The organism is Streptodolium elevatio, assembly GCF_053592165.1.
The window spans coordinates 1-56,036 of the sequence record NZ_JBSFVE010000022.1; the positions used below are offsets into that span (position 1 = coordinate 1).

Consider the following 56,036-nt stretch of genomic DNA (forward strand, 5'->3'; position numbering starts at 1 on the left):
CATCGCCCGCCTGCACAACCTCACCCTCGCCGGATGACCGGCGAATCAAGCCGCCACACTCCGACAACGGAGATCATTTACGGGACAACCCTTAGGGTCGGTGGGTCGGCCTGGTCCGGGCGTTGCCGCTGTGCGGTGGCTCCGGCACGGGATGTGCGGGCGAGCGGACGAGTTTTCGGGGGCGGGTTTGGCGGGCGGGCGTGTGCTGGCCGGGCGTTATCAGCTCGAGGAGTTGCTGGGTCGGGGCGGTATGGGGGAGGTGTGGGCCGCGGTCGACGCCCGTATCGCGCGGCGGGTGGCGGTGAAGGTCCTGCCGTCGGGCGGCGGCGACCCGCAGGGGCTCTTACGCGAGGCGCGGACCGCGGGGGCGCTCAGCCACCCCGGGATCGTCACCGTCCACGACCTGGGGGGTGAGCCGGACGGCACGGTGTTCGTGGTCATGGAGCTGGTCGCCGGGCGGGACCTGGCGCGCGTGCTGCACGAGGACGGCATGCCCGTGGTGCGCGACGCGGTCGAGTGGTCGGCGCAGTGCGCCGACGCGCTGGCCGCCGCGCACGACGCGGGCATCGTGCACCGCGACCTGAAGCCCGCGAACGTGCTGCTGACACCCCAGGGCACGATCAAGGTCGTCGACTTCGGGATCGCGCGGTACACGGCGGCCGCGACCCGGTCGAGCCGGATCGTCGGCACCCCGGCGTACATCGCCCCCGAGCGTTTCTCCGGCGAGTCGGGCGACGGGCGGGTGGACCTGTACGCGCTGGGCTGCATGCTTTACGAACTCATCTGCGGCCGACCGCCGTTCACGGCGCCGGACCCGATGGCGCTCATGTACGCGCACCTGCGCCAGGAACCGGTCCCGCTCGGCGTCCACCGCGCGGATCTGCCGCCGGGCGTGGCGGAGTTGGCCGCGCAGTTACTCGCCAAGGACCCCGGGCTGCGCCCCGCGTCCGCGCACGAGGTGTGGCGGCGGCTGAGGGCCGTACCTCTCGACGAGGTTCCGTCCCGGCGGCCCGGCCGGGCGGCGGCCGCGTGCGCGGCCACGCTGCCGGGGCACGCAGGCGACGCGGCGGCTGCGGCGGCGGCTGCCGCCGGTTGCGGTGCGGACGGTTCCGGCGCCGCGCAAGGCGCCCGGCCCGATGCAGGTCTGGAGCCCACCCGTACGGTCGCCGACCCGGACGATGCCCGCTGGGACGACTTCGCGCCCGTGGCCGAGCCGGCACGGCGACGCGGGCTCTCGCGTCGTTCGGCGGTGCTGCTGGGTCTCGGCGCGGCGGCGGCCGCCGGCACCGCCGCGGCGACCTACCCGTGGGGGGCGGGGGCCGCCGACTCCGACGCGCCGCCGACGAAGTGGGAGTTCGCCACCGGCGGTGGCATCGCGGCGGCGCCGGTGGCGGACGGGAGCGTGGTCTACGTCGCCAGCGACGACGGCAACCTCTATGCGGTCCACGCGGCGTCGGGTTCCCGGCGCTGGGTCCATCGGACCGGCGGCGACGAGATTTCCCGGCCCACGACGAGCGGGGAGTTCGCGTACGTCCGCAGCGGCAAGGTCGACGGAAGCGGGTCGGGGGCGCTGCACGCCGTCGACGCCTCGACCGGGGCCGCGCTGTGGTCGTACCCGGTGTCGGCGGTCGGCGGGGCCCCGGCCGTGGCCGACGGGGTCTGCTACGTCGGCGGGGGGCTCGAGCCGCCCGGCCAGGGCCGCACCGGCTACATCGCGCGCTTCCACGCCGTGGACGCGCGCGGCGGCCGGGAGCTCTGGACCTTCGCCGCCGCGGGAGCGTTTTACGGCCGGCCCACGGTGGTGGACGGCGTGGTCTACACCGGCTGCATGGACGGCAATGTGTACGCGATCGACGCCGCCACCGGCAGCCGGCGGTGGGCGTTCCGGACCGGCGGCGCGGTGCGGACCGCAGTGGTGGTCGCCGAGGGCACGGTGTACGCGGCGAGCTACGACACCAACGTGTACGCGATCGACGCCGCCGCAGGTACCCAGCGCTGGGCCTACTCCGCCGGTGCGCCCGCGGACTCCCCCGCCCTCGAGGGCGACGTCCTCGTCGTCGGCGGCGAGAACGTCGTGCACGCCGTCAACCGCAGCACCGGGACCCCGCGCTGGACGTTCGCGGCCCCGGATCTGGTCGGAGCCCCGGCGCTCGCCCACGGCCGCGTCCACATCGGCTGCGGAAACGGGAGGCTCTACGGGATCGAGATGACCCGGGGCACCATGAGTTGGAGCTTCCGGACCCACGGGGCGGTCTACGCCGCGCCGGCCGTCACGCAGGACGCCGCCTACGTCGCGAGCCTGGACAAGAAGTTGTACGCCCTCGACTTCACCCCCAGGTACTGAGCCGACTGGGCCGACCGGGCCGGCGGCCCCGGACGACGCGGCGTCACGGGGGCGTCCGGGGGCGGTGCCGGCGTTGGGGCCCGCGGTCAGGCCACGCAGCCGGCGAAGGAGGCGGTGAGGCCGGCGTCGGGGCGGGCGCGGCCGGTTTCGGCGGCGGCGAGGGCGAGGCGGCGTACCGCTTCGGCGAGGGTGGGCTCGTCGAGGGTGTAGGGCAGGCGTACGTGGCGTTCGAACGCGCCGGTGGTGCTGAACAGGGTGCCGGGAGCGAGGCGCAGGCCGTGGCGGGCGGCGGCCTCGGCGAGGACCGTGGTCGACAGGGTGTCGGTGTGCACCCACAGCGACAGGCCGCCCGGCGGGAGCGCGAACGTCCAGTCGGGCAGGTTTGTGCGCAGCATGGCGGCGAGGGAGTCGCGGGCGGCGCGGATGCCGGGCAGGCGTTCGGCGAGTATGGCGTCGGCGTGGTCGGCGATCAGGTGGTGCAGGACGAGCTGGTCGAGCACGGGGGCGGCGACGTCGAGGCCGGCGCGGGTGGTGGCGAGGCGGCGCACCAGGTCGGGGGTGCCGCGGATCCAGCCGATGCGCAGGCCGCCCCAGAAGGACTTGGAGGCGGAGCCGAGGGTGACCACGGTGCCGCTGCGGTCGTGGGCGGCGACGGGTGCCGGGCGTTCGTCCAGGGAGATGTCGAGGGCGAGGTCGGCGCAGGTCTCGTCGACGACGAGAGTGGTTCCGGTGGCGCGGGCGAGGTCGATGAGGTGGCGGCGGGTCGGGGTGTCGGCGAGGTGGCCGGTGGGGTTCTGGTAGTCGGGGATGACGTACGCGAGTCGGGGGTTGGCGGCGCGCAGCGCGTCCTGCCAGGCGGCGAGGTCCCAGCCGTCGTCGGCCATCGGCACGGGGACGGGGCGGCCCCCTTCGCCGCGCACCGATTCCAGGGCGTTGGCGTAGGTGGGTGATTCGACGGCGACGCGGTCGCCGGCGTGCAGGAGGGTGCGCAGCAGGAGCACCCAGGCGGACAGCGCGCCGTTGGTGACGATGATCTGGTCGGGCGTGGTGGGGGCGCCGCGGCGGGTGTAGCGGTCGGCGATGGTCTCACGGAGGATGGGAAGTCCGGCCGGGTGGTAGCCGTGTGCGGTGGTGTACGCGGGGAGCGCGTCGACGGCGTCGGCGACCGCGCGGTCCAGGGCGCGGCCGGGGCCGGGGAGGGCGGCGACGCCGAGGTCGATGGTGCCGGTGACGGAGCTGGGCACGAGCGCGCGGGTGGGCGGGTCGGGCCGGTGGGTGGGTAGCGCGGTCCAGGAGCCGGAGCCGCGACGGGAGACGAGGTAGCCGTCGGTACGCAGAATGTCGTACGCGGCGGCGACGGTGGTGCGGGAGACGCTGAGCCGGTCGGCGAGGCCGCGTTCGGCGGGCAGGCGCGCGGTGAGCGGGACGCGGCCGTCGAGGACGAGGGCGCGGATACGGTCGGCGAGTGCCTTGTACGCGGGGGTGTGCGGGCCGCCGGCGGCCGGGCCCGCGGGGTGCTGCCAGGGGTGGAGTAGATCGGCCAGGCGGGCGCTGCTGACGGTGAGGTGCTGGGCAGTCATCAGTCCACTCCTGGGCAATTGGCCATGGATCCGGGATCCAGTTGTCGCCATTCTCGCATCAGTGGCTCTTTTTGGGGAGCCTGTTCTGCAGGAGGGCGGATCCGGTGGACTGGTATTGGGGGCGGCGGCTGGTACAGCTGTACGCCGGTCTGGCGCTGTACGGCTTCAGCATGGCCCTCATGCTGCGCGCCGGGCTCGGCCTGGACCCGTGGGACGTGTTCCACCAGGGACTGCAGGAGCGTACGCCGCTCAGCTTCGGCGCGGTCACCGCGGTGGTGGGCGCGGCGGTCCTGCTGCTGTGGTGGCCGTTGCGGCAGCGACCGGGCCTGGGCACGGTCTCCAACGTCGTGGTGATCGGCGTGTCGGTGGACGCGTCGCTGCGGGTGCTGCCCGAGGCGGACGGACTGGCCTGGCAGGTCGTGTTCATGCTCGCGTCGGTCGTGCTCAACGCGGTCGCGGGCGGCGCGTACATCGGTGCGCGCCTGGGCCCGGGGCCGCGCGACGGGCTGATGACCGGCCTGGTGCGTCGGACCGGCCGCTCGGTGCGGCTGGTGCGCACCTGCATCGAGGTCACGGTCCTGGCGGTCGGCCTGGTGCTGGGCGGCTCGGTGGGCGTGGGGACGGTCGTGTACGCGCTCGGCATCGGCCCGTTGGTGCAGATCTTCCTGCCGCTGTTCACCGTTCCCGAGCGCGCCGCGGGCAAGACCGACGTGGAGACCCAGCCGGGGGTTGGGCTGGTGGCTGGGCAGGTGGCCGCGTCCGAACCCGGCTCCGACTCCGACTCTGGCCGCGCGGCCGGGCGGGCGCTTGCGGCGGACTCCCCTGTGCCGGGTGGCCCCGAGCACATGCCGACCTCGGCGTGACCTGGGCCTCCGCGCGGCGCGCCGGGGGTGGAGGTGAGGCTCTCTGCCGGGGCGGGGGCGGGAGTTCGAACGTTCCGTGGGGGGTGGGTCCGGAGGTGCCGTGGTGGCGCCTCCGGGCCCGCTGTCGTCCGTGGCGGCTGACCCGCCGGCGCCTACTCGACGCCCGCGAGGCGGAGGAGGGCGGTGGTCCCGGCGGCGGCGACGACCACGACGGGGAACGGGGCCTTGCGGAGGACGAGCAGTGCGGCGACGGCGACGCCCGCCGGGCGCGCCCAGCCGGCGAAGCCGTATCCCCGGGTGAACGCGGCGGCGACGACGAGGGCGGTGAGCAGCACGGTCGCGGCGACGGCGAGGAGGCGCTGCGCCTCGTCGGGGACGCGTACGCGTTCGTGCAGGAGGGGGCCTGCCAGGCGGAACGCGAAGGTTCCGGCGGCCAGGGCGGCGATGGCGAGGAGGGGCATCACGGGCGGGTCTCCTCACGGGAGTCGGGGCGGGCTGCGTGGGGGGCGGGCCCGGCTTTGGGGGCGGCGCGTGCGGACGGCGCGAGTGCTGCTCCGTGTGGTGCGGCGGGCGCGTCCGCCGGGCCGTCGCCACTGCCGCTGCGCGCGGGTTCGTGATCGGCCCCGATGCCGACGCCGCCGTCGGGTTCGGGCGCCGAGTCGGGTGCCGAGTCGGGTGCGGGGACGCTCTCCGGGTTGCGGGTGAGGGCGCGGGGGCGGCGTACGGCGATAGCAAGGCCGGTGAGGGCGAGGAGCACGGGGACGCCCGCGGGGAGGAACGGAGTGGCGGCGACCGCGACCGCGGCGCCTAGGAGGGCGGCGTTGCGGGTGGTGGGTTCGGCGGCGAGCGTGGGCCAGATGAGGGCGAGCAGGACTGCGGGGAAGGCGGCGTCCAGGCCCAGGGCGTCGGTGTCACCGATCGCGCTGCCCGCGGCGGCCCCGGCCACGACGGACAGGTTCCAGGCGACGAACAGGGCGAGGCCGCAGGCCCAGAACGCGGCGCGGCGGCGCGCGGGGTCGCGGTGGCGCAGGACGAAGGCGACGCTTTCGTCGGTGGTGAGGTGGGCGCCGAGGGCGCGGGTCCAGGCGCGGCGGCCGAGGGTGTCGGCGACGGTGAAGCCGAAGGGGAGCAGCCGCGCGTTGAGGACCAGGCCGGTGGCGACGGCGGCGGCCGCGCTGCCGCCGGACAGGACGACGCCGATGGCGGCGAACTGCGCGCCGCCCGCGAAGACGACGAGGGACATCAGGACGGGCACCCACCAGTCGAGCCCGCCGGACACGGCGATCGCGCCGAAGGACGCCCCCACGAGCGCGTCGGCGAGGCAGACCAGGGCGATGTCGCGGGCGGTGCCGCGATCGAGTGTTCGCCATATCGAACGCATGTCCCGTAGGATGAACACACGCGCTGCCGTTCGTCAAGGCGAACAAGAAGACTTCTGGAGCGAACGCATGGGGAAACCGGGGAAGGACACCGCCGTCCCGCCCGACACCGCCGCCCTGTCCGGGACGGCCCCGGCCGAGCCGGCTGCCGACGCGGTCGCCGCAGGCGCCGGCGGAGCCGTCAGCGGAGGCCGGCCCCCGAACGCGGGCCGGCGTGACGGCGGCGCCCTGCCCGGCGTCGACGTCTTGGCGCAGATCGCCGCCTCGGTACGCCGCGAGCGCGAGCGCGCCGGAGTGTCCCTCACCGAACTCGCCCGCCGCGCCGGCATCGCCAAGTCGACGCTCTCCCAACTGGAGTCCGGCTCCGGAAACCCCAGCGTCGAGATCCTGTGGGCACTCGGCGTCGCCCTCGGCGTGCCGTTCAGCCGCCTCGTCGACCCGCCCAAGCCCCAGGTGCGGGTCATCCGCGCGGGCGAAGGGCAGATCACCTACTCCGAACGCGCCGACTACGCCGCGACGCTGCTCGCCTCCTGCCCGCCGCACGCCCGACGCGACATCTTCCGCATCGACGCGCAGCCCGGCGAGCCCCGCACGTCCCAACCCCACAACCCCGGCAGCGTCGAACACGTCGTCATCGGCACCGGGCGCGCCCTCGTCGGCCCCGCCGACGACCCCGTCGAACTGGGGCCGGGCGACTACGTCACCTATCCAGGCGACGCGCCCCACGTCTTCCGCGCCCTCGAACCGGGCACCAGCGCGGTCATCGTCATGGAACACGTCTGACCGACCCCGCCGCACGGCCCGCGCCCGGCGGCGGCCGGACGCGGGTACGCCCCGCCCGGAGCGGCGTCCGGGCGGGGCGTACCGGCGCTTTGTGAACGGCGGTTCGGCTCGGGACCAGCTCACGCTACTCGGCGAACGCCCGGGCGCACGTGGTCAGTCCGCGGTGTACACCACGACGCCCCGCACCACCGTGCGCACGCACACCGGCAGCGGCTCCCCCGGCGTCAGGTCCGGCAGCCCGGGCGTGCCCGAGCTCGGATCCGTCGACCACGCCGACAGCCGCGAGTCCGGGGCCTGCACCGTCAACTCGCCGGTACGCCACACCGCGTACGTCGCCGGCGCCCCCGGTACCAGCACCCCTTCGTCGTCCCGCCCCAGTGCCCGGTGCCCGCCGCGCGTGTGCGCGTTGAACGCCGCCCGCACCGAGATCCGCTCCCCCGGCGTGCGGTGGAACGCCGCCGCCCGCACCGTCCCCCACGGGTCCAGCGGCGTCACCGGGGAATCCGACCCGAACGCCAGCGGCACACCCGCGCGGTTCAGCGTCGCGAACGGGTTCATCCGCGCGGCGCGCTCCGCACCCAGCCGCCGCACGTACATCCCCTCCGTGCCGCCCCACGCCGCGTCGAACCCTGGCTGCACCGACGCCACCAGGCCCAGTTCCGCGAACGCCGCCACCGCGTCCGCGCCGATCAGCTCCGCGTGCTCGACACGGTGCCGCAACGCCCGTACGGCGCCCGCCCCGTACCGTTCCGCCGCCGCCCGCGCGCCCGCCACCACGGCGTCCACCGCCGCGTCGCCGATCGCGTGGAACCCGGCCTGCACACCCGCCTCCGTGCACGCCGCCAGATGCGCCGCGATCCGCTCCGCACCCAGGTGCGCCAGGCCCACGACCCCCGGCCGGTCGGCGTACGCGGCGTGCAGGCATGCCGTGTGCGACCCGATCGACCCGTCCGCGAACAGGTCCCCGCCCAGCCCGTGCGCCCCGTGCCGCGCCGCCAACTCCCGCGCCGCGTCCGCGGAATCGACCGCCTCGCCCCAGTACGCCACCACCTCCGGACCGGCCTCCTCCGCGGCCAGCTTCAGCAGCAGCGCCAGGTCGTCCGCACCCGCGATCTCCGGACCCGCGCACTCCACGAGTGTCCCGATGCCGAGCGCCGCGGCCCGCTCGCGCGCCGCCCGTTGCGCCTCGGTGCGCCGCGCCGGGGTGAGCGCCGCGTGCGCCGCCGCACGTACGGCGTGGTGCGCCGCACCGGTCAGCGGCCCCGCCGGGTCGTACCCGTCCAGCCCCGCCAGCCCCGGGACCGCCGCCCGCAGAGCCGACGACGCCAGCGCCGAGTGCACGTCGATCCGCGACAGGTAGGCCTGCCGCCCGCCGACCGCCCGGTCCAGCGCCGCGGTGTCCGGGATGCCGCCGCGGAAGGACGGCTCGTCCCACCCCTGGCCGAGCAGCACGTCGCCGTCGCCGAGCCGCGCGGCGAACTCCGCGATCCGGTCCAGCCCGTCCGCTCCGGCGGCGCCTTCAGCGCCGTCCGCCAAGGGGCCGCCGTCCGCGCCGGAGGAGCGCAGGTCGAGGCCGGTCAGGGCGAGCCCCGTCGCCGTCGCGTGCACGTGGGAGTCTACGAACGCCGGGGTCACCAGCGCTCCGTCGAGGTCGACGACCTCGTCGGCCGACGACACGTGCGCCTCGGCGGCGCCCTCCGCGCCGATCCACGCGACGGTGCCGTCCTCGACGACGAGGGCGGTGGCGAAGGGGTCGGCAGGGCTGTAGACGTTGCCGTTGCGCAGCAGGATCACGGTCATGGGCCCAGTCTGCCGGGTCGCCGGAACGCGGCGTGCCGGTGGTCACCCGTGCGTGCGAGACGGCGCCGGGCGCGTTCGAGCACGCGTACGAGAAGCGGCCGTTCAGGGGGTCGCGCTCCGGCGGACACCCGGCGGCCGTACCCGCGCGAACCTGCCGGCCCACGGACCCACGGACCCACGGAGCCGCGGACCCACCGAGCGGCCGAGCCGCCGAGCCGCCGCGCGAGGCAGAGGCGGGCGTAGGAGGCCGCCGCTCGCCCCCTCCGCGAGATCCGATCTCGCTTCCCGCGCCCGCACCGCGGCCCGGTCTCGCGCACGCGCGACGCCGACTCGCGCCCCTAGGTCGAGCGTCGCCCGGATCGCAAAGGAGACCCGCGAAAGAACACGCGTGAAGGAAGACGTGTGAAGGAAGACGCGCCGACGCGCGCACCGCGCGACCTGCGCCGGAGCCCCCGGCACCAGGGCCGCGGCGCGCCCCAGCGAGGAGGAATCCGACCATGAGCAGCCCAGCCGCCGCACCCGCGTCCCCGAACGGCGCACCGGCCGCCGTCACCCCGGGCGCCGCCCTCGACGCGGACGACCCGCGCCGGCACCCGCCCGTCGCGGTGCAGGACATCGCCGGATTGTTCGCCGCCCGCGAGCGGCCCCGGCGTCCCACCCCGGTGGCCGCGTCCGCGGTGTTCGCGTGGCGGGCCGTGCTCAAGATGCGCCCGGCCACCACGCACCTGCTGGAGGTGACCGCGTTCCCGCTGATGATGACCCTGATGTTCACGTACCTCTTCGGCGGCGCGCTGGCCGGCTCCACCGACGAGTACCTGCAGTACGTCGTGCCGGGCGTCCTCGTGCAGAGCATCGTGATGACGACCATGGGCACCGGCCTCGCGCTCAACCGCGACATTGCCAACGGGGTCTTCGACCGCTTCCGTACGCTGCCGGTCTGGCGTCCCGCGGTCCTGGTCGGGATGCTCGTCGGCGACCTGCTCCGCTACCTGCTGGCCGCCACGATGATCCTCCTGACCGGCCTGGTGCTGGGCTTCCGTCCGGACGGCGGCGTGCCCGGCGTGCTGGCGGCGGTCGCGCTCGTGTTGGTGTTCGCGTTCGCGTTCTCGTGGGTGTGGACGACGCTCGGCCTGCTCATGCGCAGCGAGAAAGCCGTCGCCGGCACCGCCATGATGGTGCTGTTCCCGGCGACGTTCCTCAGCAACATCTTCGTCGAGCCCGAGACCATGCCCGGCTGGCTCCAGGCCTTCGTCGACGCCAACCCGATCGCCCACCTCGTCAGCGCGGTCCGCGACCTCGCGGCAGGCGACTTCGGCAGCCCCGAGACCGGCTGGACACTGCTGTACGCGGCCGGCTTCGTCGCCGTCTTCGGCACCCTCAGCATGCGCCTGTACAACCGCGGCTGAGCCCGCGCCCGCCCGCCTCGCCGCGGCGCCGCCGCGACCCGCCACCGCGCTCCCCACGGCCTGCCCCACCGCCGCGTCCGAAAACCGCCAGTCACCGCGGGCGGGGGGACGCATCATGGAGGGGTGCCCGAGACCTTCACCGCCCGCTACCAGGCCATCAGCAGCCGCGACGCCCGCTTCGACGGCAGCTTCTACACGGCCGTGTCCAGCACCGGCATCTACTGCCGCCCCAGCTGCCCGGCCCGCACGCCCAAGCCCGAGAACGTCTCCTTCTTCACCACCGCGGCCGCCGCACAGGCCGCCGGGTTCCGCGCCTGCAAGCGCTGCCGGCCCGAGGCCAGCCCCGGGTCGCCCGACTGGGACATCCGCGCCGACCTCGTCGGCCGCGCGCTGCGCCTGATCGCGGACGGCGTCGTCGACGAGGGCGGCGTCGGCACCCTGGCCCGCCGCCTCGCCGTGTCCGAGCGCCACTTGCACCGGCAGATGGTCGGCGAGGTCGGCACCGGCCCGCTGGCTCTCGCGAGGATGCGCCGCGCGCAGACCGCCCGCATGCTCATCGAGGCCACCGACCTGCCGATCACCCAGATCACGTTCGCCGCCGGCTACTCCAGCGTGCGGCAGTTCAACGACTCGATGGCGGAGGCGTTCGGCTGCGCGCCCACCGAACTGCGCCGCCGACACCGCCCCGCGGGGCCTGGTGCCGACGGTGAGGGCGACATAGTCCTCCGGCTCCAGCACCGCCGGCCCTTCTCCCACGACCCGCTGCTCGACTTCCTCGCCGACCGCGCGATCGGCGGCGTGGAAGAGGTCGTCACCAACGACCGCGGCCGCGAGGGTGCGGGCGACGGCGGCGCGGGCGCGCGTTCGTACCGGCGCAGTCTGCGCCTGCCGCGACGCACCGGCATCATGACCGTCACTCCGCACCCCGACGCCGGGTACGCGACACTCCGCCTGCGCCTGGAGGATCTGCGCGACCTGACCGCCGCCGTGCAGCGCACCCGCCGGTTGTTCGACCTGGACGCCGACCCGCAGGGCGTCGACGACGTCCTCGGCGCCGACCCGCTGATCGGCCCGCTGGTCGCCAAGAACCCCGGGCTGCGCGTGCCCGGCCACGTCGACGGCTTCGAACTCGCGGTCCGCGCGGTCCTCGGCCAGCAGGTGACGGTGAAGGGCGCGCGGACGCTCGCCGAACGCCTCGTCCGCAAGCTCGGCTGCCCGCTAGCCGCCCCCGACGGCACCCTCACCCACATGTTCCCCAGCGCCGAACAGGTCGCCGGCGACGACCTCTCGGGCATCGGGCTCACCGGCTCCCGCACCCGCGCGCTGCGCGCCCTCGCGTCGGCGGTCGCGGACGGCGGCGTCGTCCTGGACCCGGGCGCCGACCGCGCCGACACCGAGCGCGCGCTCCTCGCGCTGCCGGGCATCGGGCCGTGGACTGCCTCGTACATCGCGATGCGCGCGCTCGGCGACCCCGACGCGATCCCGCTCACCGACCTGGGGGTCCGCCACGCCCTGCGCGACCTCGGCGCCGACGACACTGCGGCGGCGGTCGCCGAGCGCGCCGAGGGCTGGCGGCCGTGGCGCGCGTACGCAGCCATGCACCTGTGGACGCACCTGTCCGGCACGGACGGCGGCCCGTCGGGCGGCTGACCCGTGAGGCAGCGCGACCTGCCCCCAGCCGGCCCGCCGCACCTGACGTGCGCCGTCCTGACGTGCCCTGTCCTGACTGCCCTGTCCTGACGTTCCCTGTCCGACCCCGCCCCATCTGACCGGCCGTCAGCCTGCCGCGTGCTCGCGGTCGTTCAGGTACGCCTCCCGCGCCGCGAGCAGCGCGGGCAGGTTCGCGGCCGCCCACTCGCGGCACGCCTGGATCGGGCCCAGCAGGGTGCGGCCGAGGTCGGTGAGCGCGTACTCGACGCGCGGCGGCGACTCGTTGTACGCGGTGCGCGTCACCATGCCGTCGCGCTCCAGCGCGCGCAGCGTCTCGGTGAGCACCTTCGGGGTGATCCCGCGCAGCGGCACCTTCAGCTCGGAGAACCGGCGCGGTCCGTCGGCGAGGCAGACGACGACCATGCCGGCCCACTTCTCGCCGATCCGGATCGGCACCGCGCTCTGCGGGCATGCCGGGTCGAAGAAGTCGCCGGTGAGCGGCGCGCGTGCCGGGGACGCCGGCTCCGTCGCTGCCGGCATCGGCTCCGGGGTCGGGGACGGCTGCTTCGGGGGCGGTTCCGCGCGGTTCGGCATGCGTCCGACGTTAGTCCGGTTTCGTTGAAGTAACCAGTATCCGATCCATACCGTTGCAGGCAGCGGCGGGGATCGGCCCCGCCGCGCAGAGCAGGGCGGAGCTGTGTCATGAGCGGAATCCACGAGACGGGCACGGGCGGCGGGGACAGCGGGGGCGGGCTCCGCATCGCGGTGTTCGGCGCGGGCGGCCGGGCCGGGCGGGCCGTGCTCGCCGAGACGGTGGCACGCGGGTACGCGGTCACCGCGGTCGTCCGCGACCCCGCCCGCCACGCGGACCTAGTCGGGCGGGCGAACGTGTCCGTGGTGGCCGGCGACGTCACCGACCCGGCCGACGTCGCCCGCGCCGCGGCCGGGCACACGGCGGCGGTGAGCGCGGTCTACACCCCGGACACCGGTTCGCGCGCGTTCTTCGGCGCGGCGTCCGCCGCCCTCGTCGAGGGCCTGGCGAAGGCCGGTGTCACGCGGCTGGTCCACGTGGGGATCGCGACGACCGTCGAGACGGCTCCGGGCGTACGCATCATGGACGCGCCGGAATTCCCGGAGGAGTGGCGGGAGTTCGCGCGTGGGCACGCCGACGCGGCCGACACGTTCGCGGCGGCCGGGGACGGCCTGGACTGGCTCGTGGTGTGCCCGCCGATGGTGCTGGACGAGGCGGGGCGCGCGGGCGCGTACCGCATCGGGAACGCGCGGCCGGTGGACGCGGCGGAGGTGGCCGTCCAGGGGCACATCTCGTACGCGGACCTCGGCCTCGCCGTCGTCGACGAGATCGCCCGCCCGCGTCACCACCGCACGGTCGTCGCGGTCTCCGACTGACGAAGCCAGGGCCGTTCGGCCAGTGCGGGCAGTGCGGCCTGGTCAGCCGGCTCCGCCGAGGTCGACGCTGCCTTCGTCCACGCCGCACACGTACCAGGTCCCGTTCTCCCGGTGCAGGTCCAGGACGTAGGAGGTGGGTGCGCCGTCGCGGCCGGTCACGCTCACGTTGATGTCGGCGCTGTCGCCGCTCTCGACGGAGCCGGTGAGCGCGAAGCCGAATCCGGCGCCTTCGTCGGCGAGCGCGTCGTGGGCGCTGTCGTCGCGCCGGCCGCCGCAGTCGCCGTAGTAGGCGGTCGGCGGGGCGCCCTCGGCGACCGTACGCAGGTAGTCGCGTGCGCGGTCGTGCACGGCGCTGTCCAAGATGTCGTCCTTGGCGCACGACACGCACGCCGCCAGGCACGCCGCGCCCACTAGTGCCGCCACCGGCCCGGTCGGCCGCGCCGCGGCCCGAAGTCCGTTGCTTCCGGCCGCCGTTCGCCCACCCCTGCTCCGCACACGGACCCCCACCCGCTCGTACGACCTGCGGATCGTAGCGCGCTCCCGTACCCGGTGGTGGCGAGCTGGCAGGCTCCACCGTGTCGGACCGCCGCCGCGGCGCCGGCGCACACCGGGCGGCACCTTGGACACACCCCCGATACCGGGGCGGCGGGAGGCGGAGCGTGGACGGGCTGAGAGTGGCGTCGTTGATCCTGGCGACGATGACGACGGGCATGATGGCGGGTGTTTTCGGGATCTACGCGAACGCGATCATGCCGGGGCTGGCGAAGACCGACGACCGGACGTTCGTCGGGGCGTTCCAGGCGATGGACCGCGCCATCATCAACCCGGTGTTCCTCGGCGGCGGGTTCGTGGGCGCCCTGCTGACCACGCTGCTGGCGGGGCTGCTGCACCTGGGCGAGGACGCGCTGCCGTGGATCGCGGCGGCCTTCGTGCTCTACCTGGCGACCGTGGTGATCACCGGCGGTGTGAACGTGCCCCGGAACGACGCGCTCAAGGCGGCCGGCGACCCCGACGCGATCGACACCGCAGCCGCGCGCGCCGCGTTCGACGAGCACCGCTGGCGCGCCTTCAACCTGGTGCGGGTGGTGCTGAACACGGCCGCGTTCGGGCTGCTCGCGTACGCGCTCGTGGTCACCGGCAGATCCGGCGCCTGAGCGCCCTGGGGCCGGCCCTCTGGTCTTTCGGGGCTGATCTACAGGGCCTGATCGACTAGGCGCGGTCTACGGCGCCGGGTCAGGCGCAGCGGACGTCCGCGCCGGGCAGCGTCCCGTCGAGGAGGTGGCGGTCGACGGCGCGGTCCACGCAGGCGTTCTGCCGGTAGATCGCGACGTGACCGTCGCCGTTGTACGTCACCAGCCGCGAGGCGGGCAGCTGCCCGCGGACCCGGGGTGCGGCGACGTGCGGTGTGGCGGGGTCGCGGGTGGTGCTGACCAGCAGCATGCCGGGCAGGCGCGTGCCGTCCAGCGGCGTGGCGAAGTCCGGTCCGGGGGCTACGCAGTCCGCCGCCCAGCTCCACACCACCGACGGGCCGAGCACCGGCGCGGTCGCGGTGATCTCGCGGCCCAGGCGGGCGGCCTCCTGGGCGGAGAGGAAGCGGCCGTCGGCGCAGTTGATCTCGAAGTAGCCGTCCAGGGAGGAGTCCGCGTACGCGCCGTCGTCGCCGCGGTCGGCGTAGGAGTCGAACGCTCCGATCATCGGCGCGGCGTCGCCGCGGGCGAGTGCCGCGACGAGTGTGCGCAGCCTGGGCCACTGGGCCGGGTGGTAGAGGTAGCCGCAGACCACGGTCGAGGCCATGGCCTCGTCGAGGGTGCGCCCGCCGGCGCGGGCGGGGGTGTCGCTCAGCTTGTCGAGCATGGCGCGCATCTGCCGGGCGGCGGCGTCGGCGTCGCCGGTGAACGGGCAGCCGGCCCTGCCGATACAGTCCGCCGCGAACGCCCGGAACGCGGCGTCGAATCCCTGCGCCTGCTCGCGGGCGAGTGCGGTGCGGTCGGAGGCGGGGTCGAGGAGCCCGTCCAGGACGAACCGGCCGACGCGGTCCGGGTGCCGGTCTGCGTAGCGGGCGCCGAGGTAGGTGCCGTACGAGGTGCCGACGTAGTTGAGGCGTTCGTCGCCGAGGACGCCGCGCAGGATGTCCATGTCGTCGGCGGCCTCGCCGGTCCCGAGGTGCGGGAGCAGGTCGCCAATGCGCGCGGCGCAGCTCCGGCCGAAGTCCTTGAGGACCGCGGCGGCCGCGTCGACGGCGGCGGCGTCGCGCGGGGTGGGGTCGATGGACTGAAGGCGGTCCATGAGGGGCCCGTCGGCGCACACGACGGGGGTGCTGTCGCCGGTGCCGCGCGGGTCGAACCCGACGATGTCGTAGCGCGCGGCGAGGGTGGGCTTGGAGTCGGCGAGGTTGACCACGGTGTCGCGTACGCCGCTGCCGGGGCCGCCCGGGTTGGTCGCGAGGCTGCCGATGCGCGCGGACGCGGGGCCGGTGGCGGGCATCCGGTAGACGGCAATCTCGGTGGTCTTGGCGGCGGGGTCGGCGTAGTCGAGGGGGACGCGCAGGCGGGCGCACTGGAGTCCGCGGTCGGCGCCGCGCTGGGTCGGGTCGGCGGGGCAGGGCTTCCAGGCGGGCTTTTGGGCGTAGAAGTCCTTGAGCGCGGGGTCGGCGGCGCCGCGCGGGGCCGCGGTCGCGGGTGCCGGGGGTGCGGCGGGGTCCGGCTGCCCGCTTGCGGTGCCGGTGCCCGGGGTGCTGTCCGCGCCGCCTGTGCCGTTGCCGGGGCCGGTGGAGGAACCCGCGGAGGCGGCGGCGGGCTTGGTGTCGGCGGCGTTGCCGGTCGCGCGGCCGTCGTCGGAGCTGCATCCGGCCGCGACGAGAGCGGCGGCGACGAGTAGAACGGTTATGCGGGCGGTCGCGGGGACGCGGGCGGCTTTCACGCGGCCAAGGGGTATCACACGGTTGGTGGTTCGGGGAGGGGCGGGGGTGCCGAGGGTCCCCGCGGAATAGCGGCACCCGCAACCCAGTTATATTGAGCGTTCAACAATATGGAGTCCGTGAGCAGATGGAGGCGCGATGACCACGCAGACCCCGACCCCGACCGCGCGCCGGGTGGCGGCGGTGGCCGACCGTCGCATCGTCGGCCCGGACGCCCAGGTCGACAACAAGGCGCTCGTCCTCGAACCCGGCAGGCCGGCGCGCCACGACCCGTTCCTGCTGCTGGCCGAGGACTGGTTCAGCACGGTGGGGTTCGACTGGCATCCGCACCGCGGCCAGGAGACCGTCACGCTCGTCCTCGAAGGCCGCGCCGAGCACCGCGACAACCGCGGCGGGCACGGCGTCCTCGGGCCGGGCGACGCGCAGTGGATGACCGCCGGACGCGGCCTGTTCCACGCCGAGAAGGCGTACCGCGGCGAGCCCGTCCACCTGCTCCAGCTGTGGATCAACCTGCCCGCCGCACACAAGATGGACGAGCCGCGCTACCAGGACCTGCGCGCCGACGCGATGCCGGTGCGCCGCGAGGAGGGCGTCGAGGTACGCGTCTTCTCCGGCCGCTCCGGCGACGCGGTCGGCCCGGCCGTCAACGTCGTCCCGGTGACCATGGCCGACGCGGTCCTTCAGCCGGGCGCCGGATACCCGCAGGAGGTCCCCGCGGACCAGAACGGCTTCGCGTACGTCGTCTCCGGCTCCGGCCGCTTCGGCCCGGACCGTACCCCCGCCGAGGCGGGGCAGGTCGTCCATCTCGCGCCCGGCGAGCCCGCGACGGCCCCGGCCGCGACGGACGCAAGCGGGAGTGAGAGCGAGAGTGGCCCGGCGTACGGCGTGCTCGACGTCGAGGCCGGCGACGAGGGGCTGCGGTTCGTGCTGTGGACGGGCCGACCGGTCCGCGAACCGGTCGCGCACTACGGGCCGTTCGTGATGAACACCCGCCGCGAACTGGAGCAGGCGGTCGCCGACATGCAGGCAGGGGCGTTCGGCGAGATCCCGACCGACTGATCCGACTGCGTGATCCGAGCTCTTGGTTTGGGCGCGTGACCTGAGCACGTGACCTGAGCACGTGACCGGATCACCGGGCCCGGTCACGCGCCGACGGGGCGGCCAGATGTGGGCGGTGCGTTGCGACGCACCGCCCACTCGCATGTAGGTCCAACACGCATGTACTACGCCCCACACATGCGTCCGCCACGCCGCACCCGGCGCCGCCGCCGTCCGCGGCCCGGCGCCCGCTAGCGTTGGGCGCAGCGGCGACAGCGCACCGCCCGCCTGCCCACCTACCTACCTACCCGCCTGCTGCCTGCGGGCCGCGCCGACGCACCGCACGGAGACCCGCACCACCATGAGCGACACACGAGCCGACGACCGAGCTGCCGTACGCGTACTGGACCTGTGGCGCCACCGCCTCGGCGCCGTCCCCGAGGCGCTTTGGGCGCGCACCGACTGGACCACCGTCGTCCTGGCCGAGAACGATCTCACCGAAGTCCCGCCCGGCCTCGCCCGCATGACGGCGCTCCGCACCCTCGATCTCGGGCACAACACGCTCACCCGGCTCCCGGACGACATCGGCGACCTGCCCGCCCTGACCGACTTCCTCTACGTGCACGACAACCGCCTGCGCGAACTCCCCGACACGCTCGGCCACCTGACCCGCCTGCGCTACCTCAACGCCGGCGACAACCCCCTCACCCGGCTCCCGGACACTCTCGGCCACATGACCTCGCTCGTCGAACTCCGCGCCGAGAACTGCCGCCTCACCACCCTCCCGGCCACCCTCGGCGGCCTCCGCGCCCTCCGGGAACTGCATCTGCGCGGCAACCGCCTCAGCGGCCTCCCCGAGTCCGCCGCGCACCTCGCCGACCTGCGGCAGCTGGACCTGCGCGGCAACGCCCTCACCGAGATCCCCGTGGCCCTCGCCGCCCTCCCCCGCCTGCGCCACCTCGACCTCCGGGCCAACCACATCACCCATGTGCCCGACTGGGTGGCCGAACTCCCCCGCCTGGAGAAGCTCGACCTGCGCTGGAACGCCCCCTCCGCGGCACCGCACGACCTCGTCGACACCCTGGAACGCCGCGGGTGCGCGGTCCTGCGCTGACCACCCCGGCGGCCACTCCATCGCCCACCCCGCCGACCGCCCGCAGGTGCCGCGGCGCGCGTAGGGTCGGCGGATGGCCGAAACACACGGGACCGGGCTGGATCTGCACCTCGACGTGACCCGCGGGCCCGGCGTCGGACGCGCCCTGGCCGCGGCGCTGCGCGACGCCGTACGCTCCGGCCGGCTCGCCGCCGGCACCCGGCTCCCCGGCACCCGCACCCTCGCCGCCGACCTCGGCATCGCCCGCGGCACGGCCGTCGAGGCGTACAGCTGCCTGATCGCCGAAGGGTGGCTGACCGGGACCACCGGAGCCGCCACCCGCGTCGCCGAACTCCCCGCGGGGCTCCCGCCCACGAGCCCCGAACCCCGCTCGCCACGCGACGCACTTCAAGGCGTGGTGCAGGGCGGCGCGCCGCACGCGACATCTCACGCGCCCGTACCCGGCCGTCCCTCGATCGACCTGCGCCCCGGCCGCCCGGACCTCAGCTCGTTCCCGCGCACCCGCTGGGCCTCCGCCGTACGCCGCGCGCTCGCCTCCGCCCCCGACAGCGCCTGGGACTACGGGGACCCGGCCGGGCAACCCCGGCTGCGGGCGGCGGTCGCCGCGTACACCGCCCGCACCCGAGGCGTACGCGCGGACGCCGACTCCGTCGTCATCACCGCCGGGTTCGCCCACGCCCTCGCCGTCCTCGGACGCGCCTTGCACGGCACCGGAGTCCGGCGCATCGCCGCCGAGGACCCCGGCCTCGCCCGGCACCGCGACCTGTTGCGCGCCGCCGGACTGCACGTCGCGCCGCTGCGCGTCGACGACGCGGGCGCCGACCCGGACGACCTCGCCGACGGCGTCGGCGCCGCCCTGCTCACCCCCGCCCACCAGCACCCCCGCGGCGTGGTCCTGGCCCCGCGCCGCCGCGCCGCGTTCCTCGACCTCGCCCGCCGCCGCCACCTGTACCTCGTCGAGGACGACTACGACGGCGAGTTCCGCTACGACCGCCAACCCGTCGGCGCGATGCAGGCGCACGCACCCGACCGCGTCGTGTACGCCGGAAGCGCCAGCAAAGCGCTGGCCCCCGGCATGCGCCTGGGCTGGCTGGCCGTACCGCCCGCACTGCGCGAACCGGTGCTGCGCGCGGTCGCCGAACTCGGCGCGGAACCCCCGGCCGTCGACCAGCTCGCCTTCGCCGACCTCCTCGAACGCGGCGACTACGACCGGCACATCCGGCAGGCGCGCCTGGCGTACCGGCGCCGCCGCGCGGACCTCGCGGCCCGGCTCCCGCACCCGTTGGACGGCGTCCCCGCGGGACTGCACACCCTCGTCCCGGTCGAATCCGCCGAGGAGGAACGGCGGTTGACGGATACGGCACGGCACGCCGGACTGGTCCTGCACGGCCTGCACACCGCGGGGTACTGGCACGAGCCGTCCGACGCCCACCCGGCCGCACTCGTCGTCGGGTACGCCACCCCGCCCCCACACACCTGGCGCAGCGCCCTGGAAACCCTGACCAACCTCCTGGCCCCCACCACCCCATAGGCCCTGACCCTGCCGGCCCGCCCGAACCTGGCCCGGTCAATCGCCCAGGCCGCCCGGGCGTGTGTCCCTCGGCGGCTCCACCTTCGACCGACGCGGGCAACTGCTCTCAGGGGGACGCCGTGTAGCGGGTGGCGATCGCGGCGGCCCGGTCGCGCAGGGAGTCGCGCAGCCACTGCGGGGCGAGGGCCTCCGCGCCCGGCGCGAGCTGCCACAGCGCCCATTCCGCGTGCCGCGCGTCCTGGAAGGCCACTTCCATCCGCAGACGCCCGTCCGCGTCGGCCTCCTCGGCGAGGACCGCCAACGCGGTGCCGACCAGCTCCGCCCGCCGCGCCGGGTCCACCCGTACCCGCACGGTGACCTGGTCGCCGCCGGTGCGGAACCGCGTGCTGCGCTCCCGCCACGCCCGGTCCAGGTCCACCTGGTCCGGGCGCTGCGCCGGTTCGTCGAGTTCCTCGGCGGCCAGGATCCGCGAGAGCCGGTACGTGCGTTCCTCCCCGGACCGGGTCGCCAGCAGGTAGCCCTGGTCCCGGACCGTCACCAGGCCCACCGGGTCCACGGTCCGCCACTTCGGGGCCTGGTCCACGGCCGCGTAGCGGATCCGCAGCCGGTGTCCGGCGAACACCGCGCGCCGGACCTCGGCCACCACGGCGTCCGGCGGCTCCTCGACGTCCCGACGCCGCGCGAGCAGGTCGGTCTCGGGGTCGATCAGCAGGCGTTGGGCGGCGCCGGCCGCGGTGGTCCGATAGCTCTCCGGCAGCGCGTCGACGACCTTGAGCATCGCCGAGGCGAGCGCCGACCCGAGGCCGAACACCTGGGCGCCGCGCCGCGACCCGGCGACCACCAGGGCAAGCGCCTCGTCGTGGTTCAGCCCGGTCAGCTCGGTCCGGAAGCCGGGCAGCAGCGCGAAGCCGCCGTGCCGCCCGCGTTCGGCGAACACCGGCACGCCGGCCGCGGACAGCGCCTCGACGTCGCGCAGCACGGTGCGGGTGGAGACCTCCAGCTCGCGGGCCAGCGCGGCCGCGGACAACCGGCCGTGCTGCCGCAGCAGCAGGACCAGGGAGACCAACCGATCGGCGCGCATGCGACGACTCTAGGAGGGATGCACAACACCGGCTCCCATGGTCCGCCGGAAGGACTGGCGGCGCCACCCGCGGAGGCGGCCGCCGAGCCGTACGCCCTCGGCGGCCGCCGCGTTCACAGGGTGCGGAAGCCGGTACGCCACGACGCGTACTCCGGTTCCCAGCCCAACTCCTTGCGCGCGTAGGCGTTGTCGGCACCACGCGCCCAGCCCGTACGCCCTTCCGCGGACGGCAACGGGGGCGACGGCGGGGGCGCGCCGACCGCGTCGCAGAACACCGGCACCCACTCTCGGGCCGCGGCCGGCTCGTCGTCGACCACGTTGGCGGTCGTCCCCGCCGGCCACCCCAGCGCGAGCGCCGCCACCCGCGCGGCGTCCGCAACGTGGACGAAGCTGCCGACGTCCGCGTCGGCGGCCAGCTCTCCCGCCCGCGCCCGCTCGCCCGTCAACCCGTCGCGGGTGTACCAGGTGCCGGGGCCGTAGAGCAGCCCGTACCGCAGCACGACCCACTCCGGCAGCTCCCGCACCGCGCTCTCCAGCGCGACTGTCCCGGCGACGCTGGTCCCGCGCGGTCCCGGCGCGGCGGTGTCGAGCGGCGTGTCCTCGGCCGCAGGGTCCGGGCCCGCCTCGTACGCCCACGAGATGCTCTGCGCGACCATCCGCCGCACCCCGGAGGCCAGGGCGGCGTCGACGAGGTTGCGCGTACCGGCGGTCCGGATCCGGGCGTTGGCGCCCACGTCGCCCCGGCTCAAGTCGGTGAGCTGGTGCATCACTACGTCGGGGGACGCCGCGCGCAGCAGCCGCGCAAGGCCGGCCGCGTCGTAGACGTCCCCGAGCACGGGCGTGGCCCCGGCCGCGCGGACGGCCGCTGCGCCCGACTCGTGGCGCGTGAGCGCGGTGACCCGGTGGCCGTCCGCGACGAGAAGGGGGAGCAGCAGGCGGCCGACGGCGCCGGTCGCGCCCGCGAGGAACACGTGCACGGTCACTCCTCCCCCGCGTGAACAGCCGGACGCGGGGCCCGCAGCGCACGCCGCGCCCGCAGCTCCGCCTCGTCGACGAGCGTCAGCATCGGCTCGCCGGGAACGCCGAGCATGACCACGACGAAGCGCGTCCACCCGTCGGCCAGGTTGTTGCCCGCCTGGTAGTGGATCACGTCGCCGCCCGGCTCCCAGAACGCCTCGCCCGCGCGGATCACCCGCTCCGGCTCCCCTTCGAGTTCGAACACCATCTCCCCTTCGAGGAGGTACCCGAACACCGGGCCGGTGTGCCGGTGCGGCGGCGTCCCGGGGTCCCCGGGCGGCAGTTCGACGGTCATGGTCATGGCCTCGGCACCGTTCGGGACGAACGGCGGCGTGACCTGCAGCAAGTGGTTGAGCGTCGTCATGCCCACGACGCTACGCCCCGACCGGTCCATAAGACTGGACCAGTTAATGCTGGATTCCCTGGACCGGTTGCGGCACGCCGTCCCTGCCGACGCACCGACCGGCCGCCCCCGAACCCACGCTCGGACCGGGCGGGCCGGGCCCGTCCCGGCCACGACCCCTCAGGACACCTCGGAGTCGCCCGACTCACCTGGCTCGACGAAGCTCTCGGCAACCGCCCCCACCTGCCCGCGTTCGTCGTCGTCCACCACCCGCCGATCCGCGTCCACACCAGCGCCGCCCTCACCGGCCACTACCGACCGGCTCCCCGGCACGAAGACGTCGCGTTCCGCGAGACGGTCGAGATCGGGGTCGGCGAGGACGTCGACACACGTCACGCGACCGCTGTGGCGCGCAAACGTGAACGCGAACGCAGCAGTCGGCCGACTCGCCGGGCCGCACACCAGGCCCGGCTCACCGTCGACGAAGGCGGTGGCGACGCGCGCGTCTTGGGCGTTGACGTTGACGTTGACGTTGCCGTCAACGGTGGCGCTGACGTGGGCGCGGATGTGGGCGGCGAAGGCTTCGGCCACCGCCCGCGCACCCCGCACCAGGCCGAGCGCGCCGGCTCCTTCGTCCGCGGCGGTGTCGGTGCGCAGCACCGCATCCGGGTCCAGCAGCGACCGCAGCGCCGCGAAGTCCCGCTGCCGGGACGCCGCGTGAAACTCCTCGACGACTTGGCGACGGCGCACCCGATCCGCGGCCGGCCCGACGCGGCCGGCGGACTCCCTCTGGAGCAGGCGGCGCGTACCGGACCCCAGCTGCCGCGCCACCGTCGGCGTACCGCCCACCACGTCGGCCACCTCGTCGAACGGCAGCGCGAACACGTCGTGCATCACGAACGCCAGCCGCTCGTCGGGCGACACCGACTCCAGCGCCGCGAGCAGCGCGACGACGGCGGTGTCGGCCTGCTGCGCCGTCTCCTCCGGGTCGACCGGGCCGAAAGTACGCTCGTCCCAGGCACGTTCACCGCGCGACGACTCCGGCGCCGCCGCATCCCGTGATCGCAACCGGTCCAGGCACACGCGGCCCACCACGACGGTGAGCCAGCCGGACAGGTTCTCGACGCCGCGGACATCCGTACGACCAAGCCGCCGCGACACCTCCCGCAGCGCACCGTCCGCTTCGTCCGAGGAGCCGAGCATGCGGTACGCCACCGCCCGCAGCCGCGCGCGTTCCCCCGCGAACCGGGCCGCCAGAAAACCGTCCTCGCCCATCGGTCACATTCCTCCGTCGCACGCCGTCACCACATTGACGCCTCCGGCGCAGCCGATGTGACAGCGTCCGAAACGACGTTCGGCAGCCGCGACTACCCGGACGCGCCGCCGAGGCCCGCGACGGCCCTTGCGGTCGCCGCCGCGATCAAGGACTCGTCCGGCTCGGCGTCGTACCCCACGCGGTCCGACATCACGGCCAGCACGATCGGCCCCGGACCCGGGCCCGAGGTCGGGGTCGAGGTCGAGGTCGTGGGTGAGGCGACGGGCGGCCACACGACGGCGACGTCGTTCGCCCGCCCGTAGTCGCCCGTCCCCGTCTTGTCCGCCGCCTTCCAGCCGACGGGCAGCCCGGCGCGGATGCGCTTGTCTCCCGTCGTGTTGCGCTCCAGCCAGTCGCGCAGCAAGGCGCGCCGGTCGGCAGGCAGCTCGTCCCCGAGGACGAGCAGCCGGAAGTCCTCGGCGATCGCACGCGGCGTGGTGGTGTCGCGCGGATCGCCGGGTGGATCCTCGTTCAGGTACGGCTCGTACTGGTCCATCCGGCTGACGGTGTCCCCGAGTCCGCGCAGGTACGCGGTCAGCCCGGGCGGTCCGCCGACCTCGCGCATCAGCAGGTTCCCGGCCGTACCGTCGCTGAACCGCACGGCGGCGTCGCACAGTTCGCGGACGGTCATCCCGGTGGCCACGCGGTCCTTCGCGATCGGGGAGATCGAGTTGACCTCCTCGCGCGTGAAGGTGATCCGTTCGTCCAGGTCCGAAACGGGCCTGCGCCGCAGCACGGCCGCCGCGGCCAGCGCCTTGAACGTCGAGCAGAACGCGAAGCGTTCGTCCGCCCGGTACGCCAGCGCCGCCCCCGTGCCGGTCGCCACCGCGAACACGCCCAGCCGCGCGTCGTGCGCGCGCTCCAACTCGGCGAAGACCTCGGCGGGCACCGGCATGACGGCGGGCGCAGGCGCGGCCCCCGGCCGCTGCGACGGCGCGGCAGTGCCCTGCGAGGCTCCCGACCCGGGCGTTCGGGACGCGGACGACTTCGCCGCCGATCCGGAATTCTTGCCGTCCCCGCATCCCACCAGAGGGACGGCGGCCAGCGCCGCCAGCACCGCACGCCTCGTCGGACCGGACCACTCCGCCACCACGCGCCGTCCCTGCCTTCCCGTACGCCCTGCACTGCCACCGACTCAACCCCGACGCCCCGCCCGCATCCGAGCCGACACGCCGACGCCGTGAACCGCGCGACGGAACAACCCTGTTGCCCGCAACGCGCCGCGCGGGCCACGATCACCCGCATGAGCGACGCCGCCCCCACCCCTGTACCGGCTGCCGCAGCAGGCGCGGATGCGGTCGGGGCCGCGGCGCACGGTCCGGTGCTGCGGCCGTACCCGAAGATCCCGGCGCGGGGCGGAACATCGGCGTCCGGAGTCCGCGAATGGGCGGCCGCCGAGAAGGTCCACGGCGCGCACTTCGCCGTTGTCTGCGACGCAGCCGGGGCCCGGCCCGCCAAGCGCCGCGAACTCCTCGGGGACGACGACCTCGACGCGTTCTTCGGCGTCAGCCGCATCTGGCCCGCGCTGGCGGTGGCGGCGGAACGCTTCGCCGCAACACTGCGCGTCGCACGCGGGTTCGACGGGTTCGACGGGTTCGACGGGTTCGGCGACGGTGACGGCGCGGCCGCGGCGGATCCCGCGCCGGTGGTCACGTTGTACGGGGAACTCGCCGGCGGTGCCTACCCCCACCCGGACGTCCCGGCCGAACCCGGCGTCGACCCCGTGCAGACCGGTGTCTGGTACGCGCCGGGCCTGCACTGGCTGCTGTTCGACGCGACCGTCGAATCCTCTGCCGCTTCTGCCGCTTCTGCTGCTTCTGTCGACGCTGCGGACGGACGCATCTGGATCGCCGACCGCACCCTGCGCACTTTAGCGGCCACGGCCGGGCTCGCCTGCGTACCGCTGCTCGCGTACGGTCCGCGGCACAGTCTGGACGATCTGCCGCGCGTGTTTCCGACGCTCGTCCCCGGCCGGTTCGGACTTCCGGAGCTGGACGGCAATCTCGCCGAGGGGTACGTCGTCAAGCCCGCGGGGGAATGGTGTGAGGCCGGAGCGCGCAAGCCGTCGGAAGGGCCAGGCGGGGGCGGGCGTCCGGTCGTCAAGGTCAAGCAGCCGGCGTTCGCCGAGGACCGCCGGTACAGCGGTGCGCGGCCGTACCTGCCGCCGCCGCAGGGTGCCGCGGGCGTGCCCGCCTGGCTCGTCCTCCAGGCGGCTGCGCTCCTGACTCCGGCCCGGGCGGCGGGCGCGGTGAGCAAGACCGGCCCGCGTACGCCCCTCGACACGGTCGCCGACGAGATAGCCCGGGACGCGGCCGACGAGACCGCGGCAGCCGTCGGCGGCCTCGACCGCGACCAACTGCGGAGCCTCACCGCCGCGCTGCTGCCCGGCGCCCGGGCGTTGGCCCGGTTCGACGCCGCCGACCGCGGCGCGGCGAGCACCGGCGGCCGACGGCCGGAGAACCGGAACCGGCGCTGAGCAGGCGGTGGTTCACCCAGCGCGGCGCGGCGTTCGTCCGTGCCGGGTTCCGACGCGCCGGGTTCCGACGTGCCCGGTTTCCGAGCGGCTCTCCGGCGGGCGCCGAAGGTCTCCGCTACGCGGCCGCCTCGGCCTCGCCGAGCCCCCGGTCCACGTCGTCGAGCGCGCGCAGCGCCGCGGTGACGTTCTCCGGCGCGGCGGGGAGCAGCGGGAGGCGTACCGTCGCGTGCGGGATGCGGCCCTGCGCGGCGAGCACGCCCTTGAGCACGACCGGGTTCGGTTCGGCGAACAGCGCGGCCGACAGCCGGGCCAGGCGATGGCCCAGTGCGCGTGCCCCGGCGGCGTCGCCGCGCTCCCAGCGGTCGGCGAGCGCCGCGAACGCGGCGGTGGCCAGGTGCGCGGAGGCGAGGACGCCGCCGGACGCGCCGAGCGCCAGCATCGGCGAGACGTACAGGTCGTCCCCGGCCATCACCGCGAACCCGCCGCCCCCGACCGCCGCCGGGTCGCCGAGCAGCGCGACGGTGTCCGCGTCCACGCCGCCCACCGCGTGCTTGACCCCCGCGACGCCCGGCAGCAGGGCGAGTTCGCGCAGGGTCTCCGCGGACAGCGCGCGTCCGGTGCGGTAGGGGATGTGGTAGATCACCAGCGGCACGGGACTGTGCGCCGCCAGGGCCGCGAAGTGCGCGACCACGCCCGCCTCGGAGGGCCGCGTGAAGGACGGGACCGTCACGAGCGCCGCCGTGGGCGCCACACCGAGGGCCGCATCTGGTGCTGCACCAAGTGCCGGACCGGATGCCGCGTCCGTCAGTGCGGCCAGCTCCTGCGCGGCCTTGCGTGTGTCGTTCGCGCCGATGCCGACGACCAGCGGTACGCCCCGGTCCGCGCACACCCGCGCGCACACGTCCGCGACCTTCCGCCGTTCCGCGGCGTCGAGCGCGCCCGCCTCCGCCGTCGTGCCGAGTGCGACGATCCCGGCCGCGCCGTCGTCGAGCACTTCGTGGCCGAGGCGTTCCAGCGCCGCCGCGTCCACGCGCGTCCCGTCGCGGTCGAACGGGGTCACCAACGGCACGAAGATCCCGCGCAGCCACCCGCTGCCGCCGCCTTCGGGACTGGCCTGGGGACTGGCCTGCGGATTGGCCTGGGGACCGGCCTGGAGACCATCGCCATGAACACTCAACCTCAGGTTGAGGTCGAGACTGCTGTCATCTGCGCCGACATTCGTCATGCGACGAGCCTGGCCCACCGCATCCGATAGATCCAGTTCGCCTTTCCACAGCTGACCGTAAGATGACCTGATGCTGGACGTACGCCGCCTCCGCCTCCTCCGCGAACTCGCCCACCGCGGCACCATCGCCGCCGTCGCCGACGCGCTCGCCTTCACCCCGTCCGCCGTGTCGCAGCAGTTGTCCGCGCTCGAACGCGAAGCCGGCGTACCGCTCCTCGAACGCACCGGCCGCAGCGTCACCCTCACCCCCGCCGCCACCGCCCTGGTCGCGCACGCCGACACCGTGCTCGCCCACCTGGAACAGGCCGCCGCCGAACTCGCGGCCCTCCGCGGCGCACCCGCCGGACCGCTGCGCATCGGCACCTTCCCGTCCGCCGCCCGCACCCTGCTCCCGGCCGTGCTCGCCCGCCTCGCCCGCGACCATCCCGCTCTCGAACCGCACGTCGCGGAACTCGACCCCGCCCAGGCCGCCGACCGCCTGCGCACCGGCGACCTCGACGTCGCCCTGCTGCACCGCTACGACTTCGCCCCCGCGCCCTCCGCGCCGGGCGTCCAGACCACCACTCTGTTCAGCGAGCCCCTCTACCTGGCCAGCGGAAGCATGGCCGAAACCGCCGGCAGCCCGCCCGCCGACAACCCCCTTACCGCACACCGCCACGCGCCGTGGATCCTCGCCACCCCCGGGACGCTCTGCCACACCATGACCGTCCGGGCGTGCGAAGCCGCCGGATTCACCCCCACCGCACGGCATCACATCGACGACTTCACCGCTGTACTCGCGCTCGTCGCCGCGGGCCAGGGCGTCGCGCTCGTCCCCCGCCTCGGCATCGCCGATACGCCGCCCCACACCGTCGCAGCCGTACGCCTGACCGAACTCCCCCTCGCCCGCGAGACCCGCCTCGCCCACCGCGCCGGAGCCGCACCGCATCCGGCGATCCGCGCCCTCGCCCAGGCGCTCCGCGACACCTTCGCCCCCGACGTGGCGCCGACGGCCGGGATTGAGGCCACCACTTGAGCCCACCGCTTGAGCCCAGCCTGCCCGTCGCGCCGACCCTCACCGGCTGGGTCACGATGGACTGATGGAGACCTTCGTGCGCGTGACCGTCCGTACGGACGAGGAAGTCCAGCAAGTGCGCAGCATGCTGGCCCGACTCCGCGCCGCCCCGCCCCCGCGTGGGTTCGAAACGCAAAACGGAACCCGCACGGTCGAAGCCGTCTTCGACGGCGACCAGCGCGAACGCCTCGACGAACTGCTGCGCGGGACAGGCCTGCCGTACGTCGTCCAGGCCGACGACGAGTAGCACCCGACCCGCGGCCCACCGCGCTCGGGTCACACGACGGCGAGCCGGTCCACCAGCAGTTCCACCCTCGGCCCGATGTACTCCGGCGGCAGCCGTCCCGCCCGGGTCAGGGTCGCCAGCCCGTGCAGGGACGCCCAGAACAGCTCGGTGAACAGCCCCGGTTCGACGCCGTTCCCGGCGACCTCGGCGAGGCTCTCCAGCAGCGCGGCGAAAGCATCCTTCAACGGCGCCGGAGTGTCCTCCTGCGCGAAGGCCAGGCCCCCGTCGAGCTGGAAGATGGCGTCGTAGACCGCCGGGTTGCGTGCGGCGAAGTCAAGGTAGGCGTGCGCGAGGGCGGTGACCCGCTCGCGCGGGCCGTTCGCATCCGAGGTCGCGGCGCGTACCGCCGCCGCCAACTCGGCGGCGCCCTCGAGGGCGACGGCGCCGATGATCTCGCGCTTGCCGCGGAAGTGGCTGTAGAGGACGGGCTGGCTGTACTCGATGCGCTCCGCGAGGCGGCGGGTGGTGACCGCGTCCCAGCCCTGCTGCTCGGCGAGTTCCCGGGCCGTCGCCACGATGAGGCGCTCGCGTTCCACCCGTTCGCGCTGCTTGCGTTCCTGTACCGACATGCCCCGATCCTAGCACCGCTAGACATTCGAGCGGCAGTAGTACTAGCGTTGCCTCATCAGCTAGCAGCGCTAGATCCGGGAGGATCACCATGCTCAACGCACTCCAGGTCGTCACCACCGTGGTCGTCGGCGTGATGGTGGGGGTGGAGTTCTCCGTCGCCTTCGTCATGAACCGGATCCTCGACGCCCTCCCGGAGGACAGCCGCCAACTCGGCCACGCTCACGGAGGCCGGATGCTCGGCGCCGTCATGCCGGTCTGGTACATCACCTCGGTCGCCCTCGTCGCCGGCTGGGCCGCCGCCGGATGGGGCGACCACGGCACCGGCCTCGTCGTCACCGCCGGCGGGCTGCTGGTCCTCAGCGTGATCATGTCGATCTTGCTGCTCGTCCCGATCAACAACCGGAACAAGACCTGGACCCCCGACAACCGGCCCGACGACTGGCAGGAGCAGCTGAACCGCTGGGGCCGCTACCACTACGTCCGCCTCGCCGTCATCCTCGCCGCCTTCGCCCTGCTGGCCACCGCCCTCACCTGAGCCGCGGCCCCCGCGGCGGTACGCGACATCCGGCACGTCCTCGGCCGCCCCGATCAACTCACCAAGCCCGCCAAGACGTACAGGGGAAAGACCAAATGACGCTGAAGAAGATCAACACCGTCCTGACCGCCGCGTTCATCCTCTTCATCCTCTGGTTCGGGACGGACTTCATCCTGAACCCGGAGACGACGGCACAAGGCTTCGGCCTGCCGAACCCGCCGTCCGGCGACGGCGGCGGCTTCCTGATCGTCAAGGGAATCCGCGACGTCGTCCTGGCCCTGGTCCTGGCCATCCTGCTGGTGACGGGCCATCGCCGGGCACTGGCGTGGGTGCTGCTGGTGGAGGCCACGGCCGCGTACGGAGACATGACCACGGTGTTCGCCCACGACGGCTCCGCAGCCACCGCGCTCGGCATACACGGCCTGACCGCAACGGCGATGGCGGTCAACGGCCTGCTGATGATGCGCGAGACCCGCCAGGGGGCCGCATCCGCCCCGGCAACGCCCGCCCCACAACCCGCCTGATGCCCTGCGCTCCCCAGGTGGCCCGGCCCCGCCGGGCCACCTGAGCCGTTGTCGCCACGACTCGGACCGACCCCGAGGTGCATGCGGCGGCCGGGGTGCGAGGACCCGCTCTGGGCACGGAAGCGAACTGGCCAGGGATGCTCGGCGATGGCTGGGGCCGGTCAGGCGAGGCCTTCGATGATGCGGAAGTCGCGCTCGAAGCCGTCGGGGAGGGCCGCCAGCGCCTTCTGGTATTCCTCGCTCTCGTATGCGGCGGCGGCTTGTTCGAAGCTGTCGAACTCGATCACAACGACGCGTTTCGTGATTCCGGCTTCGTGGGCGACGACTCGGCCGCCGCTGGCCAGGACGCGCCCGCCCCCGGCCCGGACGGCGGGACCGGCCAACTTGTCGTACGCGGCCAGCCTCTCGAGGTCGGTGGTGGCGGGGTAGACACTGACCCAGTAGCCCTTGGCCATGGAAATCTCCTGTGTTCGGCCGGATACGTCCGGCGTCGAAAAAGCACTCAGATCGATCCCGGCGACGGATCACCGGGCATGTGGTCGAAGGCCGGCGCGCGGTGGGTGATGGCCCCACGGATAGCGCGTCGGCCCGGTCTCAGGCCACGGCCCTCACCGTGTCGGGCGTGATGGATCCAGACGCGTCGAGTCGGAGCCTTTCCGGTCCGCGCAGCGTGGCGACGCACCGCATGTCTGCGCGGCGTTGGGGGCGTGAGATGCATAGAGGATTCATATAAATATCCTATGCTTCACGCATGAGCCGTCAAGACGCCGCTCGGGGCGCTTCCACCGCGATCGGGTCGGCCCTCTACGGGCTGGCCACCAGAGCTGTACGACGCCTTCCGCGTGACATGAGCATCACCTCCGCCGCCACCCTGGCCACCCTGCACAGGTCCGGCCCGCGACGGATCACCGATCTGGCCGCGATCGAGGGGGTCACCCAGCCCGCGATGACCGTCCTGGTCCGGGTCATGGAGGAGTCCGGACTGGTCGAGAGGCGGGGCGACGCGTCCGACAAGCGGGTCACGCTGGTGTGTCTGACCGAGGCCGGCACGTCGTACGTTCAGACGCGGCACCAAGCCGGCGTCGACGCGTTCGCACGGCTGATCGACCAACTCGCCGACGACGAGGTCGAGGCCCTGGTGGCGGCGCTTCCGGCGCTGGCGCACCTGGCAGAGCTCGAAAGCCGGGACCGAGAAGGGCCGAAGCGGTGACGGGGCACGCCCCGAAACGCTCCGAGGTGCGGCTGCTCGTCCCCGCCCTCCTGTTCGTCGCCCTGGTCGTGGCGGTGGTCGGCAGCCTCGGGACGCCGCTGATCACCAGTGTGGCGACCACGTTCCACGTCTCGCTCGACACTGCGCAGTGGACGCTGACCGCCGCGCTGCTGAGCGGCGCCGTCGCGACGCCCGTCCTGGGCCGGCTCGGAGCCGGCCCACACCGGCGGGCCACGATCCTTGCAACGCTGGCGATCGTCGTCGCCGGCGGCGCGCTCACCGTGTTGCCGCTGCCGTTCGTGTGGCTGCTGATCGGCAGGGCGTCGCAAGGCGTCGGGCTCGGTCTGACGGCGCTGATGATGGGCGTGGCCCGGGACCATCTTCCCGAGGAGCGCAGCGCGGCGACGATCGCCCTGATCTCGGTGGTCTCGGTCATCGGCGCCGGCGTCGGCTACCCGCTCACCGCACTGCTCGCCGAGATCGGCGGCGTACGGGCCGCCTACGGATTCGGTCTGTTCGTCACCGCCGTCGCCTTCCTCACCGCTTGGCGTTCCATACCCACGGCTCCCGAAGGCCGCTCCGGCCACGTGAACGTGGCAGGCGCTCTCGTGCTGGCGGGCGGACTGTTCCTCGTCCTGTTCCTGCCCGGCCAAAGGACCCTGTGGAGCCGTCACCTCTCCACGGCGATCATCCTCGCCGTCGCCGCCGTGCTCCTGCTCTGCGTCTGGACTGCCTCCGAACTGCGCAGCAAGGCGCCCCTGGTCGGGCTCCGGGCGGTACGGCACCCGGCGGTCGCCGGTGCGAACATCGCCATGTTCGTCGGCGGGAGCGGCATGTACCTCCTGCTCACGCTCATCACGCGGTACGCGCAGACGCCGCACGGCGCCGGCTACGGTTTCGGGCTGACCACCTTCGTCGCCGGACTGGTCCTCGTCCCGTTCTCGGTGCTCGGGTTCGTCGCCGGCAAGCTCACGCCCCGGGTGCGGACGTTGATCGACGCGCCCCTTCTCCTGGCAGGCAGCGCCGCCGTGGTCGGCAGCGGGTTCGTCATGTTCGCCGCGGCCCGGTCGAACCTGGCCGAACTGCTCGTCGCGATGGGCCTGCTGGGCTTCGGCGTCGGCGGCTTCTCGGCCGCGATGCCCGGCGTCATCCTCGCCGTCACACCCAAGAGCGAGACGTCGAGCGCGATGAGCTTCAACTACGTCGTACGCAGCGTCGGGTACTCCCTGGGCAGCGCGACAGGCGGCCTGATCCTGGCCGCCGGCACCGACACCGGTCGTCTCTTCCCGGACGACGACGCCTACACCACCGCGGCGCTGGTCGGCATCGCCGCAATGGCGGTCACCGCGATGACCGCCATCGCTCTCGCCCGTCACCGCCCGCAGGAGATCAACCCCATCGCAGTCACGGCCGACGTGCCGAGTCGGCGCCGGTCGAGCCGATGACCACGCGGCGGCCGCCGGTGACGCCAGGGTCAGGTACGTCGACTGCCGGCGCACCTTGCGTACACCGCACCTGCGACCGACATCGACTGCACGCCGGTGTCCGGTTAGGAGCCGGCACCCTTTGCCAGGACGCGGGCGAGTTCGCGGGGACGGGTGACCACCGGCCAGTGGCCCGAATCGAGGTCACCACCAGAGGCTTTCCGGCCGCCGCGTCAACCGCGGCAAGCACCGCCGCCAGTTGGTCGTCGAGCGTCGCGGACGCCGCACCGTCCCCCTGCCCCGGCAGGGTGACCGGCACGGGACGGTGGCCGAGGGCGGCGAGTTCCGGCACGACGTCGTCCCATGCCGATCCGTCGAGCCACAAGCCGCCGATGAGCACGATGTCCACGGTGGTCCTCCCGGAGAGTCGCCGAACCTGACCTCGGCAACCCACCGGCGGCCCCGCCTTGGACCAGACGGCTTGGGGGCTTCGATAGTGTCCGGGGGTGGCAGACACCGTGGGTTCGGACCGCCTGCGTCGCGCGCAGGGGGTGGTGGTCGGCTCTGCGGTCGGCGACGCGCTCGGCGCTCCGTTCGAGTTCGGGCTCCCCGGCGCGTTCTCCGCACGCTTCCCCGAGCCCGGCGCCGCCGACGAGATGTGCGGGGGCGGCGGCTGGGACCCGGGCGAGGCTACCGACGATACGCAGATGGCCGTACTCGTCGCCGAATCGCTCTTGGAGCACGGCGGCCTCGAACTCCCCGACATCTTCGACCGCTTCCAGCAGTGGGCCGCAGCCGACCCCAAGGACATCGGCCTGCAGACCGAGGCCGTCCTCACCAACGGCATGCCCTGGGACCTAGCCGCCGCGATCCATTTCCAGACCAACATGTACGCCGCGGGCAACGGCTCCCTGATGCGCGCCGCGACCTCCGCCGTGTACTTCGCGTCGGCCGGACGCCAGGCCACCATGGACGCCGCCCGCCGCATCGCCGCCCTCACCCATGGCGACCGCGCCGCCTGGGAAGGAACGGCCGTGTTCCACGAACTCGTCCGCGTCGCACTCGAGGGCGGCGACCCCCTCGCCGCACTGCCCGACACCCTCGCCCACCACGTCCACCCCGACCACCGCGACCGGTACGCCGCAGTCCTCGCCCCCGACTGGCACCCCTCCCAGGCCACCGAGTTCAACGGCGCCGTCTGGCCCTGCCTGGGATCCGCGGTCTGGGCGCTGCGCACCACGGCCGGCTTCACGGACGCGGTACGCGCCGCCGTCGACCTGGGCGGCGACACCGACACCGTCGCGGCCGTCACCGGCGGCCTGGCCGGAGCCGTCCACGGCGTCGACGCCGTACCGGACGCCTGGACCGCGCCCCTGCACGTGCCGCTCCCAGGCTCGGACGGACGCGTGCTGCGCCTCCCCGAACTCCTGGCCCTGGCCCACCGCCTCGCCGGCTGAGCGCTCGCTCGGCCCCGCTGCGCGGCTCAGTACGCGGCTCAAGTCGCCGCGGTCGACCGCGCATCGCCGATCTCGGGGTGCGCGCCGAAGCCGAAGACGAGTTGGGGTATGGACAGGTGCGTTCCCCTTTTTGTGACGCGGAGCGAGGCGCGCGGGGGTGGTGAGGCTGTCGGCGGGTGGTACGCGGCGACAACCGATTCTCTCCAGCGCACAACTGAGTTCGTACTACGAATAATATTAGTTCGTAGCAAGAACTACAACTTGCTTATACGGGACTCGCACACGGAGTGGACGTGCGGAGCGTTCAGTTGCCACCCGGACGCCCGCCCGCATCAGTGTCGCGCGAAACGAACTAACATGCCGGCGCCCCCGGCCCGGCGGTGCCCGGCCACGCGGGCGCGCGGCTAATACGCACAGGCACGACAAAGCGGCGGCACGACAAAGGCGAGGAGTCGTGAACTCCTCGCCATACTCAAGATATAGCGCACCCGGGGCCTTGCGGCAAGGCCCCGGTCGTCCCACAGAATGGCGCACCGAGGCCGGAAACTGGCGAAATCCGATTCATGGAAATAGTCAGATTTTGCCCGCGTACACCCGGGCGCTCGCTGCGTCCGTCCGGCCCCGACGTCCAGCTTCAGCACGTTCCGTGTCCCTGGGGGACCCCACATGACCATCGACGTGATCATCGCCGGCGGCGGCCCGACCGGCCTGATGCTGGCCGCCGAGCTCCGGCTGCACGGCGTCCACGTAGTCGTACTCGAACAGCTCACCGAGCCGACCGGCCAGTCCCGCGGCCGCGGCCTGCACGCCCGCAGCGTCGAGATCATGGACCAGCGCGGCCTGCTCGACCGGTTCGCCGCCGTCAGCGAGAAGTTCCAGGTCGGCGGGTTCTTCGGCGGGGTCATGAAGCCGTGGCCCGACACCGTCGACACGGCGCACCCGTACGGCCTCGCCACCCCGCAGCCCGTCACCGAACGACTTCTGGAGGAACACGCCCGCGAACTCGGCGCCGACCTGCGCCGCGGCGCGGAACTGGTCGGCCTCGACCAGGACGACGAAGGCGTCACCGCCGAACTCGCCGACGGCACCCGCCTGCGCGCCAGCTACCTCGTCGGCTGCGACGGCGGCCGCAGCACCGTCCGCAGGCGGCTCGGCGTCGGCTTCCCCGGCGAACCGTCCGCCGTCGAGACCCTCCTCGGCGACATGGAACTCACCGAGGACCCCGCCTCCATCGCCGCCGTCGTCGACGAGGTCCGCAGGACGGAACTGCGGTTCGGCGCGATCCCGGAGGGCGGTGCCGGGATCTACCGCGTCCTCGTGCCCGCCGAAGGAGTCGCCGAAGACCGTGCGGCCGCACCCTCCCTCGACGAGTTCAAGCGGCAGCTGCGCGCGTACGCCGGCACCGACTTCGGCGCGCACTCGCCGCGCTGGCTCTCCCGCTTCGGCGACGCGACCCGGCAGGCCGAGCGCTACCGCGTCGGCCGGGTCATGCTCGCGGGCGACGCCGCGCACATCCACCCGCCCACCGGCGGGCAGGGACTCAACCTGGGCGTGCAGGACGCGTTCAACCTCGGCTGGAAACTCGCCGCCGCGGTCGACGGATGGGCACCGGCAGACCTGCTGGACAGCTACCACGCCGAACGCCACCCGGTCGGCGCCCGCGTACTGGAGAACACCCGCGCGCAGATGACCCTCCTGGGCGCGGGTCCGGGCCCGACCGCGCTGCGGGATCTGCTCGGCAGGCTCATGGACTTTGAGGAGGTCAACCGGTACGTCACCGAGATGATCACCGCGGTCGGCGTCCGGTACGACTTCGGCGAAGGCCACGAACTCCTGGGCCGCCGCCTGCGCGACGTCGGCTTGCGGCAGAACGGGCGCCTCTACTCGCTCATGCACTCCGGCCGCGGACTGCTCCTCGACCAGACCGGCGGCAGGCTCTCGGCGGAGAGCTGGGCCGACCGGGTCGACCACGTCGCGGACGTCATCGACGCGAGCGAACACCTCGACGTAGGCGACGCCCCCGCGCTGCTGCTCCGACCGGATGGCCACGTCGCCTGGGTCGGCGGGGACCGGCAGGACCTGCGCGAACACCTCGCGAAGTGGTTCGGCGAGGCGGGCGGCTGACTCGGCCACCACGTCTACCTGTCAGTAATATTTGCCCCACGGCGATTCTCCGCGACCGACACTTCCACCGCAGGTGCCGGGTCCAGCCCCGAAATCCCGGCGCGTATACCAGGTGTCGCCGCGCATACCGAAACGACCGGTTCGCTGCGCACTGGGGCACGCTGGTCCGCACGCCGCCCGCTGTCCCGCCGTCGCACCGTGTTCAACGGAGGGCGTGCCCCAGACCCCGGCCCCCGAGACACGCCCAACGGCGCGACCGTCGGATCCGCCGCGCCCGAGCAGGCAGGCGCCGGAACCGCCGCGCCACGGCCGGTTCCTGTGCGCCGTGGGGAGTCCCAGCGCGACATCGAACGGGGCGCCCTGCGCCGGATGTTCGTGTTCTTCTTCGCCACCCACATCAACGGCGGCGTCCTCTGGCCGGCCGGCTACCAGACCGGCAACGGCGGGCACTGACAGGCGTACGGTGCCGCCGGACTGTTGCATCATGTCCCGATGACTTGGACTGCACCCCCCGCGCAACCCCGCGTCGCCGTGCCCACCGTCGGGGACGAACGGCTCCTGCTGGAGTCCCACCTCGACTTCCTGCGGCAGACGGTCCTGAACAAGTGCGCCGGGCTGACCGCCGAGCAGTTGCGGCAGCGCAGTGTCGAGCCGTCCGGCCTGTCACTGCTCGGCCTGGTGCGGCACCTGACCGAGGTGGAACGCAACTGGTGGCGGCAGCGGTTCGCCGGGCAGGACGACGTCCCCGACCTCTATTACACGGAGGAGGCCCCGGACACGGACTTCGACGCGGTCGACAGCGCGGATCCCGCCGCGGCCTTCGACGCGTACCTGCGGGAGCTCGACGCGGTGCGCGCGACGGCCGCGGGCCGGTCGCTCGACGAGACGTACGTCGACCCGGTGCGCGGCACCGAGATCAGCCTGCGCTGGATCTTCATCCACCTCATCGAGGAGTACGGCCGTCACGCCGGCCACGCGGACCTCCTCCGCGAGCGCATCGACGGCCACACGGGCGAGTAGCCGCAAGCGGCAGAACGCCCGGCGGTGCAGGAAGCAGCTCTCCGAAGAATCTCTCAGCCTCGAGGAACAACGCTCGCTATGGCGCGCCCTGGGGTGTGCCCTGAATGATCTCGCGTGCCACGCGGATGAGAGCGGCGTTGTCCGGGGCGGGAGCGCCGTCGGGGAGGTGGAGTACGTCTTCCAGGCCGACACGGGTATCCAGGCGGCGGGAGACCGCAAATCGCAGAATGGGCCATGCGCCGGTGTCTTCGCCGTGCAGGAGAATCGGCGAGGCAACCGATTCAAGTTCATCCAGCAAGCCGGCTGCGGCATGGAGCGCGTCCTGCGGAGTGGCCTCGGTGATCTCGGCCAGGACGCGCAGGACTCGGCGGGATCCGGGCCAGTCCAGAAACCGTTGTGCTCCGGAAGTACCGGAGTAGATGCCGGCTTCGATGCCGATCCCCCGGTCCAGCAAGGCCGCGGCGACATCGGCGGCGCCGTCCTCGTGCCAGTTCACGGAGGCGTGGTCAGGTAGCACGGTCCAGGACCGGACCTGCGCGGCACGGGCATGAGCGTCCGCCGTGGCCCATGCACCGGTCGTGACCCCGACCGGGACACCTGGGACGGCAATTCGCACCGCGCTCACAGCGGCGGCGACGGCGGTGGCTTCCAGCGTGTCCTGACCGTCGCGATCTTTGGGATGCAGATGGACGTCCTCGGCGCCGGCGGCGACAGCCTCACGGGCCGCCACCGCCAGCTCGTCGGCGGTCACCGGCAGATGGGAGCACTCGGCACGGCTTCGAGCTCCGTTGAGGCAAACCTGCAACATGGCGCCATCCTTGCAGGTCGCGCACAAGGGTCTCCCTGTCAGGCGACCGGACTCAGACCGGGATCGACTCCCTCCCACAGATTGATCACGGCCTGATACCCGCCTTAGAGCGCACCGCCGACGAGGAGTGCCAAGTCGATGAGGCGGTTGGAGTAGCCCCACTCGTTGTCGTACCAGCCGACGACCTTGACCTGCGGGCCGAGCACGCGCGTGAGTTCCGCGTCGAAGATGCACGAGGCCGGGTCGTTGACGATGTCGGTGCTGACGATCGGCGCCTCGGTGTAGGACAGCAGGCCCCGGTACGCGCCGGCGGCGGCCTTTGCGTACGCCTCCTTGATCTCCTCCACGGTGGTGCGCCGGCCGGTGGTGACGGTCAGGTCGGTGACCGAGCCGGTGGGGACCGGTACGCGCAGCGCGAACGCATCGAGGCGGCCCTGGAGTTCGGGCAGGACCAGGCCGATGGCCTTGGCCGCTCCGCTGGAGGTCGGCGTGATGTTGAGCGCGGCGGCGCGGGCGCGGCGCAGGTCCGGGTGCGGGGAGTCCTGGAGGTTCTGGTCCTGGGTGTAGGCGTGGACGGTGGTCATCATCCCGGACTCGATGCCGACGGCATCGTGCAGGACCTTGGCGAGTACGCCCAGGCAGTTGGTGGTGCACGAGGCGTTGGAGATGATCGTGTGCCGGTCGGGGTCGTACGCGTCCTGGTTGACGCCGAGCACGACGGTGATGTCCTCGCCGCTCGCGGGCGCGGCGATGATGACCTTCCGCGCGCCGCCGTCGACGTGCGCGCGGGCCTTGGCGGCCTGGGTGAAGACGCCGGTGGACTCGATGACGACGTCCACGCCCAGGTCGCCCCAGGGCAGGTCGGCCGGATCGCGTTCGGCCAGGACGGTGACCGTGCTGTCGCCGACGCGGATCGCGCCGGGCTCCGCGGTGACCTCGCCCGGGAAGCGGCCCAGGATCGAGTCGTACGCCAACAGGTGGGCCATCGTCGGCACGTCGCCGAGGTCGTTGACGGCGACGATCTCCAGGTCCGCGTCCCGGGTGGCTGCCGCGCGGAAGACGTTGCGGCCGATGCGGCCGAATCCGTTGATGCCGACACGAACAGTCATGGTGGTTCCTCTCCTTGCGCCGACGAGGGGGTGGGCGCGCGGCCGCATGCCGAGGCGCGCGGACCGCGGGACCTCGGGTCCGCGGCGCGCCCACGCCAACAGCATAAGCAACTTAAATAAGTGTGCGATATATTTTTCGGCGTGGACCACACCTCGAACGACCGCCCCGCGGAACCGGACGCGGACCGCGACGCCGAACCGAATGTCGAGCCGTGCGTCGAGCCGGAAGCCGAGCCGGACGAGCTGGACGTCGAGGCCTTCGCGGCCGCGGTTGAGAACTTCAACCGCTTCTACATCCGGCTCCCAATGCTAGAGAAGCTGCCCTTCACGACGCTGTCGGTGCTCGACACCCTCGCGTTCGGCGGCGGCCCGATGCGGCTGACCGAACTGGCCAGGACCGAGCAGATCAGCCAGCCCGGAATCACCCAGCTGGTCACCCGCCTCGAACGCGACGGCCTCGTGGAACGCCGCCCCGACCCGGGCGACGGGCGCGCCGTACTGGTCCACATCACCGAGGCCGGCCGGCGGATCGGCCGATCGCGGCACGCGGACCGCGCCCGCCACCTGGCGCCGCTCATCGCCCGGCTGACCGCCGAGCAGCGCCGGGCGATCGCGGACGCCCTCCCCGCCCTTGGCCGCCTCGCGGAACTCGGACGCGGCGCGTCGTAGAACGGGAACGGCGGCTCTACCCGGGGTGGCAGGTCGAGCCCTGTGGCAGGTCGAGCCCTAGCCCGGCGGCCGGGCCAACCCGAGCGGGTTTGTGGGCGTTGTGGGGCCCTGCCTACGATGACCGACCGCGAGAGATGCACGAGACCAAAGCGGACAAAGGCAGATCGAGAAATGCCACGAAGGCCGCGAGAGCCGGGAGGTGAGGCGCATATGTCAGGCACCGGGCGCACCGTGGGGCAGGACGACCTCGAACGGCATCGCGCGGAACTGACCGGCTACTGCTACCGCATGCTGGGCTCGGCGTTCGAGGCCGAGGACGCGGTGCAGGAGACGATGATCCGGGCGTGGCGCGGCGCCGACCGATTCGAGGGCCGCTCGGCGCTGCGAACCTGGCTTTACCGGATCGCCACCAATGTGTGCTTCGACGCGCTGGCCGCGGCCCGGCGCCGGGCCCTGCCGATGGATCTGGCGTCCCCGGTCAGCGGCGCCACCGGGCCGGGCGCGGCCTTCGACGACGCGCTGCTGGTCGGGCCGTTCCCCGACGCCCGCGCGCAGTCGGCCGAGGCGGCGGACCCGGCGGCCGCCGCGGCCACCCGCGAGTCCGTCCGCCTGGCCTTCGTCGCCGCACTCCAGCACCTGTCCGTCACGCAGCGGTCGGTCCTGGTGCTGTGCGAGGTCATCGGCTTCTCGGCACGCGAAGTCGCCGAACTCCAGGACACCACCGTCGCGGCCGTGAACAGCGCCTTGCAACGCGCCCGCGCGACGCTCGCCGCGCGCCGGGGCACCGGCGGCGGGGAGCCGGCCGCTCGCCCCGCCGACGATGTGCAGCGGGCCCTGGCCGCACGGTACGCCGACGCGTTCGCCCGCTACGACATGGAGCTGCTGGCCATGCTGCTGCACGTCGATGCCACGCTGTCGCTGCCGCCGTACGCGACCTGGATGCGCGGTGCCGGGGACATCCGGGCGTGGCTGACGGGACCCGCCGTCGGCTGCCGGAACTCCCGCCTGATCCCGACCATGGCGAACGGCGCTCCCGCCTTCGGCCAGTACCGGGTGGCCGAAGGCGGCGGCCACGCGCCCTGGGCGCTCCAGGTCCTTGAAACGTCCGGGTCCCGGATCACCGGCATCAGCTTCTTCCGCGACACCGATCGGCTGTTCCCGCTCTTCGAGCTGCCCGACCGGTTGGCCCCGGCCTGACCGACAGGTGCCGGGGCTGCGGGTGTCACGCGGCCGGCTGGGTGCTCTTCCGGGTGAACGCCCACAGGGCCAGGGCCAGGCAGCTGAACGCGGCGCCGAGCACGCACACCGCGCCCCACCCGGCGGCCGCGTACAGGGTGGTCGCGGCGATGGCGCCGGTGGCGCTGCCGATCGAGTAGAAGACCATGTAGCCGCCGATCAGCCGGCTGCCCGCGTCCGGGTGCAGTGCGTAGATCACGGTCTGGTTGGTGACGTGGACGGCCTGGACGGCGAGGTCGAGGAGGACGATCCCGACCGCCAAGGCCCACAGCGAGCTGCGGGTGTATGCCAGCGGCAGCCACGAAACGGCGAGCAGCGCCAGCGCGGTGCCGGTGGTAGGCCCGGAGAGCCCGCGGTCGTTGAGGCGGCCCGCCGCGGTCGCGGCCAGGGCGCCGGCCACGCCGATCAGCCCCAGCGCGCCGATCGCGCTGTGGGACATGGCGTACGGCTCCTCGCTGAGCGGCAGCGCGATGCTGCTCCACAGCGTGCTGAAGGAGGCGAAGACCAGCAGTCCGAACAGTGCCCGTAGTCGCAGCAGCCGTTCGCGGGCGAAGAGGGTGACGGTGGAGCGAAGGAGTCGGCCGTACCCGAGGGTCGACGCCCGGGCGGCGACGTGGCGCGGGAGTACGCGGTGCAGCACGAGCGCGAGCAGCGCGGTCAGGGACGCCGAGGCGACGTAGACGGAGCGCCAGCCGGCGAGGTCGGCCAGGACGCCCGACGCGGTGCGGGCGAGCAGGATGCCGACGACCACGCCGCTGGTGACCAGGCCGACGACCCGGCCGCGGCCGGCCGGAGGGGCGAGTGATGCGGCGAAGGCCACCATCGTCTGGGTGACGACCGCGAGGAGCCCCGTCGCGGCCATGCCGGCGAGCAGGACCGCCGCGGTGGGGGCGGTCGCGATCACGGCCAACGCCCCGACGAGGAGCAGCAGTTGGACCACGATGAGGCGGCGCCGGTCGGCGATGTCGCCGAGCGGTACGAGGAGGAACAGGCCCAGCCCGTACCCGACGTGGGTGAGGGTGACCACGCTGCCGACCAGTGCCGGACTCATCGCGAGGTCGTCGCCCATGGTCACCAGGAGCGGCTGGGCGAAGTAGACGTTGGCCACCGCGGCACCGCAGGCGACGGCGAAGAGCGTGACGACGCGGCGGGACAGGACGTACGCCGGGGCCTCCCGGTCCGCGCTTCCGTCCGTGCTCCCTTCCGTGCGTCCGCCCGCGGAACTCGCCTTTGTCGGGCGCGTGTTCGCCGGGTCGTGGGCTGCCGGGGCGCATGGGGTGGGGTCGCCGCCCTTCCCCGCCCCTGCGAGGGTCTGCCGTGTCGCCGCGTCGCAGTTTCCGGGCATGCGTGTGCCTCTCGCTTTCTAGTTTCATCTTGCTACCAGATGGGACGCTATACGGCCTTGGTAGCATGCTGCAACCAGATGGAGCGGCAGCGTGGAAACGAGGGAAGCCATGGTCAGCAGGACGCGCTTCGACGACGACGCATGCCCCGTCGCCCGGTCGGTGGACGCCATCGGCGACTGGTGGTCGCTGCTGATCGTGCGGGACGCGTTTGACGGCAGCCGCCGCTTCGGGGAATTCCAGCGCAGCCTGGGCGTGGCGAAGAACATCCTCACCGCGCGCCTGCGCACCCTGGTCGCGGGCGGTGTCCTGGAATCCGTACCCGCCTCGGACGGCAGCGCCTACCGCGAGTACGCGCTGACCCCCAAGGGCCGGTCGCTCTTCCCCGTCATCGTGGCGCTGCGGCAGTGGGGCGAGCAGAACTGCTTCTCCCCCGGCGAATCGCACTCACAACTGCTCGACGTACGGCAGGGCCGCCCGCTCCGCCCACTGGAGGTGCTGTCCGCGGACGGGCGACCCCTGACCCCGGACGACACCGCCGTGCACAAGGTCAGTGCGGACTAGACCGCCTCGCGCCCGACCGTGGAAGTCCCCTACCCCGTGCCGGACTTCACGTCGATGACGTCACATCGCGGCGCGCGCCCGGCCCTGCGGGTCGTCGTCTTGTTCGGGTTCCGTCTTCTCCGCAGGGCGCACCTCGGGGTGCTCGGGCCCCTGGTGCTTCCCGGGGCCGGGATGGCGGCCGGGGTTCCGCGTCGCGGCGGCGGCCCGTCCCCGGGCGCGGTCCATCTCGCGCCACTCCGGCCGCAGTCCGGCCAGGCTCGTGGTCAGGAAGTACGCGGCCCCGCCCGCCACCAGCACCGGCACCAGCCCGGCGGTAGCCACCGCCGCACCGGCGATCAGCCCGCCGAGCGGCATACCGGCCCAGGAGAGCGCGTCGCCTAGCGCGCTGACCCGGCCCAGCATCCGCCGCGGCACCCGTTCGAACAGCACGGCCCCCAGCACCGGGTTAAGGAAGCCCGCCCCGAACCCGGCCACGGCGAACACGGCCAGCACCACTCCCAGCGGCGCGTCCACGGCGAGGACCAGGAACCTCGGCGCACCGGCCAGCAGGAACCCGGCGAAGAACACCAACCGGCGGCGCAGCCGATGGGCGGCCACCGCGGCGATCAGGCTCCCGGCGACGGCCGCGGCCCCCATGACCGTGCCGGTCAGGCCGATCGCGGTCGGCCCGTTGCCGGACTCCTTGGCCCACACAGGCATGAGCACCGCGGCGAACGCCATGTCGAGCAGGTTGGTGATCCCCACCATGACGATGACGGTGAGCAGCAGCGGCTCGCCGCGCAGGAACGCGGCGCCTTCGCCGAACCGCCGCCAGTAGCCCGGCTCCTCGCCACCGCCCCCGTCCCCGTCCTCGTCGTCCCCGTCCGCGCCACCGTCCCGGCCCTTCTCGCCGTCGCCGCCCGGCGCCGCGGCGTCCTCGTACGGGTGGCCCATACCGCGCGGCAGCGCCACCGCGACGACCACCGATCCGAGGGCGAAGCAAGCCGCGTTGACAACGAGCCCGACCAGGGGGCCGAGCAGCGCCACCACGGCGCCGCCGACCGCGGGGCCGAGGGTGAACGCGAGCCGCTCGGTCACGCCCGACAGGCCGATGGCACGTTCCAGCGGTACCCCGGCGCGTTCGGCGGCCTCCGGGACCATGACCTCCTTGGCCGAATCGGCGGGCCCGCGGGCCGCGCCGACCACCGCGACCAGCGCCAGCAACAGCGGAAAGGACAGCAGGTCCAGGGCGTGCAGCAGGGGGACCGCGACGGCGGCGACGGCACTGGTCAGGTCGGTGGTCCAGGAGATGGACCGCGGGCCGATCCGATCGACGGCCGGTCCGGCGAACGCTTTTGCCAGCACGTACGGCGTCATCTCGCAGAACGCCACCAGCCCGGTCCGGGTCGCGCTGCCGGTGGTGACGAGCACGAACCAGGGCAGGGCCACCGCCGAGATGCGCGTACCGGTGAGCGACACGGCCATGGCGGCCAGCACCCCGGCCAGCGGACGCACCGACCGCGAGCCCGGTTCCCGGGCCGAGCCCCGGTCCAGGTCCAGGTCCCGGTCCGGTTCCGGCCGCGGGGCGGGGGCTCGCTCGGTCACAACGGCTCCGCTCCCGCGGCGGGGTCCGGGCCGGCGTCCGACTCGGGCGTATCCAGTTCGGGCAGGAGCAGTGCGATGACGCCGACCCGCCGGGCGCCTTCCGGTGCGTCGGCCGCGGTGTCCGGCAGGTCCCTGCGGTGGCGGTCGAGCACGGCGTTGAGTTCGGCGCGCAGGGCGACGGCCTCCGCGGGCGTCAGCCGCAGGGCCCAGTCGCTCATGTCGAAGCCCTCCCGCCACTCACGCGGCATCGACGGGAGGCTGTTCAGCGTCTGCTGGGTGCGCACGGTGTACGTGGCGGCGACGGAGCGCAGGTACGCGAGGGTGGCGTCCGGCTCAAGGGCCGCGAGGTCGTGGTCCCGGAGCTCGGTGACCTGGTGCACGGCACGCCACCACCGCTCGCGGGCGTTGCCGAGCCCCGTGTCCTCCTCGACGAAACCGGCCGCGCCGAGTTGGCGCAGGTGGTAGCTGGCGGTCCCGGAGTTCACGCCGAGGCGCTCGGCCAGGCGGGTGGCCGTCGACGGACCGTGTTTACGCAGGAGGCCGACGAGTTGTACGCGTACCGGGTGGGCCAGGGCGCGCAGGCCCTTGGCGTCCAGCACGGCGGCGTCGGGGTCGCTGGAGCCGTACGTGGTGTGCGTGCCGCGCCGCGGGCCGTCGGGCGTCTTCGAGGTGTCCGTCACCCGGTCCACGCTAAACCGCAAAGGGTTCTTCGCAAAGAGATATTTGCGAAGAACCCTTTGTGGTTTGGGTCGGGTCGATCCGCGCCGGCCTGGACAGGATCTGGTGCCCGGGCACGGTCGAGGGCGAGGCCGGGGGCGGGGCCGAAGGCGAGGCCGGCCACCCGCGCGTCCAACTGGACGGTCATCGACGACGTCAGCAACGGCCAGATCAACACGGCGCCGGCCTGGCAGGCCGGGTACACCGGCGACGGCGTGCGCGTCGCGGTCCTGGATACCGGCTACGACGCGACGCACCCCGATCTGCAAAACGTCGTCGCCGCCGAGGCGTTCGTGAGCGTCGCGTCCGACCCCGAGGTCGACGAGGAGGGCCACGGTACGCACGTCGCGTCCATCGTGGCCGGCTCCGGCGCGGCGTCCGGCGGCCTGTACAAGGGGGTGGCCCCGGACGCCGACCTCGTGATCGGCAAGGTCTGCGCGGGCAACGCCTGCCTCGAAAGCGACACGCTCGAGGGCATCGAGTGGGCGGTCGAGACCGCGCAGGCCAAGGTCGTCAACATGAGCCTGCGGTTCCCGGTCTCCGACGACAGCAGGCCGATCATCGACCTGGTCAACACCTACGCGGTCTGGGGTGTGCTGTTCGTGGTCGGCGCCGGCAACAGCGGGCCGGGCACCATCGCCGTGCCGGGCGCGGCGGCGGGCGCGCTGACCGTCGGGGCGTCGAACGGAACGTCGGGCCCGGCGTCGTTCTCCAGCCGCGGGCCGGTCTACAACCATCTCGTCAAGCCGGAGGTGGTCGCCCCGGGGGTCGGCATCGTCGGGGCCCATTCCGCGGACGCACTGGCCGAGATCCCGGTCGGCACGCAATACGACCGGCGCAGCGGCACGTCCATGGCCGCCCCGCACGTCGCCGGCGCCGCGGCGTTGCTCATGCAGCAGCACCCGACCTGGCCCGCGCTGTACGTCAAGGGCGCGCTGATCGCGAGCGCGACGCCGCTGTCGGGTGCGACGCCGTTCGAGCAGGGCCGGGGCATGGTGAACGTGGGTGCGGCCCTGCAGCAGACCGTGGTTCCGTACCTCACGCCGCCGGTCGGGCTCGCCGCGCCGCATGCTCCGGGTCAGACGGCGACCGCGTACACGATGGTCGCCAACCAGGGCGCGCAGCCGGAGACGCTCACGTTCACGGTCTCGGCGGTCACGCTGCAGGGCGCCCCGGCCCCGGCCGGCCTGGTGACCGTGTCCGCGGCGCCGGTGACGGTGCCGGTTGGCGGGACGGTGGGCGTCGCGGTCACCGGTCACGCCGACGGCGTTGCGGCGGGCGACTACGCGGTCGTGCTGACCGGCCGGGACGGCACGGGGACGGTCAGGACCACCGCGCTGGTGAGCCTGTACGTCGAGTAGTAGCCCGGCGGCGCGGCCCGGCACCCGAGGCCGGCGTCCGACGAGACCCCGGGCCGGACCGGCCACACCCGGCCGGACCGGGGGTCCCGGCCGTACCCACCGGGAATCCTGCGGACGCAGATCGCGCACCGATCAAGTTTCCGCGCCGTGCCCGTCAGTACCTGTGAGACCGACTCACGAAAGGCCGGCACGATGCGGAAACTGATCTTCGCCATGAACCTGAGCCTGGACGGCTACATCGCCGCGCCCGGCGCCGACCTCGGCTGGAGCGTACCGAGCGACGAACTGTTCCAGTGGTGGTCCGACCGGGTGGCGGCGACCGACCTTGCGCTGTACGGGCGCAGGCTGTGGGACACGATGAGCTCCCACTGGCCGACCGCCGACCGGCAGCCCGGCGCCACGCCGGCTGACATCGAGTACGCCCGCCGCTGGCGGGACATGCCGAAAGTGGTGTTCTCGTCGACCGCCCGCACGGTCGACTGGAACACCCGCCTGGTCACCGGCGACGCGGTCGCCGAGATCACCCGGCTCAAGGCCGAGGACGGCGGCCCGATGGACATCGGCGGCGCCACGCTGGCCGGGACTGCCATGCGGGCCGGGCTGATCGACGAATACGTGCTGCTCACCCACCCGGTCCTGGTGGGCGGCGGCACGCCGTTCTTCACCGCCCTGGACAAATGGGTGCACCTGGACCCTCTGGAGACCCGGCCGTTTCCCGACGGCGTGGTGCTGACCCGGTACGAGACCAGGCGATGAGGCCGCTGTCCGATCACAGCGTCGGGGGCACGCCCAGCCAGGGTTTGTCGGTGGCGTCGAATCCGGTGAGCTCGGCGATCTTCCCGTCGACGACGTGCAGGACCGCGATGGCGAACAGCCGGTGCTCCGGAGCCTCGGGGGTGCGGAGGTAGAGCACGGCGGCCGGCATGCGGTTGACCGTCGTGGTTGTGCAGCGCCAGTCGTCGTGGCCGGGCTGGAAGAGCCCGCCGGAGACCCAGCCGTCCACCGCGTCCTTGGCCGTGGCGGACGAGGTTCCCCGCTCGGGCAGCATCGCGAAGCGCAGGTCGTCGCGCAGCAGGGACGTCAGCCCGGCCAGGTCGTTGCGCTCGTGGGCGTCCATGTACGCCTGCACCACGTCCCGCTCGTCGTTCGACAGCTCGTGGGTGGCGGGCCTCCGCCAGTCGAGGCGGCGGTCGGGGAGCTGCTCGCGCATCGTCGCACGGGCCCGCTGCAGTGCGCTGGTCACCGATGCGGCGGTCAGGTCGAGGGCGTCGGCGGCCTTCGGCGCCGGCCAGCCGAGGACGTCGCGCAGGATGAACACCGCCCGCTGCCGCGGCGGCAGGTGCTGGACGGCCACGATGAACGCCAGCTCGATCGTCTCCCGTGCCACCACCGATTCCTGCGGGTCCTCGGGGAGCATCCGGTCCGGGTAGGGCTGGAGGTACAGCACCTCGGAGTCCGGGCCCGGCAGCCCGGTCGGCACGGGTGTGCGGTCGTTGCGCTTGTCCAGGAAGTCGAGGCAGGCGTTCGTCGCGATTCGGTACAGCCAGGTCCGCAGGGCGGCGTGGCCCTTGAACGACTCCCGCTTGTGCCACGCCCGCAGGAACGTCTCCTGCGTCAGGTCCTGGGCGTCCTCGTAGTTCGCGAGCATCCGGTAGCAGTGCACCCGCAGCTCGCGCCGGTGGCGCTCGGTGATGCGTGCGAACCGCGCCGGGTCGCCGGAGCGGACCGCCGCGAGGAACGCGGCCTCGTCGGCGCCCAGCGGTCTGGGGTCGGTCATGGTCGTCAATCCTTCCACCGGTGCGAGGGCTGACAGAACCGACGACCCGGCGGAGGGTTTCTGATCGGTGGGCCGCGTCCCGCGCACGGGCCACTCCGCTGTCGCCGCCCCCAAATCTCACTTAACGTCCTAAAAGGATTGTTTGTGTGCCGGGACGTGTCGGGACGTGTCGAGATTTGGCGAGAGGGGCCTGCGGTGGCACTGCACGAGGCGAGGGACCCGGCCGAGGCCGACGCGTCCACCGATGTGTTCGCGACGGCACTCAGCCGCCACGAACTCTCCAAATACCGGATGCCCGAGGACCACTCCCCGGCCGACGTCGTCTACGCCGTCATCCACAACGAACTCCTCCTGGACGGCAACGCCGCACAGAACCTCGCGACGTTCTGCACCACCTGGTCCGAGGACGAAGTGCACCGGCTCATGAACGAGTGCCTCGACAAGAACATGATCGACAAGGACGAGTACCCGCAGACCGCGGAGATCGAGTCCCGCTGCGTCAACATCCTCGCCAACCTGTGGAACGCCCCCACCACCGCGACGGCCGGCAACGCCATGGGCTGCTCGACGACCGGCTCCAGCGAGGCCGCCATGCTCGGCGGGCTCGCCCTCAAATGGCGCTGGCGCGAACGCCGCCGCGCCGCGGGCAAGCCCACCGACCGGCCCAACCTGGTCTGCGGCCCCGTCCAGATCTGCTGGGACAAGTTCGCCCGCTACTTCGACGTAGAACTCCGGCAGGTCCCCCTCGAACCCGGCGCCACCGGACTTCGCGCCCACCAGCTCAAGGACCACGTCGACGAGAACACCATCGGCGTCGTCGCCATCCTCGGCGTCACCTTCACCTGCGACTACGAACCCGTCCAGGAGATCGCCGCCGAACTCGACCGCATCCAGGCCGACCACGGCTGGGACATCCCCATCCACGTCGACGCCGCCAGTGGCGGCTTCATCGCCCCCTTCCTCCACCCCGACGTCGTCTGGGACTTCCGCCTCGAACGCGTCGCCTCCATCAACACCTCCGGCCACAAGTACGGCCTCGCCCCCCTCGGCGTCGGCTGGGCCGTGTGGCGCAGCGCCGACCTCCTGCCCGACGACCTCGTCTTCCGGGTCAACTACCTCGGCGGCGACATCCCCACGTTCGCCCTCAACTTCTCCCGTCCCGGCGGCGAAATCGTCGCCCAGTACTACAACTTCCTGCGTCTGGGCCACGGCGGCTACCGCGCCGTCCAACAGGCCTGTGCCGAAACCGCCCAGGCCTTCGCCCGCGAGATCGCCGCCATGGGCCCGTTCACCCTCCTGTACGACGGCGACGGCGCCCTGCCCGCCGTCTCGTACACCCTCACCGACCCCGACACCTGCGGCTTCAGCCTCTACGACCTCTCCGACCAACTGCGCATGCGCGGCTGGCAGGTCCCCTCCTACCCGCTGCCCGCCGACCGCGAGGACACCGTCATCCAGCGCGTCCTGATCCGGCACGGCATCGGCCGCGACGAAATCGGCCTCCTCGCCGACGACATGCGCCGCTCCCTGCACCGGCTCACGCACGGCGCGCCCGCCGACGCCGACCGCGCGGGATTCCACCACTGATGCCCGTCCCCGCGCCGGACACCCGGGACATCGACTTCGCCGCCGTCGTCGACTTCGTGACCGCCGCCACCGCGCCCCACATCGGCGCGGGCAAGGTCGCCGACTACATCCCCGACCTCGGCCGCGTCGACCCGAACCAGTTCGGCTTCGCCGTCGCCACCGTCGACGGCGCCGTGCACACCGCGGGCGACGCCGACGTACGCTTCGCCATCGAGAGCATCTCCAAGATGTTCACCCTCGCCCTCGTCCTGTCCCGCGACGACGGCAGCCTGTGGCAGCGCGTGCACCGCGAACCGTCCGGCGAACCGTTCAACTCCCTGATCCAGTTGGAGATCGAACAGGGCATCCCGCGCAATCCGTTCATCAACCCCGGCGCCATCGTCGTCACCGACCACCTCCACACCCTGACCGGCAACGCGTACGACGCCGTCCGCACCCTGCTGCGCGACGAAACCGGCAACCCGGACCTCCACGCCGACGGCGTCACCCACGGCTCCGAGGCCTACAGCGGCGACCGCAACCGTGCGCTCGCCTACCTCATGGCCGACTTCGGCAATCTGCGCAACCCGGTGCCCGTCGCCCTCGACCACTACTTCCGGCAGTGCTCCATCATGATCACCTGCACCGAACTCGCCCGGGCCGGACTGCTGCTGGCCCGCCGCGGACGCCGCGCCGACGGCACCCGGCTGATCAGCGCCGACGACGCCCGCCGCATCACCGCGATCATGACCACCTGCGGGACGTACGACGAAGCCGGCGAGTTCGCGTACCGCGTCGGCCTGCCGTGCAAGAGCGGCGTGGGCGGCGGCCTCCTCGCGGTCGTCCCCGGCCGCTGCGCCGTCGCCGCTTGGGGCCCGGGCCTGGACCCCAAGGGCAACTCCGTGGCCGGCGCGGTCGCCCTGCAGACCTTCGCCGCGGTCTCCGGCTGCTCCCTGTTCTGACCGTTGCCGCGGCGTGGGCGGACGGGTTCGGGGCCGGGGCCAGGCCGGGACTGAGGATGGGGACCTGGGTGGTGGGCTGCGGGCTGCGGGCTCAGTTTTCGGGAAGGCTGCCCAAGGGACCCGGGTTCGCGAGACCAGTGCGGCCACCGTACCGAGGAGTAGAACTCCGCCAACGCGTCTCCGGCCAGGAGCCGGCCCAGCCAGTCGCCGTGGCCCGCGCCGAGGGTCTCCCACGACAGCGGGTCCGGGGCGAAGTACACCACTTCCCCTGACTCTTCCGGCCGCCCCTCCCGGCGGGATCGCGGCCGTTGAGGACGAACACGCCGGCCAGCACGTCGTGTGCCGGCACCAGCCCGGCGGCGAGCGACCAGCCCCGGTCCGGTACGGCCGGGAACAGGCCGGATCCGCTATATCGGTCAGGTCCTCCACATCACGCAACTGGCCATAGTCGCGGCGGTGGTCGCGGCCCACCGCGCCCGGCGTCCGAAGCGGATATCCGAAGCGGATATCCGGAGCGGACAGCCGAAGCGGCCTCGGAGGCCGAAGCGGCCGGCTGTGGTGGACGTCCGCGGCGGCCGGTCGCGGGGTGGCGCCGACGTGGGCGGCTACTGCGATTTCAGTAGTCGGCGGACGTTCGGTGGTGCGGTTCCGGTAGCCCGCAATGCCCGTAGCGGCACGACGACGGGGCGGGTCCCCGCGGGCGAGCCTGGAGCGGTCATCGCCTGTAAATAGGGAGACCCTGACGTGGCGACTTTTCTGTACCGGCTCGGCCGCGCCGCCTTCCGGCGGCGCGGCCGGGTCCTCCTGGTGTGGCTGGGCGTGCTGGTCGCGGTCGCGGCGGTCGCGGCGCAGGCGTCCGGGCCCTCGGACGAGGAGTTCTCGATGCCGGGGATCGAATCGCAGAAGGCGTTCGACCTCATGGAGGAGCGCTTCCCCGGAACGGCCGCCGACGGCGCCACCGCTCGGATCGTCTTCGTCGCCCCCGACGGGCGGAAGGTGACCGCCGGCGACACGCGGCAGGCCGTCGAGGACGCCGTGGGCGCGCTCGCCGGCGGCCCGCAGGTGGCCGACGTCGCCGACCCGTTCGCGTCGGACGCGGTCAGCGACGACGGCTCGACCGCCTACGCGACCGTCACCTACAAGGTGGAGTCCTCCGACGTCTCCGACGCCAGCCGCGCGGCGGTGGACGAGACGGCGGACCGGGCGCGCGCGGCGGGCCTGACGGTGGAGACGGGCGGGTCCGCGATGGACGACGGCGGCGGCCCCGGCGGGATCGCGGAGATCGTCGGCCTCTCGGCGGCGGCGCTCGTCCTGCTGGTCACGTTCGGCTCGCTGGCGGCCGCGGGCCTGCCGCTGCTGACCGCGATCGTCGGCGTCGCCGTGAGCCTGTTCGGCATCGTGCTGCTCGCCGGGCCGTTGGGCCTGTCCGCGGACACGCTCACCCTCGGCATGATGTTGGGCCTGGCGGTGGGCATCGACTACGCCCTGTTCGTGGTGTCCCGCTACCGGGAGGAACGCGGGCGCGGCCGGTCGCCGCAGGACGCAGCCGGGGTAGCGGTGGGCACCGCCGGGTCGGCGGTCGTGTTCGCCGGGGTCACCGTGGTGATCGCCTTGGCGGGCTTGGCCGTGGTCGGGATCCCCACGCTCACGAAGATGGGCCTGGCCGCCGCCGGGGCCGTCGCGGTCGCCGTGCTGGTGGCGTTGACCGTCGTCCCGGCGCTGCTCGGGTTCTGGCCGGACGCGGTCCTCTCGCGCCGGGCCCGCCGGGCGCACAAGGCGAGCCGTCGGGGCGGCGGCCGGGCCGTGCTCCCGACGGGCGAACGGCCCGGTGCAGGACGGCTGGACGGCGATGCCGCGCGCGGGCCGTTCCCGGGTGGTGCCGTCCCGGGTGGTGCGGTCCCGGGGAGTGCAGTCCCGGCCGGTTCCGGTCCGGATGCGGTCGATCGGGTCAACCTGGGCACGCGCTGGGCCCGCTTCGTGCTGCGCCGCCCCGTCGCGGTGCTGGTCCTCGGCGTGGCGGGCCTGGCCGCGCTGGCCGTGCCGATGGCGTCGCTGCAACTGGGTATGCCCGGCGACGAGGCCAAGTCGACCGCGACCACCGAGCGCCGCGCGTACGACGCACTCGCCGACGGGTTCGGCCCGGGCTTCAACGGACCGCTGACCATCGTCGTGGACGCGCGGGGAGCCGCCGACCCGCAGGCCGCGGTGCGGGCCGTCAGCGATCGGATCGGCGCCACGGACGGCATCGTGTCGGTCTCGCCGGCCGACTTCAACGAGGCCGTCGACACGGCGGTATTCCGGGCCACCCCGTCGACCAGCCCGACGGACGAGAAGACCAAGGACCTGGTGGAGGCGATCCGCCGCGACCGGCCGGCCGCGGAGCGGGAGGCGTCGGCGACGTTCGAGGTCACCGGCACGACCGCGCTGAACATCGACGTCGCGGCGAAGGTGCAGTCCGCGCTGGCGCCGTACCTGGCCGTCGTGGGCGGACTTGCGGTGCTGCTGCTGATGGTGGTCTTCCGGTCCGTGCTGGTGCCGGTCAAGGCGGCGCTCGGCTTCGTCCTGTCGGTGCTGGCGGCGCTCGGCGTGCTGGTCCTGGTCTTCCAGGAAGGCCACGCGGCAGGCCTGTTCGGCGTGGCGCAGACCGGGCCGGTCATGAGCCTGATGCCGATCTTCATGATGGGCATCGTCTTCGGACTGGCCATGGACTACGAGGTGTTCCTGGTGTCCCGGATGCGGGAGGCGTACACGCACGGGGAGTCCGCGGACCAGGCGGTGGTGTCCGGGTTCCGGCACAGCGCCCGGGTGGTGTCCGCCGCCGCGCTGATCATGGTCGCGGTCTTCTCCGGGTTCATCGGGGAAGAGGGGTCGATGATCAAGATGCTCGGATTCGGCCTGGCCGCCGCGGTCCTCTTCGACGCCTTCGTGGTCCGCATGGCGATCGTGCCCGCCGTTCTGGGCCTGCTTGGCGACCGGGCGTGGTGGCTGCCGGCATGGCTCGGCCGCGTCCTGCCGCGGGTGGATGTGGAAGGCGAGGCACTCACCCGACCGCACACCCGCGGTCCCGGTTCCGATCCGGGTTCCGATCCTGGGTTTGGTCCCGGTCCCGGCTCCAACCGCGATCCGGGCGGACCGGTCGAGGCGCGCCTCTGACCGAGCGGCCCGCAAGACCGTCCCCGAGACCGTCCGCCGGCCCGCCCGAGCACCTTGTGCCGGGCGGGCCGCGCGCCCGTTTCGGCGCCCATCGGCGACCATGGACCTCGATACGCCCCCCGACGGAAGGCACGATGACCGGCAACCTCGAACGGTACGCGGAACGCCGTGCCCGGGCCGCCGACGCGGTGGCGGCGGTGGTGCTGTGCGTCTGCGCGCTCCTCGGGACCCAGATCAGCACGTCCGAGTCCTCGCCCCCGCAAGCCCTGTGGCCGGTCTGGATCCTCGCGGCCTCCAGCGCGGCCGTCCTGGCGTCGCGCAGCCACCCGCGCGCCGCCCTCGCGGCCACCGTCGCCGCGGCCGCCCTGCTGACCGGCCTGGGCTACCTGCCCAGCCCTCTGCTGCTGGCTCCCGTCGCGGCCGCCCTGTACTGGCTCGTCGCGCTGACCGGCCCGCGGACCGCCGCCGTCTACGGCTCGGCGACCATGGTCGTGCTGGTGGCCACCTCGCTGGCGGGCGAGGAACTCGGCGACGACTTCGTGCTCCGCACCGTGGGCACGGTCGTGTGGCTGCTGCTGCCGGTGGCCCTGGGCGACCGCAGCCGCTTCCGGCGCGCGTACCTCGAATCCGTCCAGGCCCGCGCCGCGCACGCCGAACGCACCCGCGAGGAGGAGGCGCGGCTGCGGGTCGCCGAGGAACGCATGCGCATCGCCCGTGAACTCCACGACGCCGTCGCCCACCACATGGCGGTCGCCCACGCCCAGGCCGGCACCGCCGCGCACCTCGCCGACACGCACCCGGAGCAGACCCGCAAAATCCTGGCCGACCTGGTCGACACCACCTCATCCGCGCTCCTTGAACTGCGCGCCACGGTGGGCCTGCTGCGTCGTACCGCCGCCCCGGGCGCCGACCCGGACACCGATCCGCTGGAGCCCACCCCGGGCCTGGACCGGCTGCCGGCGCTTGTCGCGGCGTGCGCGTCGGCCGGGCTGACGGTCGACGTCGGCACCGAGGGGGACGTCCGGCCGTTGTCGCCGGGAGTGGACCTGACCGCGTACCGGATCATCCAGGAGGCGCTGACCAATGCCACGAAGCACGCGCCCGACCGCGAGGCCCGCGTACGGCTGCGCTACGACGCCTCGCGCCTGCGCGTCACCGTGACCAACGACTTCCCGGCGGCCCCGGGGCCCGCCGCGCCGGTGCCCGGCGGCGGATACGGTCTGATGGGCATGCGCGAACGCGCCCACTCGATCGGCGGCGAACTGCGCGCCGGCGTACGGCCCGAGGGCGGCTTCGAGGTCGCGGCGGTCCTGCCCTTCCAGCCCCGCACCCCGGGGGGCTCTCCCACGGGGGAAGCCTTCGAGGCGGCCTCCGCGGACGCCCCGCCCGACCCCGGCCCCGGCCCACGACCTGAGGAACCCCGTTGACGATCCGCGTACTCCTCGCCGACGACCAGGCCCTGCTGCGCGGCACGTTCCGGCTCCTGATCGACTCCTGCGACGACATGGAGGTGGTCGGCGAGGCCGCCGACGGCCGCCAGGCGGTGGAACTGGCCCGCGCGCACAAGCCCGACGTCGTCCTGATGGACATCCGCATGCCCGGCGCGGACGGGCTCACGGCCACCGCCGAGATCTGCGCGGCGCCGGACCTGGCGGGCACGCGCGTCCTGATCCTGACGATGTTCGAGACCGAGGAGTACGTCGCCCAGGCGCTC

The 56,036-nt window shown here is 73.6% G+C and carries 52 protein-coding genes and 2 pseudogenes (1 of these 54 running past the window's edge); 31 read left to right on the forward strand and 23 right to left on the reverse strand.

The features are described 5' to 3' along the window. The first annotated feature begins 151 nt into the window (after positions 1 to 151). Positions 152 to 2,344, forward strand: coding sequence for a protein kinase domain-containing protein (locus ACWD12_RS31945; RefSeq protein WP_450102476.1), 2,193 nt, complete (start codon positions 152 to 154; stop codon positions 2,342 to 2,344). An 86-nt stretch (positions 2,345 to 2,430) separates the two neighbouring features. On the opposite strand, the gene yczR is transcribed toward ACWD12_RS31945, so the two are convergent. After that, entirely contained in the window at positions 2,431 to 3,924 is a 1,494-nt protein-coding gene (gene yczR / locus ACWD12_RS31950) for a MocR-like transcription factor YczR (RefSeq protein ID WP_450102477.1), read from the reverse strand. 80 nt (positions 3,925 to 4,004) lie between these two features. On the opposite strand from yczR, the gene yczE reads away from it, so the two are divergent. Then, complete coding sequence (gene yczE, locus ACWD12_RS31955; protein ID WP_450102587.1) at positions 4,005 to 4,787, forward strand: membrane protein YczE; 783 nt, start codon at positions 4,005 to 4,007, stop codon at positions 4,785 to 4,787. Positions 4,788 to 4,939: 152 nt separating this feature from the next. On the opposite strand, the gene ACWD12_RS31960 is transcribed toward yczE, so the two are convergent. Beyond that, positions 4,940 to 5,248 (reverse strand): AzlD domain-containing protein, encoded by a 309-nt coding sequence (locus ACWD12_RS31960; protein WP_450102478.1) that lies wholly within the window; start codon positions 5,246 to 5,248, stop codon positions 4,940 to 4,942. After that, entirely contained in the window at positions 5,248 to 6,168 is a 921-nt protein-coding gene (locus tag ACWD12_RS31965; RefSeq protein WP_450102479.1) for an AzlC family ABC transporter permease, read from the reverse strand. The genes ACWD12_RS31960 and ACWD12_RS31965 overlap by 1 nt, the downstream gene beginning before the upstream one ends. A 244-nt stretch (positions 6,169 to 6,412) precedes the next feature. Between ACWD12_RS31965 and ACWD12_RS31970 the strand changes: the two genes are divergently transcribed. Continuing rightward, positions 6,413 to 6,949 (forward strand): helix-turn-helix domain-containing protein, encoded by a 537-nt coding sequence (locus tag ACWD12_RS31970; RefSeq protein WP_358360195.1) that lies wholly within the window; start codon positions 6,413 to 6,415, stop codon positions 6,947 to 6,949. Positions 6,950 to 7,102: 153 nt separating this feature from the next. Here the strand turns inward: ACWD12_RS31970 and ACWD12_RS31975 are convergent, their stop codons facing one another. Beyond that, entirely contained in the window at positions 7,103 to 8,749 is a 1,647-nt protein-coding gene (locus ACWD12_RS31975) for an amidohydrolase (RefSeq protein ID WP_450102480.1), read from the reverse strand. Positions 8,750 to 9,246: 497 nt separating this feature from the next. Between ACWD12_RS31975 and ACWD12_RS31980 the strand changes: the two genes are divergently transcribed. Further along, positions 9,247 to 10,155: an ABC transporter permease gene (locus ACWD12_RS31980; protein WP_450102481.1), complete on the forward strand. Its 909-nt coding sequence runs from the start codon at positions 9,247 to 9,249 to the stop codon at positions 10,153 to 10,155. 123 nt (positions 10,156 to 10,278) lie between these two features. Next, positions 10,279 to 11,805, forward strand: coding sequence for an AlkA N-terminal domain-containing protein (locus ACWD12_RS31985; RefSeq protein ID WP_450102482.1), 1,527 nt, complete (start codon positions 10,279 to 10,281; stop codon positions 11,803 to 11,805). Between the two features lie 126 nt (positions 11,806 to 11,931). Here the strand turns inward: ACWD12_RS31985 and ACWD12_RS31990 are convergent, their stop codons facing one another. Then, positions 11,932 to 12,399: a winged helix-turn-helix transcriptional regulator gene (locus tag ACWD12_RS31990; RefSeq protein ID WP_450102483.1), complete on the reverse strand. Its 468-nt coding sequence runs from the start codon at positions 12,397 to 12,399 to the stop codon at positions 11,932 to 11,934. 108 nt (positions 12,400 to 12,507) lie between these two features. Between ACWD12_RS31990 and ACWD12_RS31995 the strand changes: the two genes are divergently transcribed. Continuing rightward, positions 12,508 to 13,212: an NAD(P)-dependent oxidoreductase gene (locus ACWD12_RS31995; protein ID WP_450102484.1), complete on the forward strand. Its 705-nt coding sequence runs from the start codon at positions 12,508 to 12,510 to the stop codon at positions 13,210 to 13,212. Between the two features lie 42 nt (positions 13,213 to 13,254). Here the strand turns inward: ACWD12_RS31995 and ACWD12_RS32000 are convergent, their stop codons facing one another. Next, complete coding sequence (locus ACWD12_RS32000; RefSeq protein ID WP_450102485.1) at positions 13,255 to 13,572, reverse strand: hypothetical protein; 318 nt, start codon at positions 13,570 to 13,572, stop codon at positions 13,255 to 13,257. A gap of 299 nt (positions 13,573 to 13,871) precedes the next feature. Here ACWD12_RS32000 and ACWD12_RS32005 point away from each other — a divergent pair, with 299 nt between their 5' ends. After that, positions 13,872 to 14,366: an anthrone oxygenase family protein gene (locus ACWD12_RS32005; protein WP_358360138.1), complete on the forward strand. Its 495-nt coding sequence runs from the start codon at positions 13,872 to 13,874 to the stop codon at positions 14,364 to 14,366. Between the two features lie 79 nt (positions 14,367 to 14,445). On the opposite strand, the gene ACWD12_RS32010 is transcribed toward ACWD12_RS32005, so the two are convergent. Further along, entirely contained in the window at positions 14,446 to 16,131 is a 1,686-nt protein-coding gene (locus ACWD12_RS32010; protein ID WP_450102486.1) for an alpha/beta hydrolase, read from the reverse strand. Positions 16,132 to 16,267: 136 nt separating this feature from the next. Here ACWD12_RS32010 and ACWD12_RS32015 point away from each other — a divergent pair, with 136 nt between their 5' ends. From ACWD12_RS32015 to pdxR, 3 genes are all read left to right on the forward strand, one after another. After that, positions 16,268 to 17,188 (forward strand): pirin family protein, encoded by a 921-nt coding sequence (locus ACWD12_RS32015; RefSeq protein ID WP_450102487.1) that lies wholly within the window; start codon positions 16,268 to 16,270, stop codon positions 17,186 to 17,188. Between the two features lie 340 nt (positions 17,189 to 17,528). Further along, on the forward strand, positions 17,529 to 18,281 hold the full coding sequence (locus ACWD12_RS32020; protein WP_450102488.1) for a leucine-rich repeat domain-containing protein: 753 nt from the start codon (positions 17,529 to 17,531) through the stop codon (positions 18,279 to 18,281). A 73-nt stretch (positions 18,282 to 18,354) separates the two neighbouring features. After that, complete coding sequence (gene pdxR, locus ACWD12_RS32025) at positions 18,355 to 19,812, forward strand: MocR-like pyridoxine biosynthesis transcription factor PdxR (RefSeq protein ID WP_450102489.1); 1,458 nt, start codon at positions 18,355 to 18,357, stop codon at positions 19,810 to 19,812. 106 nt (positions 19,813 to 19,918) lie between these two features. Here the strand turns inward: pdxR and ACWD12_RS32030 are convergent, their stop codons facing one another. From ACWD12_RS32030 to bla, 5 genes are all read right to left on the reverse strand, one after another. Beyond that, positions 19,919 to 20,893 carry a helix-turn-helix transcriptional regulator gene (locus tag ACWD12_RS32030; RefSeq protein WP_450102490.1) on the reverse strand — a complete coding sequence of 325 codons (975 nt, stop codon included), beginning with the start codon at positions 20,891 to 20,893 and terminating at the stop codon, positions 19,919 to 19,921. A 113-nt stretch (positions 20,894 to 21,006) separates the two neighbouring features. After that, complete coding sequence (locus tag ACWD12_RS32035; RefSeq protein WP_450102491.1) at positions 21,007 to 21,870, reverse strand: NAD-dependent epimerase/dehydratase family protein; 864 nt, start codon at positions 21,868 to 21,870, stop codon at positions 21,007 to 21,009. A gap of 2 nt (positions 21,871 to 21,872) precedes the next feature. Further along, positions 21,873 to 22,274: a cupin domain-containing protein gene (locus ACWD12_RS32040; protein ID WP_450102492.1), complete on the reverse strand. Its 402-nt coding sequence runs from the start codon at positions 22,272 to 22,274 to the stop codon at positions 21,873 to 21,875. Positions 22,275 to 22,433: 159 nt separating this feature from the next. Next, on the reverse strand, positions 22,434 to 23,528 hold the full coding sequence (locus tag ACWD12_RS32045; protein WP_450102493.1) for a sigma factor: 1,095 nt from the start codon (positions 23,526 to 23,528) through the stop codon (positions 22,434 to 22,436). 92 nt (positions 23,529 to 23,620) lie between these two features. Then, a complete protein-coding gene (bla, locus tag ACWD12_RS32050) occupies positions 23,621 to 24,661 on the reverse strand; it encodes a class A beta-lactamase (protein WP_450102494.1) in 1,041 nt (346 codons plus the stop codon). Between the two features lie 150 nt (positions 24,662 to 24,811). On the opposite strand from bla, the gene ACWD12_RS32055 reads away from it, so the two are divergent. After that, on the forward strand, positions 24,812 to 26,044 hold the full coding sequence (locus tag ACWD12_RS32055; protein ID WP_450102495.1) for an RNA ligase family protein: 1,233 nt from the start codon (positions 24,812 to 24,814) through the stop codon (positions 26,042 to 26,044). Positions 26,045 to 26,159: 115 nt separating this feature from the next. Here the strand turns inward: ACWD12_RS32055 and ACWD12_RS32060 are convergent, their stop codons facing one another. Then, a complete protein-coding gene (locus ACWD12_RS32060) occupies positions 26,160 to 27,269 on the reverse strand; it encodes a dihydrodipicolinate synthase family protein (protein ID WP_450102496.1) in 1,110 nt (369 codons plus the stop codon). Between the two features lie 70 nt (positions 27,270 to 27,339). Between ACWD12_RS32060 and ACWD12_RS32065 the strand changes: the two genes are divergently transcribed. Both ACWD12_RS32065 and ACWD12_RS32070 read left to right on the forward strand, forming a co-directional pair. Continuing rightward, the gene (locus tag ACWD12_RS32065) at positions 27,340 to 28,284 is read left to right on the forward strand and encodes a LysR substrate-binding domain-containing protein (protein WP_450102497.1); all 945 of its coding nucleotides are present in this window, start codon (positions 27,340 to 27,342) and stop codon (positions 28,282 to 28,284) included. Positions 28,285 to 28,348: 64 nt separating this feature from the next. Further along, the gene (locus tag ACWD12_RS32070; protein ID WP_450102498.1) at positions 28,349 to 28,570 is read left to right on the forward strand and encodes a hypothetical protein; all 222 of its coding nucleotides are present in this window, start codon (positions 28,349 to 28,351) and stop codon (positions 28,568 to 28,570) included. Between the two features lie 29 nt (positions 28,571 to 28,599). On the opposite strand, the gene ACWD12_RS32075 is transcribed toward ACWD12_RS32070, so the two are convergent. Further along, positions 28,600 to 29,178: a TetR/AcrR family transcriptional regulator gene (locus ACWD12_RS32075; protein WP_450102499.1), complete on the reverse strand. Its 579-nt coding sequence runs from the start codon at positions 29,176 to 29,178 to the stop codon at positions 28,600 to 28,602. A gap of 89 nt (positions 29,179 to 29,267) precedes the next feature. On the opposite strand from ACWD12_RS32075, the gene ACWD12_RS32080 reads away from it, so the two are divergent. Both ACWD12_RS32080 and ACWD12_RS32085 read left to right on the forward strand, forming a co-directional pair. Then, a complete protein-coding gene (locus ACWD12_RS32080) occupies positions 29,268 to 29,714 on the forward strand; it encodes a DUF1772 domain-containing protein (RefSeq protein ID WP_358360180.1) in 447 nt (148 codons plus the stop codon). A gap of 95 nt (positions 29,715 to 29,809) precedes the next feature. After that, entirely contained in the window at positions 29,810 to 30,238 is a 429-nt protein-coding gene (locus tag ACWD12_RS32085; RefSeq protein ID WP_450102500.1) for a DUF4267 domain-containing protein, read from the forward strand. Between the two features lie 161 nt (positions 30,239 to 30,399). Here ACWD12_RS32085 and ACWD12_RS32090 read toward each other — a convergent pair whose 3' ends face one another. Continuing rightward, complete coding sequence (locus tag ACWD12_RS32090) at positions 30,400 to 30,693, reverse strand: DUF1330 domain-containing protein (RefSeq protein ID WP_450102501.1); 294 nt, start codon at positions 30,691 to 30,693, stop codon at positions 30,400 to 30,402. A gap of 296 nt (positions 30,694 to 30,989) precedes the next feature. Here ACWD12_RS32090 and ACWD12_RS32095 point away from each other — a divergent pair, with 296 nt between their 5' ends. Both ACWD12_RS32095 and ACWD12_RS32100 read left to right on the forward strand, forming a co-directional pair. Continuing rightward, positions 30,990 to 31,448: a MarR family winged helix-turn-helix transcriptional regulator gene (locus ACWD12_RS32095; RefSeq protein WP_450102502.1), complete on the forward strand. Its 459-nt coding sequence runs from the start codon at positions 30,990 to 30,992 to the stop codon at positions 31,446 to 31,448. Further along, complete coding sequence (locus ACWD12_RS32100; RefSeq protein WP_450102503.1) at positions 31,445 to 32,893, forward strand: MFS transporter; 1,449 nt, start codon at positions 31,445 to 31,447, stop codon at positions 32,891 to 32,893. The genes ACWD12_RS32095 and ACWD12_RS32100 overlap by 4 nt, the downstream gene beginning before the upstream one ends. 184 nt (positions 32,894 to 33,077) lie before the next feature. On the opposite strand, the pseudogene ACWD12_RS32105 reads toward ACWD12_RS32100, so the two are convergent. Then, positions 33,078 to 33,281 (reverse strand): annotated as a pseudogene (locus ACWD12_RS32105) (alpha/beta fold hydrolase); the annotation flags it as partial. A 97-nt stretch (positions 33,282 to 33,378) separates the two neighbouring features. Here ACWD12_RS32105 and ACWD12_RS32110 point away from each other — a divergent pair. From ACWD12_RS32110 to ACWD12_RS32125, 4 genes are all read left to right on the forward strand, one after another. After that, a complete protein-coding gene (locus tag ACWD12_RS32110) occupies positions 33,379 to 34,329 on the forward strand; it encodes an ADP-ribosylglycohydrolase family protein (RefSeq protein ID WP_450102504.1) in 951 nt (316 codons plus the stop codon). Positions 34,330 to 34,995: 666 nt separating this feature from the next. Then, positions 34,996 to 36,453, forward strand: a complete 1,458-nt coding sequence (gene rox / locus ACWD12_RS32115) for a rifampin monooxygenase (protein WP_450102505.1) — start codon at positions 34,996 to 34,998, stop codon at positions 36,451 to 36,453. Positions 36,454 to 36,771: 318 nt separating this feature from the next. Beyond that, positions 36,772 to 36,906: a hypothetical protein gene (locus tag ACWD12_RS32120; protein ID WP_450102506.1), complete on the forward strand. Its 135-nt coding sequence runs from the start codon at positions 36,772 to 36,774 to the stop codon at positions 36,904 to 36,906. 39 nt (positions 36,907 to 36,945) lie between these two features. Beyond that, positions 36,946 to 37,473 carry a DinB family protein gene (locus tag ACWD12_RS32125; RefSeq protein WP_450102507.1) on the forward strand — a complete coding sequence of 176 codons (528 nt, stop codon included), beginning with the start codon at positions 36,946 to 36,948 and terminating at the stop codon, positions 37,471 to 37,473. Positions 37,474 to 37,549: 76 nt separating this feature from the next. Here ACWD12_RS32125 and ACWD12_RS32130 read toward each other — a convergent pair whose 3' ends face one another. Beyond that, positions 37,550 to 38,281 (reverse strand): 3-keto-5-aminohexanoate cleavage protein, encoded by a 732-nt coding sequence (locus tag ACWD12_RS32130; protein ID WP_450102508.1) that lies wholly within the window; start codon positions 38,279 to 38,281, stop codon positions 37,550 to 37,552. Positions 38,282 to 38,385: 104 nt separating this feature from the next. After that, positions 38,386 to 39,390, reverse strand: coding sequence for a type I glyceraldehyde-3-phosphate dehydrogenase (gene gap / locus ACWD12_RS32135; RefSeq protein WP_450102509.1), 1,005 nt, complete (start codon positions 39,388 to 39,390; stop codon positions 38,386 to 38,388). A 141-nt stretch (positions 39,391 to 39,531) separates the two neighbouring features. Between gap and ACWD12_RS32140 the strand changes: the two genes are divergently transcribed. Both ACWD12_RS32140 and ACWD12_RS32145 read left to right on the forward strand, forming a co-directional pair. Beyond that, positions 39,532 to 40,059 (forward strand): MarR family winged helix-turn-helix transcriptional regulator, encoded by a 528-nt coding sequence (locus ACWD12_RS32140; RefSeq protein WP_450102510.1) that lies wholly within the window; start codon positions 39,532 to 39,534, stop codon positions 40,057 to 40,059. Positions 40,060 to 40,269: 210 nt separating this feature from the next. Further along, positions 40,270 to 41,256: an RNA polymerase subunit sigma-70 gene (locus ACWD12_RS32145; RefSeq protein ID WP_450102511.1), complete on the forward strand. Its 987-nt coding sequence runs from the start codon at positions 40,270 to 40,272 to the stop codon at positions 41,254 to 41,256. Between the two features lie 25 nt (positions 41,257 to 41,281). On the opposite strand, the gene ACWD12_RS32150 is transcribed toward ACWD12_RS32145, so the two are convergent. Continuing rightward, on the reverse strand, positions 41,282 to 42,640 hold the full coding sequence (locus ACWD12_RS32150) for an MFS transporter (protein WP_450102512.1): 1,359 nt from the start codon (positions 42,638 to 42,640) through the stop codon (positions 41,282 to 41,284). Positions 42,641 to 42,749: 109 nt separating this feature from the next. Between ACWD12_RS32150 and ACWD12_RS32155 the strand changes: the two genes are divergently transcribed. Beyond that, the gene (locus tag ACWD12_RS32155; protein WP_358363595.1) at positions 42,750 to 43,202 is read left to right on the forward strand and encodes a winged helix-turn-helix transcriptional regulator; all 453 of its coding nucleotides are present in this window, start codon (positions 42,750 to 42,752) and stop codon (positions 43,200 to 43,202) included. A 60-nt stretch (positions 43,203 to 43,262) separates the two neighbouring features. On the opposite strand, the gene ACWD12_RS32160 is transcribed toward ACWD12_RS32155, so the two are convergent. Continuing rightward, on the reverse strand, positions 43,263 to 44,666 hold the full coding sequence (locus ACWD12_RS32160; RefSeq protein WP_450102588.1) for an MFS transporter: 1,404 nt from the start codon (positions 44,664 to 44,666) through the stop codon (positions 43,263 to 43,265). Positions 44,667 to 44,782: 116 nt separating this feature from the next. After that, positions 44,783 to 45,466 carry an ArsR/SmtB family transcription factor gene (locus ACWD12_RS32165; RefSeq protein WP_450102513.1) on the reverse strand — a complete coding sequence of 228 codons (684 nt, stop codon included), beginning with the start codon at positions 45,464 to 45,466 and terminating at the stop codon, positions 44,783 to 44,785. 252 nt (positions 45,467 to 45,718) lie between these two features. Here ACWD12_RS32165 and ACWD12_RS32170 point away from each other — a divergent pair, with 252 nt between their 5' ends. Beyond that, positions 45,719 to 46,864 (forward strand): S8 family serine peptidase, encoded by a 1,146-nt coding sequence (locus tag ACWD12_RS32170; RefSeq protein WP_450102514.1) that lies wholly within the window; start codon positions 45,719 to 45,721, stop codon positions 46,862 to 46,864. Positions 46,865 to 47,056: 192 nt separating this feature from the next. Further along, entirely contained in the window at positions 47,057 to 47,620 is a 564-nt protein-coding gene (locus ACWD12_RS32175) for a dihydrofolate reductase family protein (protein ID WP_450102515.1), read from the forward strand. Between the two features lie 13 nt (positions 47,621 to 47,633). Here the strand turns inward: ACWD12_RS32175 and ACWD12_RS32180 are convergent, their stop codons facing one another. After that, positions 47,634 to 48,641, reverse strand: coding sequence for an RNA polymerase subunit sigma-70 (locus ACWD12_RS32180; RefSeq protein ID WP_450102516.1), 1,008 nt, complete (start codon positions 48,639 to 48,641; stop codon positions 47,634 to 47,636). 195 nt (positions 48,642 to 48,836) lie between these two features. Between ACWD12_RS32180 and ACWD12_RS32185 the strand changes: the two genes are divergently transcribed. Both ACWD12_RS32185 and ACWD12_RS32190 read left to right on the forward strand, forming a co-directional pair. Beyond that, on the forward strand, positions 48,837 to 50,228 hold the full coding sequence (locus ACWD12_RS32185) for a glutamate decarboxylase (protein WP_435839206.1): 1,392 nt from the start codon (positions 48,837 to 48,839) through the stop codon (positions 50,226 to 50,228). Next, the gene (locus tag ACWD12_RS32190) at positions 50,228 to 51,169 is read left to right on the forward strand and encodes a glutaminase (protein WP_450102517.1); all 942 of its coding nucleotides are present in this window, start codon (positions 50,228 to 50,230) and stop codon (positions 51,167 to 51,169) included. Before ACWD12_RS32185 ends, ACWD12_RS32190 begins: the two co-directional genes overlap by 1 nt. A gap of 170 nt (positions 51,170 to 51,339) precedes the next feature. Here the strand turns inward: ACWD12_RS32190 and ACWD12_RS32195 are convergent. After that, positions 51,340 to 51,432, reverse strand: a pseudogene (locus ACWD12_RS32195) (DUF2625 family protein); the annotation flags it as partial. Positions 51,433 to 51,913: 481 nt separating this feature from the next. On the opposite strand from ACWD12_RS32195, the gene ACWD12_RS32200 reads away from it, so the two are divergent. The 3 genes from ACWD12_RS32200 to ACWD12_RS32210 form a co-directional block, all read left to right on the forward strand. After that, positions 51,914 to 54,322 (forward strand): MMPL family transporter, encoded by a 2,409-nt coding sequence (locus ACWD12_RS32200; protein ID WP_450102518.1) that lies wholly within the window; start codon positions 51,914 to 51,916, stop codon positions 54,320 to 54,322. 134 nt (positions 54,323 to 54,456) lie between these two features. Next, a complete protein-coding gene (locus ACWD12_RS32205; protein WP_450102519.1) occupies positions 54,457 to 55,749 on the forward strand; it encodes a sensor histidine kinase in 1,293 nt (430 codons plus the stop codon). Next, positions 55,746 to 56,036, forward strand: partial view of a response regulator transcription factor gene (locus ACWD12_RS32210; protein WP_450102520.1) — the beginning only. It continues 390 nt past the right edge of the window; 291 of the gene's 681 nt are visible here — the first part of the coding sequence; it begins with the start codon at positions 55,746 to 55,748; its stop codon lies beyond the right edge, outside the window. Before ACWD12_RS32205 ends, ACWD12_RS32210 begins: the two co-directional genes overlap by 4 nt.

Bases quoted from the DNA above. Each gene is read 5' to 3' on its own strand.
- ACWD12_RS32030 (WP_450102490.1), bottom strand. From the start codon at position 20,893: ATGCGCGCCGATCGGTTGGTCTCCCTGGTCCTGCTGCTGCGGCAGCAC.
- ACWD12_RS32055 (WP_450102495.1), top strand. From the start codon at position 24,812: ATGAGCGACGCCGCCCCCACCCCTGTACCGGCTGCCGCAGCAGGCGCG.
- gap (WP_450102509.1), bottom strand. From the start codon at position 39,390: ATGACTGTTCGTGTCGGCATCAACGGATTCGGCCGCATCGGCCGCAAC.
- ACWD12_RS32085 (WP_450102500.1), top strand. From the start codon at position 29,810: ATGACGCTGAAGAAGATCAACACCGTCCTGACCGCCGCGTTCATCCTC.
- ACWD12_RS32145 (WP_450102511.1), top strand. From the start codon at position 40,270: ATGTCAGGCACCGGGCGCACCGTGGGGCAGGACGACCTCGAACGGCAT.
- ACWD12_RS32090 (WP_450102501.1), bottom strand. From the start codon at position 30,693: ATGGCCAAGGGCTACTGGGTCAGTGTCTACCCCGCCACCACCGACCTC.
- ACWD12_RS32205 (WP_450102519.1), top strand. From the start codon at position 54,457: ATGACCGGCAACCTCGAACGGTACGCGGAACGCCGTGCCCGGGCCGCC.
- ACWD12_RS32150 (WP_450102512.1), bottom strand. From the start codon at position 42,640: ATGCCCGGAAACTGCGACGCGGCGACACGGCAGACCCTCGCAGGGGCG.
- ACWD12_RS32020 (WP_450102488.1), top strand. From the start codon at position 17,529: ATGAGCGACACACGAGCCGACGACCGAGCTGCCGTACGCGTACTGGAC.
- ACWD12_RS32175 (WP_450102515.1), top strand. From the start codon at position 47,057: ATGCGGAAACTGATCTTCGCCATGAACCTGAGCCTGGACGGCTACATC.
- ACWD12_RS31990 (WP_450102483.1), bottom strand. From the start codon at position 12,399: ATGCCGAACCGCGCGGAACCGCCCCCGAAGCAGCCGTCCCCGACCCCG.
- ACWD12_RS32160 (WP_450102588.1), bottom strand. From the start codon at position 44,666: ATGGCCGTGTCGCTCACCGGTACGCGCATCTCGGCGGTGGCCCTGCCC.
- ACWD12_RS32125 (WP_450102507.1), top strand. From the start codon at position 36,946: ATGACTTGGACTGCACCCCCCGCGCAACCCCGCGTCGCCGTGCCCACC.
- ACWD12_RS32060 (WP_450102496.1), bottom strand. From the start codon at position 27,269: ATGACGAATGTCGGCGCAGATGACAGCAGTCTCGACCTCAACCTGAGG.
- ACWD12_RS32190 (WP_450102517.1), top strand. From the start codon at position 50,228: ATGCCCGTCCCCGCGCCGGACACCCGGGACATCGACTTCGCCGCCGTC.
- ACWD12_RS31980 (WP_450102481.1), top strand. From the start codon at position 9,247: ATGAGCAGCCCAGCCGCCGCACCCGCGTCCCCGAACGGCGCACCGGCC.
- ACWD12_RS32095 (WP_450102502.1), top strand. From the start codon at position 30,990: ATGAGCCGTCAAGACGCCGCTCGGGGCGCTTCCACCGCGATCGGGTCG.
- ACWD12_RS31965 (WP_450102479.1), bottom strand. From the start codon at position 6,168: ATGCGTTCGATATGGCGAACACTCGATCGCGGCACCGCCCGCGACATC.
- ACWD12_RS32130 (WP_450102508.1), bottom strand. From the start codon at position 38,281: ATGTTGCAGGTTTGCCTCAACGGAGCTCGAAGCCGTGCCGAGTGCTCC.
- rox (WP_450102505.1), top strand. From the start codon at position 34,996: ATGACCATCGACGTGATCATCGCCGGCGGCGGCCCGACCGGCCTGATG.
- ACWD12_RS32075 (WP_450102499.1), bottom strand. From the start codon at position 29,178: ATGTCGGTACAGGAACGCAAGCAGCGCGAACGGGTGGAACGCGAGCGC.
- ACWD12_RS32040 (WP_450102492.1), bottom strand. From the start codon at position 22,274: ATGACGACGCTCAACCACTTGCTGCAGGTCACGCCGCCGTTCGTCCCG.
- ACWD12_RS32080 (WP_358360180.1), top strand. From the start codon at position 29,268: ATGCTCAACGCACTCCAGGTCGTCACCACCGTGGTCGTCGGCGTGATG.
- ACWD12_RS32070 (WP_450102498.1), top strand. From the start codon at position 28,349: ATGGAGACCTTCGTGCGCGTGACCGTCCGTACGGACGAGGAAGTCCAG.
- pdxR (WP_450102489.1), top strand. From the start codon at position 18,355: ATGGCCGAAACACACGGGACCGGGCTGGATCTGCACCTCGACGTGACC.
- ACWD12_RS32180 (WP_450102516.1), bottom strand. From the start codon at position 48,641: ATGACCGACCCCAGACCGCTGGGCGCCGACGAGGCCGCGTTCCTCGCG.
- yczR (WP_450102477.1), bottom strand. From the start codon at position 3,924: ATGACTGCCCAGCACCTCACCGTCAGCAGCGCCCGCCTGGCCGATCTA.
- ACWD12_RS32015 (WP_450102487.1), top strand. From the start codon at position 16,268: ATGACCACGCAGACCCCGACCCCGACCGCGCGCCGGGTGGCGGCGGTG.
- ACWD12_RS32065 (WP_450102497.1), top strand. From the start codon at position 27,340: ATGCTGGACGTACGCCGCCTCCGCCTCCTCCGCGAACTCGCCCACCGC.
- ACWD12_RS31995 (WP_450102484.1), top strand. From the start codon at position 12,508: ATGAGCGGAATCCACGAGACGGGCACGGGCGGCGGGGACAGCGGGGGC.
- ACWD12_RS32045 (WP_450102493.1), bottom strand. From the start codon at position 23,528: ATGGGCGAGGACGGTTTTCTGGCGGCCCGGTTCGCGGGGGAACGCGCG.
- ACWD12_RS31975 (WP_450102480.1), bottom strand. From the start codon at position 8,749: ATGACCGTGATCCTGCTGCGCAACGGCAACGTCTACAGCCCTGCCGAC.
- ACWD12_RS31945 (WP_450102476.1), top strand. From the start codon at position 152: ATGTGCGGGCGAGCGGACGAGTTTTCGGGGGCGGGTTTGGCGGGCGGG.
- ACWD12_RS32155 (WP_358363595.1), top strand. From the start codon at position 42,750: ATGGTCAGCAGGACGCGCTTCGACGACGACGCATGCCCCGTCGCCCGG.
- ACWD12_RS31960 (WP_450102478.1), bottom strand. From the start codon at position 5,248: ATGCCCCTCCTCGCCATCGCCGCCCTGGCCGCCGGAACCTTCGCGTTC.